Consider the following 57,671-nt stretch of genomic DNA (forward strand, 5'->3'; position numbering starts at 1 on the left):
GACCCGCTGGATGCCGTCGACGCCGGGCGACGCGGCCGGCACGGGACGCGGGGGCACCCGCGTGGTGTTCGGCACGACGGGGTGGTCCCGGCGGAACCGCGCGGAGTATTGGTGGTCGGCCAACAGCAACGGCATCCGCCGCTCGGCCCACCGCTCCAGGGAGCGCACCGCTCCCGCGCCCGGGCGGCGCAGCGGGTCGGGCAACCAGGGCCGCACCTCAAGGGCGGCCGCGGTGTCCTCGTGCACGTCCCAGACCACGGGCGTGGAGACGCGGGTGCCGACCGTGGCCAGGAGCAGCTCGGGGTCGTGCAGCAGCACCACGTCGTGGGAGGCGGCACGCTCCCGGAGGAGGTCACGGGCCGCCCGGAGCGCAGCGAGTCGGGACCGCCCCGATGCCCGGGGCAGGTCCACCGGGGTGAGCCACGGGGTCCCGACGGGCAGGGTCAGGCCGTAGGCGGTGAAGGGTGCGGCGTAGGTGACCTGCCACCCGGCCTCGCGCAGCGCCTCGAGCTGGCGGTGCCGGATCCGCGCGTCGTCCGGATGGTGCACCACGGTCACCACCAGCGCCGACGGCACTCAGGACCCCTTGCCGCTGCTGCTGCCGCCGGGGGACTTCTTGCCCTTGGACTGCTGCTTCTTCTTCTTGGCCGCCGCCTCCTTGCGGACCATCTCCTGATAGGCATCGACGACCTGCGCGGCAGGTCCGTCCATCACCATCTCGCCCTTCTCCATCCAGATGGCCCGGGTGCACTGGGCCTTGATGGTCGAGGCGTTGTGGCTGACCATGAAGACGGTGCCGGCGGACTCGCGGAACTTCGCGATCCGCTCGCTGGCCCGCTGCCGGAACTCGGCGTCGCCGGTGCTCAGCGCCTCGTCCACGACGAGGATGTCCGGGACGGCCGCGGTCGAGATGGCGAACCGCAGCCGGGAGGCCATGCCGGAGGAGTAGGAGCTCATCGGCAGGTTGATGAACTCACCGATGCCGGCGAACCGGACGATGTCCTTGTAGCGCTCCCGCACCTCCTGCTTGCTCAGTCCGAGGGCCTGCGCGCCGATGAAGACGTTCCGGGCGCCGGTGAGTCCACGCGCGAGGACGGCGCTGACGCCGAGGAGCGCGGCCTGACCGTGGTGGTACACCTCGCCGTTCGCGGCGGGGATCAGGCCGGCGACGGCCCGCAGCAGGGTCGACTTGCCAGAGCCGTTGCGCCCGACGATGCCGATGGACTCGCCCTTGTAGGCGACGAAGGAGACGTCCTTGACGGCGTGCACCTCGCGCACCCCCATGTGTCGCTTGCCCCGGTTGATCCACCGGGACACGACGTTCTCGCTCGGAGCCGGGCGCGTGGTCTTGCCGACGCCGTAGACCTTGTAGACGACGTCGAGGTGGGACACGATCACCGAGGGGATCCGGTCGTCCTGCGCCACCGCGGCCTCCTCGGCCGCGGCCCCGCCCTGGTCAGTTCCGGCCATAGCTGGCCTCCGCCTGCCACACCAGCACGAAGCCGACGAGGAACAAGAGGACCGCCCAGGACGTGGCGACCAGCCAGGTGACCGGGTTCACCACCAGTTCGCCCATCAGGGTCTCCCGGACCAGGGTCAGGCTGACCGCCAGGGGCTGGTACTCCAGGATCATCGCCAGCCACTGCGGCGCCCGCTCGGCGTAGTGGGCAACCGGGAAGAACACACCCGAGACGTAGCGGAACATCCTGGTCAGCAGCGGGATCAGGTTGCTGGCGTCGCGCACCTCGTGCACCACCCGCGCCGCGATCAGCCCGAGGCCGGTGGTGAGGATCCCGACGACCACGAGTGAGAGGGGGAAGAGCAGCCACTCCCAGGTCGGTCGCTGGCCCCGCGCGAGCGCGATGAAGATGAGGATGCCGAAGGCGGGGATGGTGCCCAGGAACTGGCTCATCGACGTGGACAGCGGCAGGAGCACCCGGGGGAACTGCAGCGACCGGATCAGGGAGATGTTGCTGGTCATCGCCCGGGAGCCGTAGTTCAACCCGCCGGAGATGTAGATGAAGGTGAACAGCCCGACGGTGAGGAAGGTGATGAAGTCCTCGATGTTGCCCCGGGTGCCGATCAGCAGCCCGAAGATCAGGAAGTAGGCCACCCCGAGCAGCAACGGATTGAGCACCGACCAGAGCACGCCCAGCACGTTGTTCTGGGTGCTGGCGATGAAATCGCCCTGGGCCAGGGTCACCAGGAACCCCCGGCGCTGCCACAGGTCCTTGATGTAGGCCCCCAGGGAAGGGCGTGCACCGACCTGCTTCAGGCCGTGGCGACCGGCGAGCTCCGCCGCCTGCTCGGAGGTGAGGGCGGGGGGCAGGCTCGCCGGGTCGCCGGGGCCCCCGGTCGTCACAGCCGGCTGACCCGCTCACCCGCGGCGGCGATCCCGCGGGTGTCGAAGAAGCGCGTGGCGGCGCCGGCCAGGGCTTCCACGTCGTACTCGCGGTGGTTCTGCACCAGGATCGACAGGTCGGCCCGGGCGACACCGTCGGCCGGGTCCTCCACGCGGGACACCGACTCACCGAGCGGGCCCCAGGAGAAGACGTGCGGGTCGTGGAAGACGACCGTGGCACCCTTGGCGAGCAGGTTGCGAGCGAGGGGGACCGCCGGGGACTCGCGCTGGTCGGCGATGTTCGGCTTGTAGGTGACGCCGAGCAGCAGCACGGTTGAACCCTTCAGGGCCTTGCCGTCCTCGTTGAGCAGGTCCTGCGCCCGGGACACCACGTAGGACGGCATCTGGGTGTTGATCTCCTGCGCCAGCTCGACGAACCGGAACGGGTACCCCAGCCGCGACTTCACGTTGTGGGACAGGTAGTTCGGGTCGATCGGGATGCAGTGACCCCCGACGCCCGGACCGGGGTAGAAGGCCTGGAACCCGAACGGCTTGGACTTGGCCGCGTCGATGACCTCCCACAGGTCGATGCCCAACTCGTGGCAAAACCGGGACATCTCGTTGACGAGGGCGATGTTGATGTGGCGGTAGGTGTTCTCCAGCAGCTTGGCGGTCTCCGCCTCGCGCGTCCCCTTGGTGCGCACCACGGTGTCCACGAACGTGCCGTAGAACTTCTCGGCGGCGTCCCCGCACGCTGTGGTGTGGCCACCGACCACCTTCGGGGTGTTCTTCGCGCCGAACTGCTCGTTGCCGGGGTCGATCCGCTCCGGGGAGAACGCCAGGAAGAAGTCGGTGCCGGCGACCAGCCCGCCGGCCTCCAGCCGCGGGCGCACCACCTCGTCGGTGGTCCCCGGGTAGGTGGTGGACTCCAGCACCACCAGCATGCCCGGCTGCAGGTTGCGTGCCACGGTCTCCACGGCGGACTCGACCGGCCGCAGGTCCGGGCCGCCCTCGTCGGACAGCGGCGTGGGCACGCAGATCACGGCGGTCTTGGCGGTCGCGATCTCGGTCTCGTCGGTGGTGGCCCGGAAGCCGCCCTCGATCATCTCGGCGATGTCGGCGTCGGTCAGGTCGTCCACGTGGGAGCGGCCGGCGTTCAGGTCGTCGACGACCCCCTGGTTGATGTCGAACCCGAGCACGGTCAGGCCGGCGCGAGTGGCCTCCTGGGCCAGCGGCAGACCGACGTAACCCAGTCCGATGATGACGGCGTCAACGGCCACGTGTGAACTCCTTGGTGGGGGGTCTGGGGCAGGTCAGGCACGCGCAACAGCGGCGTACACCTCGGCATACCGGTCCGCCGCGGCGGCCCAGGTGCCGTGCTGGGTAACCCAGTCGCGGGCCTGCGCGCCCATGGTCCGGGCGTGCTCGGGAGCATACCGCAGGCGTCGCATTTCGCCGGCCCACGCGCCGACGTCGTCCGGGGTCGCGACGGCCCCGAACCGCCCGGGCGGCACCAGCTCGACGAGCGGGGGCAGGTCGCTGACCAGCACCGGAAGACCCGCGGCCATCGCCTCCAGCGGCTTGAGCGGCGGGACGAGCGCGGTCACCGGGGTGGCCCGTCGTGAGACGCAGAACACGTCGAGCGCCGCGAGGTGCTCCCGGACCCGGGAGTGCGGCACCCTGCCGGTGAAGACGACCTGGGCACCCAGCGGTGCGGCCAGCTCCCGCAGCGACGCCGCGGCCGGCCCGTCGCCGACGACCAGCAGCCGCACGGCGGGGTCCTGGAGCGTCCCGACGGCGCGGACCAGGGTGTCGATGCCCTCGTAGTCGTTCAGCGTGCTCACGGTGCCGAAGACGGTGTCACCCGGAGCGAACCCCAGTGCGGCGCGGGCGGCGCCGCGCTCGGGCAGCGGGTCGGTGAACTCGGTCGACACCGCGTTGGGGACCACGTCCACCCGGCCCGCGGGGATGCCCCGGGCGAGGATCTCCTCGCGCATCGTCCCCGAGATGGCCACGACGCGGTCGGCAGCAGCCATGCACGCGGTCTCGGCCCCACGCGACAGGGTGTAGAAGTCCGCGGCAGGGTCTCCGCCGTTGCTGCGCCAGGTCTCCTCCAGGAAGCCACGCACCTCGTAGACCACCGGCAGCCCCAGGCGGCGCCCCACGGCGAGGGCGATCTGGGCGTTCTCGTGCTTGCTGTGCGCGTGGAGCAGGTCCGGCCGGAGACGCTCGACGAGGGCGGTCAGCTGCTGGACCGCCTGCTCCTGCATGGCCCGGCCGGGCAGCGGCATCGGGCCGCGCGGAAGCAACCGGTGGTACTCCACGCCGTCGACACTCACCGCGGGGCGGGCGGTCAGCGAGCCGCTGTCGACCGGGAACCCGAGGCGGGTGACCACGTGCGGCTCCAACCCGGCGGCGCGCTGCGCCGTGACGATCCCGTGGGTGCGGATGGTGTAGCCGGCCTGCACCTCGGGGACCGCGTTGCTCACCACGTGCAGCACCCGGCGGACGGGAGCGGTGCGCTGCAACGGCGGGCCCGGAGTGGCCAGGGATTCCCGGAGCAGGTCGTGCCGCAGCACCTCGAGCTCGCCGCCGAGGCGGGTGGCCAACTGACGACCCCGTATGCCGGGGGCCAGGCGGGCCTGCTCGGTCGCCTCGGTGAGGTGCCCCCGGGAGGCGGCGACCAGCGCGGCGGTGCGGGGCCGGTGCCGGTCCTGCGGGGGCAGGTGCTCCAGCGCGCGCACGGCCAGGTCGGGCAGCAGCAGGGTGGTCGCGGCGGAGGCGACCTGCCGGGCGACGTCCGGCGGGACCGGCGGGGCCTCGTCCGGGCCGTCCGGGCCGAGGGCGTCACGCAACAGCGCGGCGGCCTCCTCCCGTCGCCCGGAGGCGGACAGGGCGAGCGCCGCGAGGTCCGGACGGCGCTCCCGGATCGCGGGCCGTTGCACGATGTCCCGGACGGCCCCGGGGGCGGACCGCAGGGCCACGGAGGTGGCCTTGGCGCCGGTCCGGCCGACGTGGCGCCACAGCACGGACGCGGCAGCCGGGGCGTTGCGCGCGGCGGCGGGGACGGTGCGCGCCGCGACCGGGAGGGTGCGGAGCAGACGGCTGCCCACGGCGCTCAGGCCCCGGCCGGTGGGTGGCACCACTGCTCGCAGGGCAGGACCCGGATCGCCCACGGACCGGGGTCGGGCGCTGTCGAGGGGTGGCCCTCCGGGTAGGGGTTGGGCGCCTCGTGGGTGCCGTGCAGGATCCCGAGGGGCCGCCCGGCGAGCAGGTCCCGGTCCAGCTCCCAGCGGGCGCGTTCCCAGGCGAGCCCCATCCGCTCGTCGTGGTCCGGCCGGATCTGCTGCCGGCCGCCGGGAGCGCGGGTGATCTCCCCGAGCACCACCCCGCGGTCGGTGCCGTAGAGGTCGACCCGGCAGAACGGCAGGCCGACCGCCCGGGACAGGTGCGCCGCCAGGCGCACCATCTCGGGGACCTGCTCGGGGATGGGGATGTCGGGGTCGATCCGTTGGCCCGCGTTCACCTCGCCCAGGTCCTGCAGGTCCGCGTCCAGGTAGCGGTAGCCCGCCGTGGTCAGGTTGCCGTGCTCGGGCATCCGCCGCAGCAGGACCTGCAGCACCGTGCCGTAGGCGGCGTAGACCTTGACGTCGTCGGGCAGTGGCAGGCCCCCGCGCTGGGTCAGCACCTCCTCGGCGAAGAACGGCCCGGAGATCGACGACGTGGTCCCCCACTGGTCGCGCATCTCGGTGCCGGTCAGCTCCCGGGTGCCGTCCAGCAGTGCGTACCGGTCCCCTGCGACCCGGCGCAGCGGGAGGACACCGCGGCCGGAGGAGCCCCCGTCGGCCTTGAGTACGAACTGCTCGGGCAGGGCGGACAGGTCGATCTGCGAGGCCTCCCCCCAGACGCCCCAGCAGCTGCGGGGTGGCGATCCCGTGGCTGGCCGCCAGCCGGTAGTTGCGCAGCTTGAACGGCAGGTGCCGCAGCGGGTGCCGCAGCTCGGGGTCCACGTCCCGCAGGGTGACCACGGTGCGGCGCAGGTCGAGCAGCTCCCTGCGGAAGGAGGCCCTGGACAGCGAGGACTGCAGCTTCCTTCAGCTGGGCGTCCCGCTCGGTCGAGGTCGGACGTGCTGTTGCTGCGTGGTCTGCCTGCAGCCGGTCGCGTTCCCCGCGGAGCTGGTCGTGTCCCTCGCGCAGCTCGTCGTGTGCCACCCGCAGGGCCCGCACCTCCTCCCGGAGCGAGGCGACCTGGTCGGCGCGCTCGGCCAGCCGCTCCTCGCGCCAGCCGATCCCGGGGAGGCGACGCGCGAGATCGCGGCGGAAGCCGTCTGCCACGGGTCACCCTCCTGGTTCGGCACGGGGCCCCGGTCCGGGCCTCCCGCGGAATGCTACCGCCGCGCAGTCCGGGCGCCGGGCGGTTGCAGGGCCCACCAGGGGCTGTCCTGGTCGGTCGGGAAGGTCGAGCGCGACACCGTCGCGGGCGGCAACGCTCAGCAGCCCGTCCCGGCGCACGACGACTGCGGCCACGCCCTCCGGCGCGGCGTCGAGGCGCGGATGCCAGGTCCCGTCCGGGACGGGGCCCTGCCCCTGCTGACTGATCGTGTCGTGCACCCAGTCGGTCACCTCGGCCTCCCCCCGCGGGAGATGCACGACCACGACGTGATCGGCCCGCTCGCCGTCCCAGGCGGCGCGGAGCGTGAGGGTGGTGCCGACGTACCCCTCGGGGACGCTGACCTCCGGGCGGGCCGCCCGCGGGGCCGGCGGCTGTCCGCACGACCACGCGCCGCGCCGCGTCCTGACCCGTGCCGGTGCCCGTACCCATGGTCGGTGGCCCCGCCCGTGCCGGTGCTCCGGCCGACGGCTGCGGTCGGCCGGAGTCGGCAGGGTCGTCTCCGCGGTCTCTGCCAGCCAGGAGGCCAGCAGGTCCCGGAACGCCCCGGGTCCATGCACGGGCCACACCGCCTGCCGCGCCCGCGCCAGCCTCCGGGCGTAGGTCCGGGGGCGCCGGGCGTAGTGCTCCAGGGCCGCGGTCACCTGCGCGGGCCGGGCCTCGGGCGGCAGGTAGTCCGGCAGGTCCCCCAGCACCGCCCGCCAGACCGGATCGGCCACCACCAGGGTGCCCGCGGCCAGCGACTCCAGGGTGAGCCGGACCGGGTCACCCCGGACCTGCTCGGGCAGCAGGAGGAAGTCCAGCTCCTGCAGCGCGCGCCGGAGCGCACCCTCGCCGCCGACCACGTCCCTCACCTCGAGGTCGGGTCCCAGGTCTGTCGGCTCACCGGTGCCGGGGACCCCGACCATGGCCGGCAACGCGACCCACCGGGACCCCTCGCCCCAGCGGGAGGCCGACAGCTCGGGATGCTCGGACGGCGCCGGGAGCACGGTGGCAGCCAGGTCCTGCGGCGCCCACTCCGGCTCCGCGCCGAAGAGCTCGCCCACCCGGGCCGCGACGTCTCCCACGGCATACCGCTCGGTGCCGACCCCGGGGTGGCTGTCGGCGCAGACCACCCGGTCGGCACGCAGGGTGCCGGGACCGGGAGGGGCGAACTGCAGCACCTCGGGACGGTCCACCAGGACCACGCCGAGGTCCACGGGGTCATCCAGCTGGATCCACTCCACATGACCAGCCCGGACCAGGTCCAGCAACTCCCCGCACAGGGACACGTCACCGAGCGCGGTCTCCCACAGCGACTCCAGGTGCACGAGCGCCACCGAGTAGCCACCCTCCAGCGCCGCGTGCACCCGGGCGAGCATCCCGCCGTGCGGCTGGCCCCCGGTGCGCCAGTCACCGACCACGCACAGGTCGAAGCGGCGCCGCGCCGCGGCCTGGCTGCGCCACCCCAGCGGGTCCGGGAACGGCCGGGGCCCGTCGGGATCCAGGAAGGGGTCGGCCGTGCCGGCGGCGATGCCCGCGTGCCATCCCGCGTAGGTGGTCTTGTAGGCGAACCGGGTCCCGTGCTGCCAGCCCCGCCGGAAGTCCGAGGAGGACAGCGTCGTGCCCGACCGCATCAGCAACATGGCTGACGGCAGGTCGCGAACCCGGGGGCCAAACGCCGCGACCAATCGCTGGCGGTACTCGTTGTCGGCCCCCTTCGGGACCGTGTCGAAGAAGCCGATCCGCTCCAGCACCTCCACCCGTCGGAAGGTCAGCGTCGACCCGGCGACCATCCGGGGGACGTAACCCAGGCGGGTCAGTCCCACCTGGTCGACCAGGCGCACCCCGTTGCAACGGGTCGCCAACAGCCCCGGCTCGGCCAGCAGCGGCGCCAGGAACTGCTCGAGCGCCTGCGGGTGGAAGTAGTCGTCGGAGTCCAGGGCCGTGACGAACTCCCCGGTCGCCCGCCGCAGCGCCGTGTTGCGGGCCCGGTAGGTCCCGCCGTTGACCGGTTTGCGGATCACCTGGACGCGCGGGTCCATTCCAGCGACCTGCGCCAGGATCGGGTCGAACTCGCAGCCGGAGCCGTCGTCGATGACGAACAGCTCCCAGTTGGTCCAGGTCTGCTCGATGATGGAACGCACCGCGGTGATCACGGCGTGCCCCGGGCGGTGCGCACTCATCAGCACCGTCACCCGGTGGGGCGAGGGGACCTCCTGCCGATCCGGTGCCACCAACCGGTCGAAGACCGGGAGCGGCGTGCCGTCGGGCAGCTGCCCGGGCGGGAGCAGGGCCAGGTCGGTCAGCCGCCCGGCGTGCAGGGCCCGGTTGAGCAGCACCAGCCAGTCGGCCTCGTCGGCGCCCGGCTCGTCCGGGAACAGGTAGGGGTTGCGCAGGTCGGTCCGCACGGCCGCGCGGATCCCCCGCTTGATGGAGCGGCGGACGGCGGGGTGGTCCAGCAGCTCGGCAGCGGCGGCGTGGTCACGGTCGCCGACCCGCAGTTGCAGCAGGCTGCCGGCCGCGCGCGGGGTCAGCTGCCGCAGCGTCTCGTCGTGGCCGAGCGCCTCCAGGATCCGACGGCCGTCCTCCCGGTCCTCCTGCCGCTGTGTCTGCACCGCGACGACGTGCCCCAGGTCGCCCAGCCGTCCCGGGTCCATCCCCTCAGCCAGCACGGGCCAGGGGGAGCCGGACCGGCACCAGGCGAGGACGTCGGCCATGTCGTGCCCGGGCCAGGCGGCCTCGGCCAGGATGTCCCGCGCCGCCACCGACCCGGTGCGCAGCACCGCGGGGACCAGGGCGTCCCCCTCGTCCGGCCCGGCCCGATCGGCATACCGCTGGGCCACCGACCGGGGCCCGACGGGCAGCTCCTGGCTCACTCCCGATCCGGCGGGGCCGGTGGGTGCGCCGGTGCGGGTTCAGGGTCGGGTTCTGGGCCCTGCGCCTGAGCCGCCGCCCCGGGCAGCGCGTCGAGGGCGACCTCCACCGAGCGCTGCAACCGGTCCAGCCGCCCGGCATACTCGGCCTGCGCCAACCGGACGGCGCCGACCAGGTCGGTGAGCTGAGCCGGGGTCTCCCGGTCCGTGGCCGGGGGCTCCTGGGGGGTGGGCTCGGCCACCGCGTCGGCGGACGCCCGCGCGCCGCCCTCGACCTCGGCCACCAGGCGCCGGAAGCGGGCGGCCATCCGCTGCACCTGCCTCTCGTTGCTCTCGGCGAGACGGTGGGCGTCCAGGGCGATCAGCAGGGTCGCCCCGAGCACGGCCATGACAGCGAGGACGACCAGCCACCACTGCTCCAGCAGCGCACCGGCCAGGGCCACCAGCCCCATGACCGTCCCTCCGGCAGCGCCGGCGAGCACCTTCCTGGACCGCACCACTGCACCTCCCGCGCTGCCGACCCGACCGGGCACAGGCTAGCGGACCCCCGGCGCGCACCACTGCGCGCAGGGGACCACACGCACGGCCCACGAGCCGGGGTCGTCCGCGGTCGAGACGTGCCCCTCCGGATACAGGTTGGGCGCCGGGTGCTCCCCGTGCAGGATCCCGAACGGGCGACCGGCCACCAGGTCGAGGTCGAGCTCCCAACGACCCCGCTCCCAGACCCGCCCCAGCGCCTCGTTGTGCTCGGGGAGGTACTGCTGGGCCCCGCCCGGCACCCGGGTGATCTCCCCCAGGACCGGTCCCCGGTCGGTCGCATAGAAGTCGACCCTGACGAAGGGCACCCCCACCGCCCGGGACAGGTGCCGGGTGTGCTCGATCATCTCCCGCAGGCCCTCCGGGTGGGGGATGTCCGGGTCGATGTTCTGGACGGGCGACACGGGGCCGAGGTCGGCACAGTCCGCGTCGAGGTAGCGGTACCGCGCGGTGCGCAGGTTGCCGTGCTCGGGCATCCGACGGAGCAGGGTGTGCTGGATGGTGCCGTAGGAGGCGTAGAGCTTGACGTCGTCCGGGATCGGGCCGCCGCCCGGCTGGACCAGCACCTCCTCGGCGAAGAACGGCCCGCTGAGCGAGGTGACCGAGGCCAGGCGGTCGCGGATCCCCTGACCGGTGAACTGCGCGGTGCCGTCCAGCAGCTCGTACCGGTCCGGCCCCTCCCGGCGCAGCGGGAGCACACCGTGGCCCCCGGCGCCGCCGTCGGACTTCAGCACGAAGGAGTCCGGGAGCCCGTCCAGGTCGATGTCCTCGATCCGGCGCCACGCGCCGAACACGGTGGGGACGGGTATGCCGTGGCTCGCCGCCAGCCGGTAGTTGCGCAGCTTGAACGGGAGCTGGCGCTGGGGGTGCCGCTGGTCACGGTCGATGCCCCGCAGGTCGATGAGGGTGCGCCGCAGGTTCACCAGGTCCCGGCGGAACGAGGGGTGCTCCGGGCTGGCCCACCGCCACTGCTCCTTGGCCGAGCGCAGCGCCTTGTCCTTCGTGGCCACGGCCTTCTCCCCCGCCTCGACCCGGGCCCGCAGCTCCTCGACCTCGGCCCGCAGGTCCGCCACCTGGCCCTCGCGCTCCCGCAGTTTGGCGTCCCGCCAGCCGATCCCGGGAAGGCGACGCGCGATCCGGCCACGCAGTGTGTCGGTCATGCTGCTCCCTGCCCCTCTCGATGCTCGGTCGCCCGTTCGGGCACCGGCTGCTATGGCATGCTAACGGTCGGATCCGGCACCGCAGGGAAGGAACGTGATGACGGGTGGCTGACGTCGCCGCGAAACTCGCCAGGGGGCGGCGGGCCCTCCGGCGCGCTGTCAGCGACCCGCAGGCCCGCACCCGGTACGTCTCGATCATCCGCAGCAAGGCCACCGAGCGCGCCCGCCAGGCGGTGCCCCGCCGGTTCCGCAGCGAGATCCACCTCCCGGACGCCCGGCTGCCGTCCGGCCCGGTGAACCGCCCGGACCTGCGCGTCGCGGTGCTCCTGGACCCCTTCAGCGAGCTCGCCTTCCGCTACGAGTGGGACCAGGTGGCACCCACCCCGGAGACCTGGCGCGCCGAGTTCACGGCCCGGCGTCCCGACCTGTTCTTCGCCGAGTCCGCCTGGCGCGGCAACGACGGCGCGTGGCGGCTGGCGATGACCGGCAGCGCCGGCCCCAGCCAGGAGCTGCGGGACCTGCTCGACTGGTGCCGGGAGCACGGCGTCCCGACGGTGTTCTGGAACAAGGAGGACCCGCCGAACTACGACCGGTTCATCGCCACCGCCCGTCTCTTCGACCACGTGTTCACCGTGGACGCCGACCGGCTCCCGGACTACCGCCGGGACCTGGGTCACGACCGGGTGCAGCTGCTGCCGTTCGGCGCCCAGCCCCGGATCCACACCCCGGTCCGCCCCAAGGGCTTCCCCCCGCACTGCTACGACATCGCCTTCGCCGGGAGCTACTTCCGAGACAAGCACCCCGAGCGTCGCGAACAGATGGACGCGATGCTCCCGGTCGCCCAGCAGCACGGGCTGCACATCTACTCCCGGATGCAGGCCGAGGACGAGCGCTACCAGTTCCCCATCGCCTTCCGGAAGAACATCGTCGGGACGCTGCCGTACCCGGAGATGCTGGCGGCCGCCCCGGCCTACAAGCTCTTCCTCAACGTCAACTCGGTCACCGGGTCGCCCACCATGTGCGCCCGCCGGCTGTTCGAGCTGTCGGCGGCCCAGGTCCCGGTCGTCTCGGGCCCGGCCGCCAGCATCCGGCCGTTCTTCGGCGACACCATCACCGTGGTCCGCGACCGCGAGGAGGCGGAGACCCGGATCGGGGTGCTGATGCGGCACCCGGAGCTGCGCGACCGGCAGGCGATGCTGGCCCACCGCCGGGTCTTCGCCGACCACCTGTACCGGCACCGGGTCGACCAGGTGCTGGAGACGGTCGGCCTGCCGGTGACCCCGCGGCCCCGGCGCATCTCCGCGATCGTCCCGACCATGCGACCCGACCAGGTGGACCATGTGCTCGCCACCCTGGCCCGGCAGCTCCATCACGACGTGGAGCTGGTGCTGCTCACCCACGGGTTCGCCCCCGACGAGCCGGCGCTGCGGGCCCGGGCGGCCGACCTGGGGCTGGAGCACCTGGTCGTCCGGGAGATCGACCCGTCGGTCACCCTGGGGGCGATGATGAACACCGGGGTGGAGCTGGCCTCCGGCGACTACCTGGCCAAGATGGACGACGACAACCACTACGGGGCGCACTACCTGTCCGACCTGATCAACGGCTTCGACTACAGCGAGGCCGAGGTCGTCGGGAAGTGGGCGCACTTCGTGCACCTGCAGTCCACCGGGGCGACCCTGCTGCGGTTCGGCCACGCCGAGCACCGCTATGTCGACATGGTCCAGGGGGGCACCCTGCTGATGCCGCGGGAGGTGGCCCGCCGGATCCGCTTCGAGGACCTGCCCCGCCGGGTCGACTCGACCTTCCTGGACAAGGTGCGCGCCCAGGGCGGCCGCGTCTACTCGACCGATCGGTTCAACTTCGTGTCGATCCGTGGTGCCAGCCCCGACGGCCACACCTGGTCCATCACCGACGACCAGATCCTCACCCGGAGCAGCCAGCTGCTCTTCTTCGGGGACGCCGTCGACCATGCGACCGTCTGAGGACGGACCCGACCCGGCCCTGCTCGACGCGGCGTTCGCGCACGGCTACCTCATCTATCCCGGCACCACCTCTCCCGACACCCCTACGGCACGGACGGACGGCCCGCCGCCCCCGATCAGCACCTGCCCGGAGGTCACCGGCTGGCCGGTGCGCGACATCGCCGGCTACCGCTACCACCTGCACCCCCGCACCGTGGCGACGGTCGCCACCGGGGGCCCGGGGACCCTGGTCCTGCTGGGGCACCCGCTGGACGTCGACGCCGGGCTCGCCACCGCGGGCCGCATCGCCGACCGATTGCTCGCCACCTGGGCCGGGGCCGGGGCCGACGCGGTGGTGCGGGACACGGCATACCTCGGGGGTCGGTGGACGGCCCTGCTGCACGCGGCCGACCCCGACGCGACCCTGCGGGTCGTGCCCGACTGCGCCGCCTCCCACCCGGTCTACTGGTCCGCCACGCCGGCCGGGCCCGTCCTCGGGTCAGCCGGAGCGCTGGTGGCCCACACGCTGGGGCTCGAGCCGGACCCGGTGACCGCGCAGGCCTACCGGGACATCGCCACCTTCCGGCCCCCGCACCGGACGGTGGCTTACCCGCCCGGGCTGCACACCGAGCACGAGGGGGTGCGCCTGCTCCCGCCCAACCAGCTGCTCACCCACAGCCGGGGCCGGACCCGGTTCGACCGTTTCTGGCCCGCGGAGGACCGGCAGGAGCGCACCGACCCGGCGCAGGTGTTCCGTGAGTTCCGCACCAGACTGACCGCGCACGTCGGGCTGGTCACGGGGCTCGGACGTCCGGGCATCAGCCTCACCGCCGGGCACGACAGCCGCACCACCCTGGCCGCGCTCCTCCCGCACCGCACCCCGGACACCTTCGGCTTCACCTACTACAACCCCCGGCAGGGTGTGGCGGACCTCCAGCACCGGGCCGACCTGTTCGAAGGGGGCGCGGTGGGCAAGGCTGGCGGGGATCCCGCACCTGGCGCTGGCGTGGCGCAAGCCGCCGGAGGACGGGGTGGTGGACCGCGCCTGCCGACGCACCTACCCGGTGTTCCTGGGGTCCCTCGGCGCCGCCCAGGCCATGTATGCCGATCTGCCGCGTGACCTGGTGCAGCTCGCCTCGAATCTCGGTGAGGTGGGCACCGCCAGCCCCCGCTCCCGCAAGGAGGGGCCGCCCGACCCCCGCCGGCTGGCCGACCTGTGGCAGTCCCGCCGACTGGCGGAGGACCACGACTACGACGGGGTGTTCGCCGAGTACCGGGAGGCGGTCCGGCTCGTGCCGGAGGCGCTCGCGGGCTACGACTGGCACGATCTGTTCTACTGGGAGCACCGGATGGGCAAGTGGGGGATCCGCAAGTACCTCGATGGCGACCTGGGGCACCGCCTGATGCTGCCGTTCAACGACCGGCGGCTGCTGGAGGTCATGCTGTCGCTGCCGGTGCAGTTGCGCGAGGACAAGACCTTGTTCACGATGATGCAGGCCGCGGCCCCCGAACTGGCCGGCGGACTCCCGCCCGCCCGCGGGCCGCTGCAGCCCCCGCCGGCCCCCGAGGACCCCCTCTCGCTCGGCGACCTGCTCGCCGCGCGGCCCCGCTGGCGGCAGGACGTGCGGCCCCGCCTCCGTCGGCTGCGGGGCACGCCGTGACGGGCTGGGAGAGAGCGCGCGCCCCCGGCGCCCGCCTCCGGGCACTGCCGTCGCGAGTCGCCGCCCGGGCCCGGAGGATCCGTCAGGAGCGGCACGGGCACGACGTCGTCGGGGAGTACCTCGCACAGACCGCCTTCGGGCACGGCTACCTGCTGTTGCCGGCGACCACGCCCCCACCCGCGCACGCGCGATCCTGGCGCCGGCACGACCTGGGCGACCTGGCCTGCTACCTGCCGCCGCGCACGGTCGGTGCCGCGGCCTCCGCAGGCCCGGTCCACGTGCTCCTGGTCGGGCACCCTGTCGATGTGGACGCCGGCCTGGGTGACGGGACGCGGATCGCCGCACGGATCGCGGGGGCCCCCAGCACCGCCGACGCCGTGCGTGACAGCGTGGGGCTGGGCGGCCGTTGGACCCTGCTGCTGCACGATGCCGCCGACGCCCCGGGAGTCGCGCCGGTGCTGACCGTCCTGCCCGATGCCTGGGCCAGCCAGCCGGTGCACTGGCGGACCGATGGCGGGCTCGCGGTGGCCTCGGCCCCCGTCCTGGTGCCCTCCCCCGATCGCCTCGACACGGTCCGCCCGGGACACCTCCTTGAGGTCACCGACCCCGCCGGGGTCCCGCGGGCTTCGCACCGCCCGGTGCCGGCCGGGCGGTCGGAGCGCCCCGCCGCACCTGACCACGCCGCTCCCGACCACACGGCTCCCGACCACGCCGCGCCCGACCCCGACCTCGCCGCAGTGGCCGAGGAGGTGCGTGCCCGGCTGACCGAGCACGTCCGGCTGCTCGCCGCCCTCGGCCCTCCCGCCCTCGCCCTGGACGCCTCCCCCGGGAGCGCGCTGCTGCTGGCCGCCTTCCTGCCGCACCGGATTCCGGACGCGTTCGCGTTCACCTGCTTCGACCCGGAGCTGGGCCGGTCCCCGGAGTCCGAGGACCTGTTCGCGGCCAGCCTCCTCTGCCACCGCCACGGCCTGCCGCACCGGGTGCTGTGCGCCGACGCGCCGGACGCCGAGTCCCCGTTCGTCGCGCTGTGCCGCGCGACGGACCCCTCCGGTGCCCCGCGCACCACGGCACACGCGCTGTGGCGCGACCTGCCGCCCGGCACCGTGCTCCTGCATCCCGCGGGGAGCGAAGCCGTCCTGGGAGCGGGCGGGAGCGTGGGGACGCGCGGGGTGGAGGAGTCCGTGCGTGACCTGATCGACGACGGTGACCTGGCGCACCGGGTGCTGCTGCCGTTCCACGAGCCCCGCCTGGCGGCGTTGGTGCGGTCCGTCCCGCTGCCACTGCGCAGCAGCGGGGAGTTCGCGGCGGCGATCCTGGCCGCCGGTGCCGGTCCGGTCAGCGGGCGGTGACCAACTCCTCGACACCGCCCAGGTCGAGCTGGAAGCTCGCGGACCGGGCCGCCCAGGCACTGGCGCGCCAGCCCTCCGGCAGCGCCATCGCGACCAGGTCCACCAGGTCCGGGCCCTCTGGCGCTCGCACGGTCTCGACGGGCAGCTCCGCGTCCGACTGCCGCCAGGCCACCTGAGCCACCCCGTCCCGGACCGTCACCACGGCCGGCACCGGCTCCGGTGCCCGGGCCACCAACGCCTCGTCCAACTGCTCCCCCTCGAGGCCGGCAAGGGCCTCCCGGAGCCAGTCGCGGACGACGTCCTCCGCCCCGGCGCGGTGCACCACCGCCACCTGATCCGCCCGGGCGCCGTCGGCGAGCGAACGCAACGGCAGGGACCGCACCGTCCAGGGGCCCTGTGCCACAACCTCGACCGGGCCCCCGTCCGTGCCTGCGCCGGCCCCCGCCGGGCGCACCCGCAACCGCAGGGGCGCGGCGTGCGGCGCTGTGGGGGGCGGCTCGGGTCGCTCGGAGGGCTCCCCGCGGTCGGCGGCCAGCTCCGCCAAACGACTGACGAAGCCCTCGTGACCGAACCGCTCGGTCACGGCACGCTGCGTCCGGGCGACCCGCTCGGCATACGCCTCCGGGTCGGCCACGTAGCGCTGCGATCAGCTGCTGGGCCTCGCCCGGCAACGCGTAGTCCAGGGTGTCGCCGAAGGTGTCGCGGTGCTTGGGGTGCGCGATGGTCAGGGCGCCGCTGGCCGCCGCCTCCAGCAGGGTCCGCCCGAAGGCCTCGTGCATGTGCGGGTTGTCCAGGTAGAGGAAGAAGTCGAGCCCGGCCAGGAACTCGGTGACCTCCACCTGCTTGTGCTGCAGCACGCAGCCAGTTCTCGGGGAGGTCCTCCAGGTCACCCCCGTCGGCGCGGGCCAGGGCGGCGAGGGTGTTCTTCCCGCCCATCATCCGGACCTCGTAGCCGGTGGTCGAAGGTGTAGCCGCGGCGGATCTCCTCCAGGGCGGGGGCGAACTTGATGATGTTGTCGCGGGAGTAGCGACCCACCACGATCGGCCCCTCCGTCGCGAGCCGGGGGCACCGCGGTCCCGGACGTGCCAGTGGGCGAGGTCGATGAGCCCCGGGTTGTCCCACGGCGTCAGCCGGACGGTCGGGTCCTGCTCCAGGAGCACCCGGCGCACGGTCGGTCCCTGCGGCACCCACAGCGGGTCCTGGCCGAACAGCTCCCGGGTCCGCTCGGTGACGTCGCGACACGACATACCGCTGGTCGTCCCCGTCGGGCTCCAACGGGGCCTGGTTGGCCATGATCAGCACCTGCCTGGCCCGGACCGTGGCCCGGCCCGGCGCCGGGGGGTACTGCAGGATCGGGGGGTAGCGGATCAGTCAGCACGTCGATGTCCACGTCGTCGTCGGGGTGGACCCACTCGACGTCCCCGGAGTCCACCAGCTCCAGGACCGGCGCGCACAGCGGATCGTCCCGGCTGGTCATGAAGCGGAAGGCCTCCAGGTGCATGATCGCACACCCGCAGTCCCGCCCGCCGTGCCGCGGCGATCTCCTCCAGCATGGAGCGTTGCGGCCCGCCGAACCGGCGCCAGTCCCCGGCGACGCAGAGGTCGAAGTGCTCCGGGGCGGCGAGGTCGGGGGCGGCAGGCTTGGCCCACCGGCGCGGCTCGGGGAAGCGCCGCGGCTGGGACGGGTCCAGGAACGGGGAGGCCTCCCCCGCGCGGATCCGGTCGGTGCCACGGGCCGAAGGCGCACTTGTAGGCGTGCCGCGCACCGTGCCGCCAGCCGCGGGAGAACTCGCTGGAGGACAGGGTGTCACCACCCCGCAGGAAGGTCATCACCCGGCGGGACGTCCCGCACCACGGGTGCCGAACGCCGCGTTGATGCGGCGGGCATACTCGGTGTCGGCGCCCTTGCTGGTGGGGTCGAAGTAGCCGATGCGGTCGACCACCGGGATGGATGCCGGATCATCAGCGACGGCGCCGAGGTCACCCGCGGCAGGTAGCCGGGGCGGTTCAGCTCCAACTGCTCGCTGACCCGCACCCCCTGACCGCGGGTGGCCAGGATCCCCGGCTTGCGCGAGCATCGTGCGCACCCCGCGCTCCAACGCCTGGGGGTGCAGCCAGTCGTCGGAGTCCAGCACGGTCAGGAACTCCCCGGTGGCCTGGCGCATCCCGGTGTTCCGGGCCCGGTAGGTGCCCCCGTTGACCGCCTTACGGATCACCCGCACCCGGGGATCCAGGGCCGCAGCCTCGTCCAGCACGGGCCGGTACTCCTCCCCCGAGGCGTCGTCGATGACCAGGATCTCCAGGTTGCGTCCAGGTCTGGCGGGTCAGCGAGCGCACGGCCGTCAACAACGGGGGACCCGGCCGGAATGCGCTCATCAGCACCGTGATCCGGGTCGGGGAGGGCACCGGCTCGAGAGTGCCGGCAGCTGCAGCCGGTCGAAGGGGGTGAGCAGGCCCTCGGCGTCGGGCGGCAGCAGCTCCAGCGGCGCCCAGTCCTCGGCGTCCAGGGCCAGGTTCAGGGTGGCGAGCCACTCCCTCTCGTCGGCGCCGTCGAACAGCCAGGGGTTGGCCAGGTCGGCAGCGCACCGCCTGCGCCATCCCGGTGCGGACGGCGGGGTGGTCCACCAGCTGTCGTGCCGCCGCCCGGTCCCGGTCGGCGACACGCAGTTGCAGGAGCATCTCCAGGGAGCGGGGGCGCAGCGCGTCCGCGAGTCCGGCGGCGTCGACGGCCTCCAGGACCGCCCGCCCGCGGGCGCGGTCCTGCGGGGTGCCGGTCTGCACCGCCAGGACCTGACCGTAGGAGCCGATCCACTCCGGATCCATGTCGTCACGCAGCACCGGCCAGGGGTCTCCGCTGTCCACCCACGCGTCCACATCACCGGGGGTGTGCCCCGGCCAGGCCCGCTCGACGAGGATCTCCCGGCCGTGCAGCGACTTGGTCCGCAGCAGCGGTCGTGACCAGCGCGGTCTGGTCGCGTTCCGGCAGGAACCGGAGGTGGTCGCGCGCCACCTGCTGCCGGGTGGCCAGCACGGACGGTGCGTCGGGTTGCTCCGTCACGCCTGCTCGCGGGGGCCGGACGGACGGTCGTCCCCGCCGCTCTCGGCGCGGACCAGGGCGACCGCCTCGTCGAGGGTGAGTCTGCATCCGGTCCATCCGGCCGACGTACTGGGCCTGCAGCACCTTGACGGCACCGACGATGTCGGCGGGGGTGATCGGTGGGGGCTCGCTCTTGCTCGGAGCCGCCTTCTTCGAGCTGCCCGCGGTGCGGACCATCTCGCCCCGGATGTAGGGCCGCAGGGACCGGACCCGCCGGTCGGCGTCCAGGGCAGCCAGACAAGGTGGCGCTGAGCAGCGCCATCCCGGCCGCGACGACGAGCCACCACCACTCGAGCACCGCGCCGACCACGCCGACCACGGACAGCACTGCCGCGACGACGACGCCGGCCAGCAGGTACTTTGACCTCACCCGGTGTCCCTCCTCCATCAGGATCCGGCCGGCGCGAGGAGACGCAGCCTGCCGATCGTGCAGCGATTACGGTACCCCGTAATCTCGGGAGGGCCCGACCACCACCCCGTGGGTCGCCCGACCGGGACCGGTGGACGGGGTAGCAGGACAGGACAGGGAGGCAGGGACAGGCGTGGTGACGACCAGCCCGCACGTGGAGACCCCGCAGGCGCCGGACCGGACGGTCCCCCTCACCGAGCGCGCCGGCTACTGGACCACCTGGCAGCTGTGGCACGAGGTGGCCCGCACCCGGCCCGACGCGCTGGCCCACCTGGCGCTGCGGACCAAGTCGGAGCTGGCGCTGGACGCCCTGGCCCTCACGGCGACCGGTGGCCGGATGGGTGCCCGCGAGCTGGCCGACCAGACCCGGGAGGGCCCGGCACCCCGGCTGATCGCCGCAGAGGACCGCTACCGGGCCACGGCCGCGCTGGCGCTGGCCTGGGTGGGGCTGGACCGGGACGACCTCGACCTGACCGCCGCGGCGGCGCTCTACCGCCGGTTGTGGCGGTCCGACCTGTTCGAGGAGCTGCCGAAGTTCCATCGCCGCGCCGCGCCGCAGGCCTTCTTCCTCGCCGGCTGGCACGACGAGCTGCGCGCCCTGCTGCGCGACGTCACACCCCCCAAGCAGGTGCACCGGTACCTGCTGACCGACCTGGCGAACCCGCTCCTGGCGACCGCCCGCTCGTCGGCCAAGCCCGACGCCCACCGCGGCTGGGAGCAGCGGTTGTCCCGGGTGTTCACCGACAAGGACCTCGCCCCGATCCGGGTGCGCGTGCCCGCGTGGGCCGAGGCCGACGGCACCGTCCCCCAGCACCTTTTCGACCAGCTCGGCGCCGAGCCCGCTGCCCCCGCCGCAGACGCGGCCACCGGGCCCATGGTGACGGTGATCATGCCGTGCTTCCAGCCGGATGAGGGACTGCTCGGCTCGATCGCCTCCATCAGCGCCCAGACCTGGGACCACCTGGAGATCCTGGTGGTCGACGACGCCTCCGGTCCCGGCTACGAGCACGTCTTCGAGCGCGCGGTCGGCAGCGACCCCCGCGCCCGACTGCTGCAGATGGAGCGCAACGGCGGGAGCTACCTGGCCCGCAACGCCGCGTTGCAGCAGGCCCGGGGTGAGTTCATCACCTTCCAGGACGCCGACGACTGGTCCCACCCACAGCGCCTCGAGGACCAGGTGCGGCTCCTGCTGGAGGACACCTCCGCCCCCGCGAGCCGCAGCATGGCGGTCCGTGCCAAGGACGACCTGACGCACCAGTGGTTCGGCTATCGCCACGACCCGACCCAACGCCTCCAGCCTGATGGTCCGCCGGGACGTGTTCGACCGGATCGGCCCGTTCGCGGCCATCCGCAAGGGAGCCGACTCCGAGTATGCCGAGCGGATCACCACCCTCGCCGGACCCATCCTGGACACCCGCACCCCGTTGGCGGTCACCCGGCTGCGCACCGGCAGCCTGTCGCGGGGCGATTTCACCTACCAGTGGACGACCCCGGACCGCCTGGTCTTCCGGGGCTCCTACCGCGCCTGGCACGAGTCCCTCGGCGGGGAGGTCCCGGCCTGGGGCCCCGTGCTGGGCCCGGACAACGAGCCCCCGTTCCCGGTGCCCCGGTCCTTCCTCCGTGGCCTGCCCGGTGCTCCCGACTGGGACCGGGTGGACCTGGCCTACCTCGGCGACTTCTCGGACGCACCCCCGGGCGCGGACGACCCCCAGCTCCCGCGTGCCGCCCAGGGGCGCACCGGCCTGTGGCACCTGGAGCTCCCCCTCGCCGAGATGGGGGAGCGACCGGAGATGCACCCGGAGTGGTTCACCCGCTTCCTGGCCGACGACACCCTGGTCCCGCTGAGCCGGGTCGAGCCGGTCACCGTCGCCCACCTGATCGTGCTGGACCCCCGGGTGCTGCTGCTGGCCACCGCGCAGCCCTGCCGGCTGGCCGTGGAGTCGGTGGAGGTCCGCCTGACGCCGGAGCTGCTGGAGCCCGACGGGACCGGATTGCCGGTCGACCTGCTCGAGGTCTCCGACTGCTGCGACCGCTGGTGGGGGGTGCGCCCCCGCTGGGTGGCGGCGCCGGAGCTGGACGAGGCCGGGCGGGCCGCGCTGGCCCAGGCGGCGCCGGGGCTCGTGGGCGACCCCGGGCTGCTGACCGTCAGCGCAGCGTCTCCGGAGCACGTCCGACCAGCGGGACCAGGAACTGCGCGAGCGGCTCGGCGAGCACCGTGACGAACGTCGCGGTCAGGTGCGATCCCTGCCGATAGGTGAGCAGGTTGCGGTGCACCGCGTCGCACGTCCCCTCCGGACAGATCCACGGGTCCAGGTCGACGTAGTGCGCGGTGTCGGCGGGCATTGCCGCCACCGCCTGGCTCAGCGCCTGCGACCCGAAGCTCTGGGTGTAGGCCCAGGAGCAGGCTGTCTCGTGGTCCTCGGGGTGCTCGGCGACGCACTCGTAGACGGTCCCGTCGATCCCGGGTTGTGGGGTGTCCGACAGCGCGATGACCTGCACGCCCTCCCGCGCCAGCGGCTCCCAGTAGGAGACGTAGCCGGCCACCAGGGTGTCCACGGACGGTGACTCACCGGCCCCCCGAGCGCTGCCCCGCACCGCCGAGGTGAGGAGCACGTCCGGGCGCCCGTCCCCGGAGAGGTGCTCGAACAGCGCCTGCCCCCAGGCCCGGCAGCTCCCGTAGTCCTCGCCGTCGACCACCGTCAACGCGTCCGTGAAGGCGCAGGCCGACTTGGTGTAGACGATGACCCGCCAGCCGTTCTCCCGGCCGATCGCGTCGAGGGCGGTGACCCACTGCCCGGCCTTGGAGTCCCCGACCAGCGCCACCTCGATCGTCCCGTCCGGATCACCGATCTCGCAGGAGCCGACGGCGGAGTCGTTGTTCCCCACCTGGCAGCCGTCCTCGACCAGGGCAGGGGCATCGGCCGCCGCGCGGACGGGGTCGGGGGTGATCACCTCCGCCAACGGCTCCCCGTCCAGCACCTCCCGCGTGGGCGGGGTCGGTCCGGGGTCGGCCGGCTCCTCGGGTGCCTCGTCACGCGTCCAGGTCTCGGGGAGCCCGGGAGCAGTGCGTCCGGTGCCCTCCCGGCCCGCGTCGGGGGAGGTCGGGGACCCATCCAGCCGGCCGGTGGACACCTGCCCACCGCCGGCGGCGGTGCCCACCGACGAGGTGGCGGCCAACCCGAGGAGCACCCCGGCCAGCAGCGCCACCAGACTCGCGTTCAGGCCCACGGACAGGGCGAAGCGGGGCGACCGGGCCAGCCCCTCGGCATACCGCACCGGGCGCTCCACCAGGCGGTAGCAGAGCCAGGCGGGCAGCACCGAGGCCAGCACCACCAGCGCTCCCGCCCACGGGTCGAGGTCACCCCACTGCCACTCGGCCACCCGCAGCGCGGGCCAGTGCCACAGGTAGAGGGAGTAGGACATGCCGCCGACCCACACCAGCGGCGCCCGCCCCAGCACCGCCTGCGGCCCCCAGCGTGCGGCGCCGAAGCCGCCGGCGATGACCGCGGCGGTGCCCAGTACGGGGACCAGGGCCGCCCACCCGGGCCAAGGCGTGCTGGTGTCGAAGACCACGGCGGCGACCCCGATGGCGATGAGGCCGAGCCACCCGAGCACGGCCCCGAACCACCCCCACCAACGCTCCCAGGAGGCCGCGCCGATCGCGACGAGGGCACCCACCCCGAGCTCCCAGAACCGGGTGGTCGTGACGAAGAAGGCCCGCTCCGGGACCTGGGCGGTGTAGACCAGCGACCAGATGAGGGAGGGCAGCACGATGAGGACCAGCATCCCCAGCGCCAGCGCGCCCCGGCCGGGGACGTCGGAGACCCTGCGGTGGAGGCCGGCGCGGACGGCACGCCGGGCCCGCTGCCGGGCCCGGGTCCGGGCCAGCCAGGCCAGACCCAGGATGACCAGGGGCCACACGATGTAGAACTGCTCCTCCACCGCCAGCGACCAGTAGTGCAGCACCGGCGAGGGGTCGAGGTCCTCCGCCTGGTAGTCCACGGAGCGTGCCGCGAAGACCCAGTTGACGACGTAGAGGGCGGAGCCGGCGATGTCGCCGGCGATGGTCTCCCAGCGGACCCGGGAGACCATGCAGCCAGGAGGCGAGCGCCGTCACCACCAGGACGACGGCGGCCCCGGGCAGCAGCCGCTTGGCGCGACGGCCGTAGAAGCGCAGCAGGCTGATCCTGCCCTCCTCGTCCACCTCGCGCAGCAGCTGCATGGTGATGACGAACCCCGACACGACGAAGAACACGTCGACGCCCAGGAAGCCGGCGCCGGGCAGGGCGAGCCCCGCGTGGTGCACCAGGACGAGCGTCACGGCCAGGGCCCGCAGGCCCTCGACGTCCCGCCGGAACCGCGAGCCCGCCGGACGCTCGGGGGACGGGGCGGTCGGGGTCACGACGGAAGATCGTCTCACGACCGGCGGGGTTCGCGCGCCTCGCCGACGCTCGGCCCCGGGGCTGTGTGGCCGCTCAGGGCGGCAGCCAGGGCCCGAGGATGAGCTCCCGGTAGCGCCCGGCGGCCGCGACCGGATCAAACAGCGCCAGCGCCTCGTGCTGGGCCCGCCGGCGCTCGGTCTCCCAGGCCTCTGGCTCGGTGACCGCCCGCACCCGTGCCTCGGCCTCGTCCAGGTCCGCCACGACCCAGTCCGCGGGGAACAGTGCCCGGGCGCCGCCGACCGGGGCGAGGGACGGCCAATCGCGCACGACGGGCACGGCCCCGGACGCTGCGCCCTCGATCAGCCCCAGGTGCCAGGACTCGCGCCGGCTGGTGCTCAGCATGACCCCGACGCGCCGCAACTGGCCGGCCACGTCGTCGGTCCAGCCCACCACCTCCACGCGGTCCCGCACGTCCGGGTCCCGGAGCCGGCGGCGCACCTGCGTGGCGTAGCCGCTGCTCAGCCCCGACATCCCGGGCGTCGGGAGCGGCCCGATGAGCAGCAGTCGCCAGGACGGCTCGCGGGCCAGCAGGTCCAGCGCCCACAGCGGGTCCTTCACCCGGCGGCCCCACCCGGTCATGCCCAGGGTGGTGCGGGCATCGGGATCCTTCGGGAGGTCCACCTCCCCGACGGCCGCCAGGTTCGGCACCACGGCCACGGGGACGTCGGCCCCGGCGACCGCGAGCATCCGCTCCACCAGCACCCGGAACGGCTCGCTCACCACGAGGACTTGGTCCACCGCGGTCCAGTCGACCAGGTGGAACCACGGGTCGAGGGCGTCGAGGCTGTGGATCCGCACGACCAGTCGGGTGTCGCGGGGGGCCAGGTGCGAGGCCCACACCGTCGCCCGGTCCGCCCAGTCGGTGAACACCACGTCGGCCTGCTCCAGCAGGGGACGCAGCCGCTCCTCCAGCCCGGCGACCAGGTCGGCCACCGCCCACGGGTCCTCCCCGCTGCCGGGCCCGGCGCCCCGGAGCGCGGCGAAGGCCTCCAGCACGGCGACGTCGAGGAAGCGCTTGCCCAGGAACGGGTCGAGATCGTCCGGGCGCGCCACCTGCACCCGGGCTACTGCGGAGAGGGCCTCCACGACCGGGCCGTGGAACGACCCGTAGGACCCCTCCAGGACCAATACGTCCGGCGGGTGCTCCGCACCCACGGGGGCCCGAACTCCCGGATCGCGCTCCGTGCGGCCTTGGCCGACGAGGCCGGTGAAGGCGGCGCTGCGCCACAGCGGGCCCAGGAAGCCGGCCGGGTCCCGCACCAGGGGCGTGGACACCACCTCCGCGTGACGTTCCCGGTGGAAGAGCAGGGTCAGCGCGTCGGTCAGCCGGCCGCGGGCCAGCTCCGGAGTCCCCTGCGCCATCGCCCCATCGGCCCCCGCGAGCGCCGACCCTGCCGCCTCGGCCAACTGCTCCTCGCCCGGCAAGTCCTCCTCGTCACGGGCCACCCAGAGCCGGGCCGAGGCCTGCTGGGCGGCGAGACCGCTGGCCCCGGCGTGCGGAGCCTGGGCGAGGTCGAGGCCGTCGAGCACCCGGTGCATGAGGGTGGCCGACGCGACGATGCCGAGCACCGGCAGCAGACCCCGTCCGACCTCGGCCAGCTCCTCGACCGGCAGGAGGACGCCGGGCAGGTCCGCCTCCGCGACCGTGCTGGCCAGGGCCCGCGCCGTCTCCTTCTCCCCGTCGGTGAGGGTGCGCCGCCCGGGACCCGAGGCGACCATCCCGCGCAACAGGTCGACGAGTTCCGCCAGCGCCGTGGTCCCGGACCGCACCCGGTCTCGCTCGGCATACCGCAGGATCGGGCAGTCCCCCAGCGAGGCACCCATCCCCTCCAGCGCCCGGTCGGTCGCCGGGTCCATGCTCACCACCAGGGCCGTGTCGGACAGGACCGTGTCGGACAGTGCGCGGCGCAGCCACCGCTCCCGCGCCCCGCGGCCCAGGACACCGGCTCCGGAGACCCGCAGCCGCGGCCGGACCACCTGGCGGACGCGGACCCCCGGCGGGTCCTCGCCCCACGGGGGACCATCGGACAGCGAGGCGGCACGGGACGCCAGCAGGACGATCTCCTCCCCCCGGTCCCCGCCCCAGCGGTCGCTCGCTCGCACCACCGCAGTCTGACATCCCGACCCGGCGGGACGAATCCGGAATGCTATGCAACCTTTCGGGCGTCCGATAACGTCTCGGCTGTATCACCGTCTGCTGAGGGGCACGAGATGAGACACCGCAGGATGCTCGCCGGGGGGCTGCTGGCCGCCGTGATCGGGGCACTCGCACTGACCCCGGGATCGGCCGATCCGGAGGACCCCGCCTCGCTCGACCCGCAGGCCTCGGCGACCGCCGTGACCTGGGACTCCGGGCTCGCCGACAGGGCGCCGTGCCCCGAGGGCAACACCCGCTCGGCCACTCTGCTGGAGGAGAAGTTCAACAGCGGCATCCCGCAGAGTCGCTTCAACAACGGCTGGGCCCGCACCCAGAGCAACCTGCACGGGCTGTCCGCCCGGTCGGTGGTCAACGCCAACAACACCACCGACTGGATGTTCACCAACTGGGCCCAGGCGCCGGTCGGGGCCCAGACCATGCTCGCGTTCGCCACCAAGGGCAACGCCGCCGCCAGCACCGCCCGCGCCAATGTGAACTCGGTCAACAAGCAGGTCGGGATGGGGTCGAACTGGGGCGGCCGGGTCTACGACATCACCTCCGCCACGCAGGACGAGAGCGGCCGCCTCGGCCCCTGGTTCGAGCACAAGCGGGCGGCCGGCAAGACCCAGACCTGGTGGCTGGAGAACATCCAGATCTACACCTGCAGCAAGAACAACACGACCCGCATCCAGGGCAACGACCGCTACGGCACCTCCGCCGCGGTCTCCCGGCTGCTCTCCCCCAACGTCGAGGTCGCCTACCTGGCCTCCGGGGAGTCCTTCCCGGACGCCCTCAGCGGCGCCGCGCTCGCCGGCAAGTCCGACAGCCCGGTGCTCCTGGTCAAGAAGGGCTCCATCCCTGGCGTGATCCAGGCCGAGCTGACCCGGCTGAACCCCAACCGCATCGTCGTGCTGGGCGGTGCCGGTGCCGTCAACGACGCCGTGGTCAACTCCGCCAAGAAGTACGCCCGCAGCGGCGAGGTCACCCGGCTCGCCGGCGACAACCGCTACGAGACGTCGGCCGAAATCGCGGCCACCTACTCCGCGGGCGTGGACCGGGTCTACGTCGCCACCGGCGAGGACTACCCCGACGCGCTGTCGGGTGGTGCCGTCGCCGCCCGCCGCGAGGTGCCGGTGATCTACACCAGCCCGAACGGCATCCCCGACCCCGTGGCCGAGCAGCTGGAGCGGCTCAACCCGGGCGACATCGTGGTGCTCGGCGGCAAGAGCGCCGTCCCGGACAATCAGATCGACCAGCTCCGGGGCTACACCCGCTCGGGCAATGTCACCCGGATCGCCGGCAGCGACCGCTACGCAACCTCAGCGCAGGTCGCCGCCACCTTCCCGCAGGGGCTGCCCCGGGTCTTCGTCGCCACGGGCACGAACTTCCCGGACGCGTTGTCCGGCGCGGCGGTGGCCGGCAGCCAGGGCGTGCCCGTCGCGCTCACCCGCTACGGCTCGCTGCCCCCGGTCGTGAGCAGCCGGATCAACTCCCTCGACTTCAACGCCGGGGTGGTCCTCGGCGGCACGCCGGTCGTCAGCTCGCTGGTCCGTGACCAGCTCGGCGCCGTCGTCCACAACTGAGCCGCAGCTGGCCACCAACGAAGGGCTGACCCACACCATGCGCAAGAACCGCCGACTGCTCAACGGCGACCTCCTCGTCCTGGACGTCCCGGACGCGGCCGCCCTGCCCGGATCCACCGCGATCAGCGTGCTGTCCCTGGACGGCGCCGAGCTGGAGGTGAACTCGGGCACCACCGGGGACCTCGAGTTCTACCTGTCCATCTCCGGCAGCACGCTGACGGGCGAGACGACGCTGCGCGACGGGGGCACCCTGCGCTACGGACGCTACGGCGGGGACCCGGCCTCCGGCTTCGCCTTCTCGGTCACCGTCGGGGCGCACGAGGTCTATGGCTTCACCGTGCCGACGATGGACATCGAGGGCCTCTCCAGCTACCTGGCCTCGGTGTCCTTCGAGCCGCACGACGACGGGCCGGTCCTGTCGCTGTCCGGCCCCGTCGGGTGGTCGCCCACCCGCACGCACACGGTCGCCCAGGTCGTCGAGGTGGGCCAGGAGCAGGGCTTCCTGATGGACATCCGCCGCACCCGCACCGACGACGTCCCGCGCGAGAACGCCGGCGTCGAGGTGACGGGCGGGTGGCTCACCCGCTCCTCGGAGGAGGAGCGGCACGCGTATGCCGTGCTGGAGGCGGCCGACTTCGTCGTCTACGGCATCCCCGGGGACCCTGCGCTGCTGGACAGCGTCGCCACCGTCCTGTCAGGCGACGACCACGAGGCTGGGCTGACCGGCGATGAGCGTGCTGTCTCCCGCCCTGCTCGGAGCCGTGGCCCTGGTGCTGCTGGCCTCCGCGGTCGGACACCTGCGCCGTCCCGTGGCGCTGCGCTCCGGACTGCTCGTGCACGGCGTGCTGCCGGCTGCGCTGCGCCGCCCGGTGGCAGTGCTCCTCCCGGTCGCCGAGGCCGGGCTCGCGGTGCTGGCCCTGCTCGCCCTGGCCGGGGCCGGTGACCCGGTCCTGCTCACCCGGGTCGCAGGGGCCGGCGCGTTCCTGCTCTGCGCCGGCTTCACGGCATACCTCCTCGCGGTGCTGCGCACCCACCCCGAGACGGACATTCCCTGCGCATGCGGGATCGGGGAGGCCGCGGTCGGCCCGGCGAGCGTGATCCGCGCGGCGGTGCTCGCGCTCTTCGCCGGCGCGGCCGCGCTCACCGCGGGCGGGTGGGTGCTGGGCGCCCGGCCGCTGCCCGAGGTGCTGCTCGCCGTGGCGGCCGCGTTCACCCTGGCCGTGACCGTCGCGCTGCTGCCGGCCGCGCGCGCGGTGCCCGACGGACTCACCCTGGCGCACGCGCCCGCGGGGGGTGCCCGATGAGCTTCCTCGCCTCCGCCGTGACCCTGGCCTGGGTGGCCATCGTGCTGCTGGCCCTGGCCTTCGCCGGGCTGCTGCGCCAGGTGATGCTGCTCAGCCAGCGCAGCCTCGGCGCTTCCTCCGACGGCGGCATCGGGCGGCTCGGCGGCGCCGGACCGGCCCGCAGCACCCGTGACCTGGTCGGCTTCCGACTTCCCCCGGGCGGCGACCTGGCGGCGCTGCCGGACCCGCACGCCCACCGCACCGTGGTGGCGTTCGTCTCCCCCGGCTGCCCCTCCTGCACCCAGACACTGCAGGGCCTGGCCGCGATCCCGGACGTCGCCGCAGGATCGGTCGCCGTGGTCGCCGTGTCCACCGGCAGCTGCGAGCCGGCCGAGGCAGCGCTCGCCGGCACCGGCCGGTGTGTCCCGCAGGGACGCCCCCTGCTGGACCAGCTGCACGTCCCCGTCACGCCCTACCTGATGGCGCTCGACACCAGCGGCACCATCGTGGACGCCCTCCTGCCGCAGGAGGACACCGACCTGGCCGGATGGCTCCGGCATACCCGAGGATCCATGACGCTCACCGAGGAGTCACCATGAGCACCCGACCGACAATCAGGTTCGAGGACCTGCCCGCCGCGGACGAGGGACGGCTGCGCAAGCGGCTGCGCCCCCGCCCGACGCGCCGCACCTTCCTCGGCTCGGTGCTCGGCGCCGGGGCCGCCGTCGGGCTCGGCTCGCTGGTGCTGGTCAACCGGGCCACCGACTCCGCCCAGGCCGCCTACTGGGAGGACTGGACCAACACCAACACCGGCCCGTGCGCCGACTACGCCAGTGACCACACGGAGCGGGGGATCCAGTGCGGGCCCTCCCAGATGTGCACCACCCGGAGCTGCTGCTGGAAGTACCGCAACGGCGCCGGCAACCTGGTGGGCTGGCACAAGAACGCCCCCGGGTCCACCGGCTACTACCTGCACCGGCCCGACGACTGCTGGCTGGGCACGTGGGACTCCTGGCACTGGAAGTTCAGCGACGGCTACACCTACCGCTGCTCCGACGGCTTCACCTGCAGCGCCGGCGGCTCCTGCACCAAGACGATCTGCCCGTGGCCGATGTGACCGTGGGGTCGGCCCGCCGCTGGGCGGCCGACCCCCTGGTCGTCATGGCCCTGCTGGGCGCGGCGGCCCTCGGGGTGCTCCTGGCCCCCCTCACCGGGGCCACGGTCGCCGTGGCTCGCCCCGGCCCTGCTCGGCGTCGTGGCGGCGGGACTGGCCCTCTCCGGCTCCACCTGAGGCCTGAACAGCGCCTGGACGCTGGTGGCCTCGGTCCGGGGCCGTTCGATTCAACTCCGTCTGTGGCTGGCGTTCGCCGCCGGTTGCACGGTCGGTGGTGCCTTCACCGGCACCGTGCTCGGCGTGGTCTCCGGCCTGCTCTCGCCCGTGCCCGACACCGTGCGCCTCGTGTTGTTCGGTGCTGCCGCCGCGGTCCTGGTGGGTCTCGACCTGCTCCAACCGCAACTACGGCTGCCGCAGCGCAAGGAACTCATCCCGCAGGAGGTCTTCGCCCGGGGGATGGCCCGCGGCGGCTTCCGGTTCGGCATGGAGTACGGCTGCGGCTTCCGCACCCTGGTCCCGTCGGCCGCCTCCTACGTCGCCGCCGTGTTCGTCCTCTGCGCGGGACTGGCCCTGCCGTATGCCGTGCTGCTGGGTGCGGCGTTCGGCGCCAGTCGCAGCCTGGCCGTCCTCCAGTACGTGCTCCTCGGACGGCCGGGGTGGCAACTGTTCCTGGGCCGGCACACCCGGGTCCTGGAACGCTCCGGGTCCCTCATCACGCTGGCCCTGCTGGCGCTCGCCGGCTGGCTGGTGCTGGGCTGAGCCGCTGCGCCTCAGCCGATGCTGGCCAACTGGTCGAGCACCTTCTGGTTCACCGCTGAGGTGCCGCCGACGACCACGATCTTCTTCGGCTTCAGCTGCTGCAGCACGTCCCGGGTGGCCTGGGGCAGCGTCCCGGTGCGGGTGAGCACCATCGGGCCGTTGCTGAAGCCGGCGCGCGAGGACCCGGACAGCGCGTCGGGGTAGTCCTGGCCGGTGGAGACGTAGACCACGGACAGACCGCTGGGGTAGTAGGCCGCGAGCGCGGCCGCCGTCTCGTACCGGTCGTCCCCGGACACCCGTTGCAGGTTGCCCGTGACGGTGCGGGCCGCCAGCTGGTTGGCCACCGCGTTGCTGACCGCGCCCGTGCCGCCCAGCACGACGACGCGCTGCGGCTTGATGGCGTTCATCGCGCTGAGCGTCTCGGGCGGGACGGAGTCGGTCTTGGTGAGCAGCACCGGGCCGTTGTTGTAGCTGGCGCGGGCCGAGCCACCCATCGCGTCCGGGTAGGTGTCACCGGTGGTCACGTAGACGACCGGGACCGAGTTGCCGAACTGCCGCGCCAGGGCGCCGGCCGTCGCGAACCGGTTGGCACCCGAGACCCGGGTCACGCTGCCCGTGGTGTAACCCTTGAGCTGGTTCAGCACCGACCCGGAGATGGCCGAGGTCCCGCCGACGACCACGATCGAGGACGGCTTGAGCCGGTTCAGCTCCGTCTTGGTCTCCGCGGGGATCGAGGCCCTCGCGGACAGCAGCACCGGGTTGTTGGTGGCTCCGGCCCGGGCCGAGGTGGCCAGGGCGTCCGGGAAGTTCTCACCGGTGGTGATGTAGACGACCCGGCCGGTGGAGTAGTCCTGCGTCAGCTTGGCGGCCGTCGCATACCGGTTCACCCCGCTCACCCGGGTGACGGGCGTCTTGGGCGGTCCCGCGGGCGGGTCGTCCGGGACGCCGACCTGGATCATCTTGGCCCAGGTCGCGTTGTCCAGCACGCCGGTCACCGGCACCGAGTAGTCGGCCTGGTAGGAGAGCAGGGCCGCCAGCGTCATCGGTCCGAAACTGCCGTCGACGTCGCCGCCGGTGAAGCCCAGGTACTCCTGCGCCTTCTTCACGTGGTTGTTGTTCTTGGCGTTGGGCAGGATCACCGGGTACGGCGAGGATGGCGGGTTGGGCAGGTTGACCGGGCACGCCGTCGTGCGGCGGGCGGTGTAGCGCGGCGCGTACTGCCCCGCATACACCCGGCAGGTGCCGTGGTCGATCGTGGTGACCGGGGTGCCCGTCCACCACGACGTGCGCTTCATCGCGCCGTCCCAGGTGAAGCTGATGTGCAGGTGGTCGGTGTGCGGGCTCGGCCCGGTGTAGTCCCGCCACGAGCCGGGGTCGTACATGTACCAGGACTTCTTGTTCCAGATGATCGACATGACCCCGAAGCGGCGGGCCATCTCGCCGTTGTTCGCCGTCAGCCACTGGGCGACGGAGTCGCCGATGGCCTTGTCCTGGGGGTTGTAGGCATCCATCCCCCAGTCGAACGCGCGGCCCTCGTAGTGCTGGCTGTTGTCACCCGCCAGGCAGGTCCGGCTCGTTGAGTAGGAGGGCCGGTTGTAGTGGTTGCTGACCAGTTGGGCGAAGGCGACCATGCCCGGCTTGTTGTTGGGGTCGCAGGCGTAGGTGTACTGCCACGGGGACGCCGCGTCGAGCGTGCCCGGCAGGGACTTGCTCGGCGGAGCGGGCACGGACGCGATATCGGCAGCGGTGCCGAACTGCGCCAGGTAGCCGGTGTCAGCGGACATCAACTCCTCCGTGGTGGAGGGAGTGATCTCCTCGGCCGGCTGCTCCACCAGCCACTCGGCCGGCATGTCGGCGGGGTCCGGGGGGGATCCCACCCAGGCCAGCGGCTCCTGGACCTCCGGCGTCGGTCCCGACGCCGTCTCCTCCGGCACCACGAACGGGTCCGCGGGCCGCAGCACCGCCTCGCGGTAGTGGTCGCCCTCGGCGAAGTGGTCGCCGTAGTCGCCCAGCGGCGCGTGGTCGTGGGTGTCCATCGTCCCGTGCACGTCCTCGGGATCGATCGGATCGGCCATCGCGCCCGGGGTCACCGCGACCAGAGCGGCCACGACGGCACCGCGACAACAGCGTCGACCGGTGGAGCGGGGAGCGGGCAGAGCGGGCGTGCACCAGCGACATGACGGGGGCCTTTCACACCGTTGTCCACCCGCAAAAAGGCGCAACGGCAGTGATCAATGGTGTTGGTGTGAATAAAGTGGAACGGCCCCGAGACTACCGAGCGGACCATAGGCGCTGTGCCTGCCGGAAGTCATTTTTCGTTTATTACATCTCTGTCGTTCCTAAGGTCAGACGGCCTGAATTCCCTTCTCTTGCCGCGACGCACGACAGCCGAACGAGCACGACATACCGAACGACCCGCCGCCGGGGAGCCGGCGACGGGTCGTCGAGGTTGTGGTGCTCGCGGTCATCCCGCGGGGGTGGGGAGCAGCCTCAGCGCTCCACCTCGCCGCGGATGAAGGCCTCGACCTGGGCGCGGCCCTCCTCGTCCGGCAGCTGCTGCGGCGGGGACTTCATGAGGTAGGAGGACGCCGACAGGATCGGGCCGCCCACACCACGGTCCTTGGCGATCTTCGCCGCGCGCAGCGCGTCGATGATGATGCCGGCGGAGTTCGGGGAGTCCCAGACCTCGAGCTTGTACTCCAGGTTCAGCGGGACGTCACCGAAGGCCCGACCCTCCAGGCGGACGTAGGCCCACTTGCGGTCGTCCAGCCACTGCACGTAGTCCGACGGACCGATGTGCACGTTGCGGGCGCCCAGGTCGTGGCTGATGTTGGAGGTGACGGCCTGGGTCTTGGAGACCTTCTTGGACTCCAGGCGGTCCCGCTCCAGCATGTTCTTGAAGTCCATGTTGCCGCCGACGTTCAGCTGGTAGGTGCGGTCCAGCACCACGCCGCGGTCCTCGAACAGCTTGGCCATGACCCGGTGGGTGATGGTCGCGCCGACCTGGGACTTGATGTCGTCGCCGATGATCGGCACGCCCGCGTCGGTGAACTTCTGGGCCCACTCGGGGTCGGACGCGATGAAGACCGGCAGGGCGTTGACGAAGGCCACGCCGGCGTCGAGCGCGCATTGGGCGTAGAACTTGTCGGCAGCCTCCGAGCCCGACGGGCAGGTAGGACACCAGCACGTCCACCTCGGCGTCCTTGAGGGACTGCACGACGTCGACCGGCTCGGCGTCGGCCTCCTCGATGGTCTCGGCGTAGTAGCGGCCGATGCCATCCAGGGTGTGTCCACGCTGCACGATGACGCCGGTCGGCGGGACGTCGGCGATCTTGATCGTGTTGTTCTCGCTGGCGTTGATCGCCTCGGCCAGGTCGAACCCGACCTTCTTGGCGTCGACGTCGAACGCGGCGACGAACTGCACGTCGCTGACGTGGTAGGGGCCGAACTGGACGTGCATCAGGCCGGGCACCTGCGCGGTCGCGTCGGCCGCACGGTAGTACTCGACTCCCTGCACCAGCGAGCTGGCGCAGTTGCCGACGCCGACGATGGCGACGCGTACAGAACCCATGGGTTACTCCTTGTTGTCTGTGGTGGGGTCCAACCGGGAAGGGGCGGTGCCGTAGCGGCCGGTCCGCTCGGACTCGATGAGCCCGGAGAGCCAGCGCACTTCACGCTCGGCCGATTCCAGGCCGTGGCGGTGCAACTCGGCGGTGTAGGCATCACCGCCGGGGCTGCCGGAGTCACGGATGGTGGCCAGCCGTTCCTCCAACCGGCTGCGCCGCCCCTCCAGGATGCGCAGTCGGACATCTGAGTTGGTGCGGCCGAAGAAGGCGAAGTGGACGTCAAACGTCCCGTCCTCCCAGGCCGCCGGCCCGGCCTGCTCCAGGAGCTGGCCGAAGCGTTCCTTGCCCTCCGCGGTGAGCTCGTAGGTGATCCGGTTGCGCCGGCCGGCCGGGATGGCCGCGCCCGGGCGGCGCAGCAGGGCGCTGTCCTCCATCGCGTGGATCCAGCCGCGGTGCACCAGGTCCCGCAGCCGGGGGTAGAGGGTGCCGTAGGACAGGGTCCTCATGGTGCCCATCACCAGGTGCAACTGCTTGCGGAGCTCGTAGCCGTGCATGGGTGAGTCGTGCAGCAGGCCCAGGATGGCCAGCTCCAACATGTCGGTGCGCCTGCTCACGCACACTCCTCACCGTGACTCGGACTCGATACGTCGTCACAATATATCGCACCGATATAGCGGATCGAACCAGCGACGCGGCGTGGCGCTCCCGGGGGGCTACCCGCCGGGGGGCTGCCTCCCGGCTCCCATCAGGTTCACACGGCATGATGGAGCGGTGACAGGACGATCCTCCGATGCCGCCGCGAGCGGGAAGCCTGCGGCGGGCAACCGCCGGTCCCGTCCCGCCCGGGCCAAGCGGCCCCGCTGGCGGCGCGTCCTCTTCTGGCTGTTCTGCGCGGGGTTCGTGGCCCTCCTGGCGGCCTCCCTGGCCGGGCTGTGGCTCTACTCGCGCACCGACATCCCGGAGCCCAACGAGTTCGCCGAGGCGCAGAGCTCGATCATCTACTACGCCGACGGGGAGACCGAGCTGGCCCGGTTCACCGGGGGCTACAACCGGGAGCTCGTGGACCTGGAGCAGGTGCCCGAGCACGCCCGGCACGCGATGATCGCCGCCGAGGACCGCAACTTCTACGAGAACCAGGGTGTCTCGATCACCGGCACGGCGCGGGCGCTGTGGAGCAACCTGACCTCGGACACGACGCAGGGCGGCTCCACGATCACCCAGCAGTACGTCAAGAACTACTTCCTCACCGCGGAGCAGACGTATGCCCGCAAGCTCGAGGAGGCGATGATCGCCATCAAGATCGATCGGCAGTTGTCCAAGGACGAGATCCTGGAGAACTACCTCAACACGATCTACTACGGCCGCGGCGCCTACGGCATCCAGACCGCCTCCCAGGCCTACTTCGGGGTGGACGTCTCGGAGCTCACGGTGGCCCAGGGTGCCTTCCTGGCGGCCGTCACCAACGCGCCCTCGCTGTTCGACCCCGCGTATGCCGAGGGGAACCAGGAGCGGGCGCAGGAGCGGTTCGACTACGTGCTCAACGGGATGGTGCAGGAGGGGTGGCTCACCGCGGAGGAGGCCGCCGACGTCAGCTTCCCCGATCTGGAGGACCCGGCACCCTCGACGGCGACCACGGGGGTCGAGGGGTACATCGCCGACCGGGTGCGCCAGGAGCTGGTCAGCCGGCTGGAGATCTCCGAGGACGACATCGACCGGGGCGGCCTGCGGATCGTGACGACCATCGAGCCCCAGCACCAGGCGGCGGCCGTCGAGGCGGTCGAGGGAGGCCTGCCGGAGGGGGAGGACCTGCACGCCGGCCTGGTCGCGGTGCGTCCCGGCGACGGGGCGATCACCGCGATGTACGGCGGGAGCGACTACGCCGAGCGGCAGCTCAACGACGCGACCGACGCCAATCTCCAGGCGGGTTCCCTGTTCAAGGTCTTCACCCTGATCGCCGCCCTCGACGAGGGCGTGAGCACCCGGAGCACGTTCGACGGCTACACCCCCATGTACTTCACCATCGAGGGGCAGGCTGAGCCGTATGAGGTGAACAACTTCCGGGACCAGCAGTTCGGCCGGATCGACCTGGTGCGGGCGACCGCCAACTCGGTCAACACCTCCTATGTGGCGCTGAACGAGCGGATCGGTCCGGAGGCTACCCGGGACGCCGCGGTCGCCGCGGGCCTGCCCGAGGACACGCCCGGGCTGGACGCCAACCTGTCCAACGTGCTCGGCACCGCCTCCCCGACCGTGCTGCAGATGGCCCAGGCCTACGCCACCGTCGCCGCCCAGGGCGAGCGGGCCGATCCCTACCTGGTCCAGTCGGTCACCAGCACCTCGGGCGACTTCGACTACGAGGTCGAGGTGGAGACCGAACGGGTCTTCGACGAGGACGTCACCGCCGACGCCACCGACGCGATGACCCACGTGATCACCGAGGGGTCGGGGATGTCCGCCGGCGACCTGGGCCGCCCGGCGGCCGGGAAGTCCGGGACGAGTGAGAACAACCGGTCCGCCTGGTTCAACGGTTTCGTCCCGCAACTGACGGCGACCGTCGGGATGTACAAGGGTGACGGCACCGAGGTGATGCAGGACATCGGCGGGCTCGACCAGGTGACGGGCGGCACGTTCCCGGCGGAGATATGGGGCGAGTTCATGCGCCTGGCGCTGGACGGCGAGCCCGTCGAGGAGTTCCCGGAGCGGGCCGGGGTCGGCGACGAGAGCCTGGTCACCCAGACCCCCACCGTGACCTCGACCCCGACGGAGACCGAGACGGAGACGGAGACCGAAACGGAAACCGAGACGGAGACCGAGACCGAAACGGAAACCGAGACGGAGACCGAGACCGAGACGGACCCGCCGACCGAGACCGACCCGCCGACCGAGACCGAGACCGACCCGCCGACCAGCACGGACCCGCCGACGGAGACCGAGCCGGAGCCGACGGACGATCCCAGCTTCACCGTCCCGCCGGTCGATCCCCCGGACAGCACCGGCGGCCCGGGCGACGGCTAACCTCCTGGACATGCCCGCACCCCCGTATGCCGTGCCGTCACGGCGTGATCGGGTGGTCGCCACCACGGCCGGGGTGATCGGCGGACCGGTCGGGCGCTATGCCGTGATCGGGGGCCGTGGCCTGGCGGGGGTCGCCTCCGCCGTCATCGCGCTGGGTGCCGTGGCGGTGGCCCTCGGCGTCTTCCAGAAGGGGCACTGCCTGACCAAGGGCTGGTCGAACCCCGGCCAGTTCTGGCGGACCTGCTACTCCGACCTGCCGGTCCTGCATGTGACGACCGGGTTGGCCGATCGCCGCTTCCCACTCAGCGAGCCGGTGCTGGACCAGCCGTTGCTGTCGGGTCTGGTCATGTGGCTGGTCAGCCTGGTGACACCGCAGGCCGGGACCGGCCTGGGAGCCCAGCAGTGGGTGCTGGGCATCTGGGCCGTGCTGGCCGTGCTGCTGCTGGCGGTGGGGGCCCTGGCCGTGATCGCGCTGCGCCCGCGCCGCCCGTGGCAGGCCGCCCACCTCACCGCCAGCCCGGTCCTGGTCATCCTGGCGCTGGTCTCGGTCGACCTCGCGGGGGTCGCCCTGGTCCTGGTGGGGTTGTGGTGCTGGAAGCGCCGCACCCCCGTCGTGGCGGGGATCCTCCTCGGGTTGGCCCTGCTGGTGCGGCCCTACGCGGTGGTGTTCCTCGTTGCGCTGGCCCTGGTGGGCTGGCGCGAGGACCGGCGTCGCGACGCGGGGGTGCTGGCGGGAAGCGCCGCCGCGACGGTGGTGGGGCTGCTGGTGTCGCTGTTCCTGCTGTTCGGCGACGCCGTCCTCCAGCCGATCCAGCACTGGTGGCAGGCCTCCCCCGGGTACGGCGCGCTGTCACTGGTCCCCCAACTGCACGGGCACCCCCTGCTGCCCGGCCTGCCGACGGTCTTCGCCGTGGCCGGCTACCCGCTGGCCGTGGCCCTCGGGGTCTACCTGGCACGCCACCCCCGGCGGCCGGGGGTGGCCCAACTCGCGGCACCGATGCTGCTGGTGCTGCTGCTCACCGCCAAGGCCGTCCCGGTGCAGGCGGGTCTCTGGGTGCTGCCGCTCCTGGCACTGTCGACCGTCCGGTGGCGCGACCACCTCATCTGGGCCGCGTTCGAGTCCCTGCACTTCGTGACCGTGTGGCTGCACATCGGCTTCTCCTCCGACCCCGGCAAGGGACTGCCGGGCACCACCTACTCGCTGGCGATCGGGCTGCGGATGGCCGCGCTGGCGTGGGTCTGCTACCAGGTCTGGGCCCAACGGCCGCCGCCGCGCACCCGGGCCCGGCGCGATCAGTCGTCCGAGCCGGTCACTAGCGGGACCAGTGCGACCTCCAGCGCCGGGGTGAGGCTGGAGACGTAGGTGTTGCTGAGGTGGTTGGAGTCGCGGTAGACCGGCACCCCACCGATCACGGCAGGGCAGTCGTCCTGGGGGCAGATGTAGTCCGTGAGGTCGATGAAGGACAGCTCCGGCCGCATCTCGATCAGCTCGGCCTGACCCCGCCCCGACCGCTCGAGCGCGCTGTCCCTGGGGAAGGCGCAGGCGGTGAGTTCCCCGGCGTTCGCGAGCATGCAGTCGACCATGTTGCCCTCCGGCCGGGGGACGTCGCGGAGCACCGCGAAGGCGATGCCCTGGTCGGTGACGAAGTCGGCACCGCGGGCCATCGCCTCGGCCAGTTCGTCCCCGTCGAGGGGATAGAGGGCACTGGAGACCAGCACCAGGTCGGGCTGCAGCTCGGTGATCCGCTCCTGCACGCCCTCGTTCCAGTCGGTGCACTGCCAGTAGCTGCCGGACTGCCCGGGCCGGGTGTACTCCAGGCCTGGTGCGAACGGGCAGGAGGACTTCATCATCGTGACGAACCGCCACCCGTGCTGGTGACCGATCGCGTCCAGCGCCGGGTTCCACATGCCCGCGTGGGAGTCCCCGACGACGACCACGAGGGTGTCGCCGTCCTGGTCGCCGGTCAGGCACTCGCCGACCTCCACGGTCAACAGGTTGGCGTTGCACCCCTCGGGCACGAAGTTCGGCTGGTCCGCCGCGAGCGCCTCCACGGGCGGGCTGAGCGGGCCGGGGTCGTCGACCGGCTCCCCCTCGGACGAACCGGTCGGATCCGTGCCCGAGGAGCATCGCGCCGAACGGCTCCCGCACCGCCTGGACGGCCGGTGACACCGACCAGGCCGGCTCGTCCTGGGGCGGTTGCGGCCAGGTCGCCAGCTGCAGGGTGAGCCCGGCGACAACACCCGACCAGGGAGCAGTTCAGCCCCAGCCGCAGCGAGCGCCGCGTCCACACCGACCGCTCCAGGGTCTCGCCGGCACGCCGGACCGGCTCCTCGACATACCGCCAGGACAGCCAGGCGGGCACGGCGGAGAGCGCCACCGCCAGCAGGCCGTAGCGGATCCGCACGTCGTGACCGCTGCCGAGCAGCTCCATCGCGATCACCACGAAGGGCCAGTGCCACAGGTAGAGGCTGTAGGAGATCCGACCGGTGAACTGCATGGGCCGTGGCGCCAGGACCAGGACGGGGCCCCGGGACCCGGCGGCCGGTCCGGCGGCCAGGACCAGCGCGGCGCCGACGGTCGGCACCAGGGCGTGCCAGCCGGGGAACGGGGTGCTCGCGGAGAAGGTGGCGATCGCCCACAGCACCATGACCAGCCCGGTCCACCCGAGCACGGCCGCGACGGGACGCGCCAGCCGCGGCCAGAACGCCGCGTGCAGCGCGACGAACGCCCCCAGGGCCAGCTCCCAGGCGCGGGTGTGCGTGACGAAGTAGGCCTGGGCCGAGCTGGTCGCCGTCAGGTGCACCGACAGGGCCAGGGACACCGCAAAGATGCCGAGCGTGAGCAACCAGGCGTAGCCGCGCACCAGGTGCGCCTGGCCGGCTCTCCGGGCCAGCAGGAGGATGCCGAGCAGCAGCACCGGCCACACCAGGTAGAACTGCTCCTCCACCGCCAGCGACCAGTAGTGCTGCAACGGGCTGGGCGGCTCCTCCTGGGCCAGGTAGTCCACCGACCCCCCGGCCAGGGTCCAGTTCACGACGTAGGCGGCGCTGGCCACGATGTCCGCCCCGACCTGGCCCCACCGGTGGGGCGGCAGGAGGAGCAGGGTCAGCACGGCGGTGCCGAGCAGCGCGCTGAGGGCAGCCGGCAGCAGTCGCCGGGCGCGGCGCGCATAGAAGCGGCCCAGCCGGATCGTCCCGTCCCGCTCGGCCTCCCCCACCAGGATCGTGGTCATCAGGTAGCCCGAGATCACGAAGAAGACGTCCACCCCGACGTAGCCGCCCGGCAGCCAGGGCAGCCCGGCGTGCCACAACAGCACCGCGAGCACGGAGACGGCGCGCAGTCCCTCGATGTCCTGCCGGAACCGGGAGCGGGTGCCGGCAGCGGCCCCACCGGTCACCCGGTGCCCCCTCGGAGCCTCCCGGCCAGCACGGTGCCGACCACGGCGACCAGCAGGGACAACACCGCGCCGGCCGCAAGCAGCAACCAGGGCCGGGGACCGTCGGGGACCGTCGCCACCTCGGACAGCTCGGCCACGGACACGCCGCCTGTGCCGGCCGCGTCGGCGGCGACACCGTCGACCAGCGCCGAGGCGAACCGCGGGTCGGGATGGCCGACCTCGATCTCGACCTCGCTCGGCGCGGAGCCGTCCTCGGGGCCGGACAGCACCCGGGCCTCGATGCGCACGCCGTCGGTCAGCCCCGGCTCGGCCTGCATCTGCGTCAGCACCGTGTCGCGGGTGGGATCCCCGCTGACCGCCTCCACCACCTCAGTGGCGGACGTGCCGTCGGCGACCCCCAGGGTCGCGGCGGCGCGGTAGGTCACCGGGCGCAGCACGAGCACCGCCCCCACCAGGACGAGGAGGACCAGGAACGGGGTGACCCAGGATCCCCTTCTCGTCAGCACCCGCCCAGCATGCCACCGGGCAGCGCCGATTCAGGGGACCAACAACAGCTTGCCGGTGGTCGTGCCGGACTCCAGGTCGGTCTGGGCGCGGGCCGCGTCGGCCAGCGGGTAGCGCGCCCCCACCCGGACGTCGAGGGTGCCCGCGGCGACGGCGTCCAGCACGGCCCCGGCCCGCGCGACCAGCTCCTCCCGGTCCAGCAGGTAGTGCGCCAGCGAGGGTCGGGTGAGGAAGAGCGAGCCCTTGGCGTTGAGCGACTGGGGGTCGAACGGTGGCACGGGGCCGCTGGAGCCGCCGAAGAGGACCATCATGCCGCGGGGGCGCAGGGAGTCGAGCGAGCCCTCGAAGGTGGTCTTGCCGACCCCGTCGTAGACGACGTGGACGCCGGCCCCGTCGGTCAGCCGCCGCACCTCGGCGGGCACGTCGGCGTCGCGGTAGAAGATGATCTCGTCGGCGCCGGCGGCCCGGGCCAGCTCGGCCTTCTCCGGCGTGGAGGTGGTCCCGATCACCCGTGCCCCGGCGGTGGACAGCATCTGGCACAGCAGCAGGCCGACCCCGCCCGCCGCGGCGTGGACCAGGGCGGTGTGCCCGGCTGCGGCCGGGAAGGTGTCGGTGACCAGGTAGTGCGCCGTCATCCCCTGCAGCATGGACGCGGCCGCGGTCTCCAGGTCGACCCCGTCGGGGACCGGCACCACGCGGTCGGCCGGGACGAGCGGCGCCTCGGTGTATCCGGTGCCGGGCACCATCGCCCACGCCACGCGGTCCCCCACGGCCACGTCCGTGACGTCGGCCCCGACGGCCGCCACGGTCCCGGCACCCTCCGAGCCCGCGACGAACGGCGTCTGCATCGGGTAGGTCCCGGACCGCTGGTAGATGTCGATGAAGTTCACCCCGGCAGCCGCCAGGTCAACCCGCACCTGCCCGGGGCCCGGCTCGGCCGGCTCCGACTCCTGGACGACCAGGTTCTCCGGTCCGCCCTGCTCTGTCACCACGACCTGGCGCACGTGATCCACATCCTCGTTGCTCGGGGTATGCCGTCTCGCGCCATTGTCATCCAGCGTGCACCGGGGCGGTCGGCCGGGGTCGGGAACCGCACCGGGTCAGTCGGCACCAGCTCAGTCGGCCTCGGGCTGCTCGGCCCACCACCGCCGCAACTCCTCCTCGGCCGCCTGGGTGCCGATCGGGCCACGATCGAGTCGGACCGCGAGGAGGTGCTTGTAGGCCCGGCCCAGGACCGGGCCGGGCTCGATCCCGAGCACCCGGGCGATCTCGTTGCCGTTGAGCTCGGGCCGCACCGCGGCGAGCTCCTCCTGCTCGCGCAGCCGCTCGATCCGGGCCTCGAGGTTGTCGTAGCTGCGGGCGAGCCGCTCTGCCTTGCGACGGTTGCGGGTGGTGCAGTCCGAGCGGGTCAGCTTGTGCAGCCGTCCCAGCAGCGGTCCGGCGTCGGTGATGTAGCGCCGCACCGCCGAGTCCGTCCACTCCCCGGTGCCGTAACCATGGAAGCGCAGGTGCAGCTCGACCAGCCGGGTCACCGCCTTGATGGTCTCCTTGTCGTAGCGCAGCTCCCGCAGGCGGGTGCGGGCCAACTTGGCCCCGACCACCTCGTGGTGGTGGAAGCTCACCCCGCCACCGGACTCGAAGCGTCGCGTCGCAGGTTTGCCGATATCGTGCAGCAGCGCGGCAAGGCGCAGCACCAGGTCGGGGCCGGGCACCGCGTCCGGCCCGTCGGCGTCCGGTGGGTCCTCCAGCCCGATCGCCTGCTCGAGCACGATCAGCGAGTGTTCATAGACGTCCTTGTGCCGGTGGTGTTCGTCCAGCTCCAGCTGCAGCGCCGGCAGCTCGGGGAGCACCCGGTCGGCGAGGCCGGTGCCGACAAGCACCTCCAACCCCGCCCTCGGGTGGTCCCCCAGCAGCAGCCGGTTCAGCTCGTCGCGCACCCGCTCGGCGGACACGATCGCCAGTCGGCCCGCCATGTCGGTCATCGCCGCGCGGACGGCGGGGTCGAGGGTCAGCCCCAGCTGGGAGACGAACCGGGCGGCGCGCATCATCCGCAACGGATCGTCGGAGAAGGAGATCTCCGGGGTGTGCGGCGTGCGCAACACCCCGGCGGCCAGGTCGGCGAGGCCGTCGTGCGGGTCGGTGAACTCCAGCTCGGGCAGCCGCAGGGCCATCGCGTTGACCGTGAAGTCGCGGCGCACCAGGTCCTCGGGCAGGTTGTCGCCGAAGGCCACCACCGGCTTGCGTGACTCGGGGTCGTAGGCATCGGCGCGGTAGGTCGTGATCTCCACCGTGAGATCACCCCGCCGGCCGCCGATCGTCCCGAAGGCCCGCCCGACGTCCCAGCGGTGCTCCGCCCACCCCTCGAGCACCTGCTCGATCTGGTCCGGCAGCGCCGAGGTGGTGAAGTCCAGGTCCGGCGACGGGCGGCCCAGGAAGGCGTCCCGCACCGGCCCGCCGACCAGCGCCAGCTCGTGGCCCGCGGCGGCGAACCGCTCCCCGAGCTCGGTCAGCACAGGGAGCACCGGGGCCAGGTGGCGCACGGCGCGGGCGAGCAGTTCGGGCTGGGAGGTGGTGGACACGATGGTCAAGGGTATGCCGAGGGGCGGCACGGTGCCGATCCGCGCCGACCTCCCAGGACCCCACAGGGCGGCTGGCTACAGTGAGGAAGATGACCACGTCGCACCGGCCCGACCCCTGGCAGCGCAAGCTGCCGGCGGTGCAGGAGACCTCTGCGGGCGGCGTCGTCATCGACGTGCACGAGGGGCGGGCCCGGATCGCGATCATCGCCCGGCGCAACCGGGCCGGGCGGGTCGAGTGGTGTCTGCCCAAGGGCCACGTGGAGCCCGGGGAGACGCTGGAGCAGACCGCAGAACGCGAGGTCGCGGAGGAAACCGGCATCATTGGACGCGTGCTGGTGACCCTGGGGACCGTCGACTACTGGTTCTCCACCCCCGACTGCCGGATCCACAAGATGGTGCACCACTACCTGCTGGAGGCGACCGGTGGCGAGCTGACCGTGGACGGCGACCCCGACCAGGAAGCGATCGACGCCGTGTGGTTCCCGCTGGAGACCGTGCACGAGAAGCTCACGTTCCCCAACGAGCGACGGATCGCCCAGGTGGCCTGGCAGCGCCTGGCCGGGACCGCCTGACCCGCGGACTGACCCCGTGCCCACCCACCCTGCGGCCGGCCTACCGGCCCGATGGCTCCCCGCCGTCGTGACCGTGCTCCTGGGACTGCTCGGCTCGTGGCTGGTGCTGCTGCCCCCGGGGCATGCCGTCGACAGGACGGCCCCCGCCCAGCCGGCCGGCTCCGGATCGGTGGAGGTGGTGCTCGGAGAGGTCGACCCGGCCGTCGCCTCCCCGGACACCCCGATCACCGTCCGTGGCACGATCCGCAACCCGACCACCGGGACGGTGACGGTCGACAGCGTCCGGATCAGCACGGCATACCGGGGCCTGGACACCCCCTCGGCGGTCGCGGCGTGGGCCGACGGCGAGCTCGCCGAATCCCTCGGCACCGGCCTGGTGATCGGTGAGGCCGACCTGGCCCAGTCCCTGGAGCCCGGTGCAGTGGCACCGTTCGAGGTCACGGTGGAGGCCGGCACCGTGGCGGCACCGTTCGACTTCGCGACCCTTCCGCTGCGGATCGAGGCGCTCGGCACGGGCGCGGCCTCCGACGGGCAGGACGGTGCCCAGGGAGCTGCCCAGGGAGAACTGCGCAGCTACCTGCCCTGGGACGGCGCGACGGGGTATGCCTACCGCCCCGTCCAGGTCGCCTGGCTGCTGCCCCTGACACTGCCCCCCTCGACCGACCTCCTGTCCGGCGACGAGGCGACCCGGAGCAGCGCCTGGACCTCCGTCATCGGCCCGGAGTCCGACACCCGCCGCCTGCTCGCCGGGCTCAGCGACAGCGACGTGACGTTCCTGACCGATCCGGCCCTGCTCACGCCCCCGTCGCCCGTCGGCACCCTGGCGACACCGGAGGGCACCGGAGAGGACGAGGAGTCCCCGGAGGATCAGACGGGCGAGGATCCCACCCCCACGCCTGACCCGGACGACGGGTCGGCGACCGGGCCCGGTGGCACGGAGTCCGGTGGCACCGGGTCAGACACGGCCCGACAGACCCAGGATCCCGATCAGGGGGAGACCACCGCCACGCCGCCGCAGGCGACCGCCCCTCCGGAGGAGACGACCTCCGCGCCGGAGGAGACGGAGGAGCCCTCACCTCCGGGAGCGGACCCGCCGACGGGCACCGGGCCCGAGGAGCACGCCTCCGCCCTGCGGCAGGAGCTGGGCACCGTCGGCGAGGACCGGCTGTGGTGGCTCCCGCGGGCCGACACGGACGTGGCCGCGCTGCTGGACCTGGGCCTGGACCCGCAGCAGGTCGCCGACCTCACCGACGCCCCGGCACCGGAGGACTCCCCGCCGTTGGACGCCGGGCGCCGGGACGTGGCCTGGCCGGCCGGGGACATCACCGAGGGGCTGCTCGCCGGCTTCAGCGCCGTGTGGCAGGCGTGGTCGGGCCCGGATGCTGCCCCACCACTGGGCGCCCTGATCGTCCCGGACGCCTCGATCGGCACCGACACCGCCCTGCGCTCCGGGGCGGTGCGGGTGCACACCGGTGGGGTCACGCTGATCGGCTACGACGAGGAGCTCAGCGGCCTGGTCACCCAGGCGGGGCTGCCCGACTCCTCGGGGGCCGTCACCCAGCGCCTGATCGCCGAGTTGCTGGCGCTCTATCAGGAGCAGCCGGCCGAGGATCGCAGCCTCGTGCTGGCGCTGCCCCGCGAGCACGCCGTCCCGGCCGACGTGCTCACCGGGGTCCATGAGGCGACCGCGGACCTACCCTGGGCACAGTCCGTCCCGCTCCAGGACCTGATGGACGACGCGTCCCAGGAGCAGGACCCCGTCTCGTTGCTCCCCACCGACGCGCCCGAGGCCGAGGCACCCGGGGCCGACCCAGCAGAGACCGACCCGCAGACCGAGCAATCGGCATACCCCCTCACTCCCGACAGCCCGCTCACGCCGCAGCGGATCGAGCTGGTCGAGGAGACCCGGGCCCGGCTGGCAGGGGTGGGCCAGGTGGTGCCGGACGGCGCAGCAGGGGCAGGCAGCTGGAGCCAGGTGCTGGACCAGCTGTACTCCGTGCGGTGGCGCTACCTGGAGTCCGCGTGGACCAGGCCGCTGGACCGGGCCGACGCCGTGGCGGACGAGATCGTCGGCGGCATCCACGTCAACCCGACGACCATCAACTTCCTGGCCGACGAGGGCCTGATCCAGATCACGGTCGTCAACGACCTGCCTGTGACGGTGAGCAACCTGACGATGACCCTGACCCCCCGCACCCCACGGCTGCGGATCGTGGAGCAGCCGGAGCCCATCGAGATCGGGCCCTCCAGCCGCGCCACCGTGCAGTTCCGGGCGCGTTCCCTGGCCGCGGGTCAGGTCGAGGTGGAGACGGCGCTGACCACCCCGGACGGCACCCCGCTGGCGGAGCAGCAGCTCATGCAGGTCAATGTGCGCCCCACCGGCGTCTGGATCTATTGGGTTCTGGGCGGCATAGCAGGGATCATTCTGGTGCTCGGCCTCTGGCGGGCGCTGCGTCCGCAGCCCGCGGGGGCCGGGCCTGCGTCCGCCCTCCCCCGGGCGGACGCGGACGACCCCGACGACGGCACGATGGAGCAGGTGTGAGCGATCAGCCGGTGACCCCCACCCCCGGCCCGGCCCCCGGCGACGGCACTCAGCGGCCCGCGGGGCACAGCTCGGCATCCCTGGCCCGGTCCAGCGCGCTGATGGCGTCCGGCACGCTGGTCTCCCGCATCCTCGGGCTGGTCCGGGTGGCGCTGCTGGCCGGCGCGATCGGGCTCCTCGGCCCCTCCGGGGACGCCTGGCAGACCGCCAACACCCTGCCCAACACCATCTACATCCTGCTGGCCGGCGGCGTCCTCAACGTGGTGCTCGTCCCCCAACTCACCAGGGCCGCGCAGCTCGGCGAGAAGGGTCAGGACCTCACCGACCGGTTGATCACGCTGATGCTGTTGGCGCTGGTCACGATCACCGTGGTGTTCACCGCCGGGGCCTACTTCCTCACCAAGTTCTACGCCTGGTCCTGGAGCGGGGACCAACTCGCCCTGGCGGTCGCCTTCGCCTACCTCTGCCTGCCCCAGGTGCTGTTCTACGGCATCTACACCCTGCTCGGGCAGATCCTGAACTCCCAGGAGAAGTTCGGCTGGTACATGTGGGCGCCGGTCGTCAACAACATCGTCGCGATCGCCGGGCTGCTGGCCTTCACCGTGCTCTATCCGGAGGCCCGGGAGCTGGCGCCCGGGGACTGGACAGCCTCGATGATCTGGTGGCTCGGCGGCACCGCCACCCTGGGCGTGGTCTGTCAGGCGGCCGTGCTGATCCCGCCGGTGCGGTCCAGCGGGTTCCGCTACCGGCCCCGCTGGGGATTCCGGGGGGTCGGGCTCGGCGCCGCGTCGCGGATGGCCCTGTGGACCCTGGCCATCATCGGGATCTCCCAGATCGGCATGTGGCTCACCACCAACGTGCTGAACTGGACCAGCGGCCGGGCCGACGACGTGGCCGGCAAGATCATCTACGAGAACGCCTTCCTGTTCTTCATGCTGCCGCACTCGCTGATCACCACGTCCCTGATCACCGCGATGTTCACCCAGATGTCCCGCTCCGCCGCGGTCGACGACGTCCCCGCCCTGCGGGTGCAGTACGCCCACGGGCTGCGGCTCCTGGGCGCGGTGATCATCCCCCTCGCGGTCTCGATGTTCATCCTCGCCCCGGCGATGACCGCGGTGCTCCTCTTCCGCAACGAGCCGGCGGAGACCCTCGCCACGGCATACGTGACCATGGCCCTCCTCGTCGGGCTCGTGCCGTATGCCGTGTACATCCTGTCCGCGCGGATCTTCCACGCCTACCAGGACGGCCGCACCCCGTTCCGGATGCAGGTGGCCATCACCTCCGTCGCCGTGACCGGCACCCTGATCGCGTTCACCGTGCCGCCCGCCTGGGCCGCGGTCACCATCGGTCTGGCGCAGGGTCTGGGCCAGGGGGTGGCCGCGGTCCTCGGCGTGCGGTGGGTGCGGCGGCGACTGGGCACCGCCCCGCTGGGCCGGGTGCGGGTCACGTTCGTGGCCGCGGCGCTCGCCTCGGCCGGGGCCGCACTGCCCACGCTGCTGGTGATCTGGGCCGGGCGGTCCCTGCTGGAGGGATACCTCGCCAGCGTGGTCGTGCTCGGCGTCGGCGGGGTCCTCTTCTTCACGGTGTATGCCGTGCTGGCCCACCGTCTGGGGATCACCGAACTCGCCGAGGCGGCCCAGCCGCTACTGCGCCGTCTGGGACGTCGTCGGGCAGCTCCCGCCGCGCCGGACACGCCGGAGGGCCCGTCGGGACTAGTCTTAGGCGAGCACCCGTCCCCCACAGGGCCAGAACCGCAGGTCGCTGAGGGCCCCGTGGAGGGACCGGACGCCGACCCGGCGCCCGGTGCGCAGGTCCCGGTCGTTCCCGCCGGGGGCCCGGAGCAGAGGAAGGAGCACGGCTTGCGGGGGATCGAGTCCGGCACCGCCCTGGGCGGGCGCTACGTCCTCGAGGAGCTTCTCGCCAGCCGTGGCGACTCCCTCGACTACTGGTCCGCGCACGACAGCACCCTGGAGCGCCTCGTCGCCGTCACCGTGCTGCCCGCCGACGGGCAACACGAGCAGATGGCCCACGCCGTCCTCGACGGCGCCCGCCGCACCGCGGGGGTCGATGACCCCCGCCTGGTCCGGGTGCTCGACGTGGGCCTGGAAGACGGTCTGTGCTGGATCGTCGAGGAGGGCCTGGCCGAGTCCGAGTCCCTCGCGTCGCTGGTGTCCGAGCGACCCCTGCCCGCGGAGGAGGCCCGCCGACTCGTCGGCGAGGTCGCCAGCGGCATGGAGGCCGCGCGCCGCCGCGGGCTGCACCACCTCTACCTGTCCCCGCACGCCGTGCTGCGCACCCGCGAGGGCGTGGTGAAGGTCTCCGGAGTCGCGGTCGCGGCCGCCCTGGAGCAGACCGAGGAGATCCCGGCCGTCGAGGCGTCGTTGATCGACACGGGCGACCTGGTGGCCCTGCTCTACACGGGCCTGACCGGGCGGTGGCCCGGCGAGGAGATGGAGGGACTGCGCAGCGCCCACCGGTTGGAGGACGGCTCCCTGCCCGCCCCCTCAGAGGTCGTGGCCGGGGTCCCCGGGGACCTGGATGCCCTGTGCCGCACCATGCTGGGCGCCTCCTACGACCCCCGCGAAGGGCCCCAGACCCCCGGCGACCTGGCCCGCCAGCTCGCCCCGTGGTCTCCGGACCCCGTCACCGGTGGCAGCCCCACCGGGCCGGACGCCCCGCTCACCGGGTCGGGTCAGGATGCCGCGCGCGTCGGGGCCGCCGGCGCGACCGCCGCAGCCTCGGCCGTGAACCCCGGCTCCGGAGCCTCCGCCGACGACACGCCTGCCGGTGGCACACCTGCGGGCGACCCCGCCTACTTCCGCCCCCGCGGTGGCCACCCCGAGGAGGAGTCCGTCGGTGCGCCTGCGGGCGAGGCCAGGGCCACCGCCGCCGCGTCACGGGGAGAGCCCGTCGGCGAGGACTACGACGACTACGAGGACTATGACGACTTCGGCGCGGCCTCCGGCCCGGACCGGACGCTGCCTCCCGGCGTGCGGTCCGAGGGACCGGGCGGTGGCCAGACCGGCCTGGTGCTGTTGATCCTGCTGGCCGTGGTGGTCGTCGCGGTGGCCCTGGCCTTCGGCGCCTTCCGGGGACTGTTCAACGGCGGCGGCGACGAGCCCGCCCGCCAGGTGCCCACCGACGTGGCCACCCAGAGCCCAACCGGTGACGAGGAGGAGGCCACCGGGGAGCCTGAGGACGAGGAGGAGTCCGAGGAGGAAGAGGTCAACGACGAGCCCTACGAGGCGGTCGGCGCCAGCGGCTTCGACCACTTCGGCGGCGACGAGAAGTCCGACCTGGCCCCCGAGGCCGTCGACGGCGACCCCGAGACGTTCTGGCGCTCCTACTACTACACCGCCGCCAACTGGGGCAATCTCAAGGACGGCGTCGGCCTGGCCATCGACTTCGGCGAGGAGATCGACGTCAGCCAGGTCACCATCGAGTTCCCCGAGGGCGACTACGGGGCCGAGGTCTTCGTGAACGACGAGCCCACCGACGAGGGCGGCACCAGCCTGGGCTCGGACGAGAGCGCCTCCGGCACCTGGGAGCTCACCGCGGACGAGCCCGTGAGCGGGCAGTATGTCGTGGTGTGGTTCGACCGGGCCTGGAACGGTCCCCGCGGTGAGGTGGCGCAGGTCGCCGAGGTGACGGTGCAGTGAGGCGCCCGTGACGATGGCCCCCGACATCGCGCAGACGCCGGACGCCGACCTGCTGCGGCTGCACCAGGACGGTGACCCCGACGCCTTCGGCGAGCTGTTCCGCCGGCACAAGGACCGGATGTGGGCGGTGGCGCTGCGGACGACCCGCGACCCGGAGTTGGCCGCGGACGCCGTGCAGGACGGCTTCCTCAACGCCTTCCGGCGTGCCGACTCCTTCCGCGGCGACTCGGCCGTGACCACCTGGCTGCACCGGATCGTGGTCAACGCCTGCCTGGACCGGCTGCGCCGGATCAAGCCCACGGTGGAGCTCGGCGACACCGACGTCGTGGAGCCCCGCGACCACCACGCCAGCGTCGACGTCCGCCTGGATGTGCGCGAGGCCCTGGAGAAGCTGCCCGAGGGGCAGCGGATGTCCCTGGTGCTGGTCGACATGCACGGGCTGAGCGTGGCCGAGGCCGCCGAGATCCTCGATGTCGCCGAGGGCACCATCAAGTCGCGCTGCGCGCGGGGCCGCGCCGCGATGGCCGAGTTGTTGGGGTTGCCGTGAGCACGCCGACTCGCCTCCGGATGTGGGCTGCGACACGGGGGGAACCCCTCGCGGCGACCAGACGTCATAACCCTGTAGGGCGCCTTGCACCCTGCAGCCCACCTGACGCAATCCTTGGACGGAGGACGCGGTGAACACCGCAGACCACGACGACGACCCCACGGTCGAGAACGACCCGACCGGTGTCCGGGCTCTGCTGTCGTCCCTGCCGGATCCCGGGCCCATGCCGGACGCCGTGTTCGACCGGATCAACGCCAGCCTGCAACAGGAGCAGGAGCGCCGCCAGCAGCAGGCTGCGTTCGGGCACGACCCGTCTCCCGGCGTGATCTCGCTGGCCGCGGAGCGGCACCGGCGTCGGCCGATGCGCACCCTGACCTACCTCGGAGCCGCCGCCGGTCTGGCGGTGGCCGCCACCGTCGTCTCGACCCAACTGTTCGGCCCCGGCTCGGGCAACAGCGCCGACGTCTCCGCACAGGTCGGCAGCAAGCAGGCCGAGCAGGACGCTCCTGCGGCCGCCGACTCGGACGCCGCCGACGATGCCGCGGGCGCCGACGCGGGTGGCTTCGAGGAGGCCGAGGAGGGCGCCGCTGCGGAGACTGGAGACGACGGGTCCACGGCTGACGAAGACTTCGGCTCGTCCGCCATGGGTCTCACTCTGCTGGAATCCCCGGAGGAGGCCACCTTGGCCTCGTCCGACTTCCCCGGCGAGGTGGCCCAGTGGCATGACGAGCACGCGACGTCCGTGACCTCGCAGAGTGCCGCGGATGCCGAGGGACGTGGCCTGGCCTCCTGCGCCGACCTCCTGGGCAGCCAATTGCCCCAGGGCGCCGAGGTGCTGCTCGTCCCGGCCACGCTGGACGGTGAGCCCGCCGTGCTGGCGCTGCAGACCGAGCCCACCCCCAGGACCGCCTGGGCCCTGGACCCGGCGTGCGCCGACGGCGCCGGGGAGATCCTGCAGGGCCCGTCGATCCTTCCCTGAGGCGCTCCCCCGGGGGAACAAGGTCGGGCCCGGACCTGTTGTTCGGACGACAAGTAGGATCTGTCCGGAACACCGAGCGCACACCCCGCCCCCCGCGGGCCCGTGCCGACCGTCGAGACCAAGCTGGAGTTGACCCGCGTGAGCACAGAGCCCGTGCAGCACCCCTCGGAGACCGTGCACGACGTCATCGTGGTGGGATCCGGGCCGGCCGGCTACACCGCAGCGATCTACACCGCCCGTGCCAACCTGGCACCCTTGGTGTTCGAGGGCTCCGTCACGGCCGGCGGCGCGCTGATGAACACCACGGACGTGGAGAACTTCCCCGGGTTCGAGGACGGCATCATGGGGCCCGAGTTGATGTTCGCGATGCGGGGCCAGGCCGAACGGTTCGGTGCCACCCTTGAGCGGGAGGACATCACCGAGCTGGACCTGACCGGTGAGATCAAGCTGGTCACGGATGCGAGCGGCACCGTCCACCGCGCCCGGACCGTCATCCTGGCCATGGGATCGGCCTACCGCGAGCTCGGCCTGCCCGACGAGCAGCGGCTCTCCGGCCACGGCGTCTCCTGGTGCGCCACGTGCGACGGCGCCTTCTTCCGCGACCAGGACATCCTGGTCGTCGGCGGTGGTGACTCCGCCATGGAAGAGGCCACCTTCCTGACCCGCTTCGCCCGGTCCGTGACCATCGTGCACCGCCGGGACAGCCTGCGCGCCAGCAAGATCATGGCCGAGCGCGCCGAGGCCGACCCGAAGATCAGCTTCGCCTGGAACAGCGAGGTGGCCCAGTTGCACGGGGACCCCAAGCTCACCGGCGTCACGCTGCGCGACACCCAGACCGGTGACACGCGGGAGGTTCCCGCCACGGGCCTCTTCGTCGCCATCGGCCACGACCCCCGCAGCGCACTGGTGCACGGCCAGGTGGAGACCGACGCCGAGGGCTACGTCCTGGTGCGGGGCCGCGGGACCGCCACCAACCTGCCCGGGGTGTTCGCCTGCGGTGACCTGGTCGACCACACCTATCGCCAGGCGATCACGGCTGCGGGCACCGGATGCTCGGCGGCGCTCGACGCCGAACGCTACCTCGCCGCGATCGACGCCGACCAACCGCTCGTGGCCGAGCCGGCCGCGGCCACTGTCTAACTGAATCTCAGTCTGTCCCAACGATTTACCTGCACGCACACCCTACGGGAAGGATCCCCCATGGCTACCAAGGCGACCACCGACGCGGACTTCCAGTCCGACGTCCTCGACAGCGACAAGCCCGTCCTCGTGGACTTCTGGGCCCCCTGGTGCGGGCCCTGCAAGATGGTCGCGCCGATCCTGGAGGAGATCTCCGAGGAGCACGGTGAGAAGTTGCAGATCGTCAAGCTGAACACCGATGAGAACCCGCAGGTGACCGCGCGCTACGGCATCACGGGGATCCCGACGATGAACGTCTACCAGGGCGGCGAGGTGGTCAAGTCGATCACCGGTGCCCTGCCCAAGCAGAAACTGATCCGCGAGCTGGACCAGTTCCTGGGAGCCTGATCCACAGGTTATCCACAGCTGCTGAGCGCGGCCCGTGCTCGTTGTCCACAACGAGCACGGGCCGTTCGCTGTCGTGAGGTCGTCCGCTGGCTCAGCCTGATTGGCTGCCCAGCAGGTCCAGGATCCGGTCCAGGTCCTCCATCGACGCGAACTCGACGGTGACCTTGCCCTTGCGCCGACCCATCGCGATCGACACCCGGGTGTCCAGCCGGTCGGCCAATCGGGCCGCGGCATCCTCCAACTCCGGACGGGGCTCACTGGTGCTGCGGGCCTGGCGCCGGGCGGGAGCCTGCTGCTCACCGAGCAACACGACCTCCTCGACCGAGCGCACCGACAGCCCCTCGGCGACGATGCGTTGGGCAAGCCGCTCCATCGCGGCGCCATCGGGCAGACCCAGCAGGGCCCTGGCATGTCCGGCACTGAGGACCCCCGAGGCGACTCGGCGCTGCACCAGCGGCGGGAGCTTGAGCAGCCGGATGGTGTTGCTGATCTGTGGGCGTGACCTGCCGATCCGGCCCGCGAGCTCCTCCTGGGTGCACCCGAAGTCCTGCAGTAGTTGCTGGTAGGCCGCGGCCTCTTCCAGCGGGTTCAGTTGGCTGCGGTGCAGGTTCTCCAACAGCGCGTCGCGCAGCAGCACGTCATCGCCGGTGTCTCGCACGATGGCGGGGATCGTGGCCACACCCGCCTGCCGGCTCGCCCGGAGTCGGCGCTCACCCATCACCAGCTCATAGCGCTCACCGCCGTCCTCGGCGCCAACCCTGCGGACCACCACCGGCTGGAGGACACCGATCTCGCGGATGCTCTGCTCCAGCTCTGCCAGTTCGTCCTCGTCGAATACCTGCCGCGGCTGGCGCGGGTTGGCGTCCACCAGGTCGACGGGGATCTCGCGGAACTCGGCACCCGGCACGGGAGCCAGGACCTCCTCGCCCGCGGCGGTGTCATCCTTCTCCGCCGCCGCATCAGTGCCATCCTCCTCGACAGCGACGTCTTCGACGATTCGTTCTGCGACAACAGGATCGGCGGTGGTGACAGCTCCCGGATGCGCTTCCGCGTCAGCCGCCGGATGTGGATCCGCCGTGGAGTTCTCACGGGGGAAGAACACGTCACTGGGGCGGGTGCCGGTGGGCGCCGGGGGGATCAGTGCCCCGAGGCCGCGTCCCAACCCACGTCGTCGCTCGCTCATGCCCGGTTCCTCTCCTCGCCGGCGTCAGCCATCTCGGCCGCCGCCTCCTGATAGCACAGTGCCCCGCTGCTCGCGGGATCGTAGGTGATCACGGTTTCACCGTGACTGGGTGCCTCGCTGATCCGCACCGACCGCGGGATCGTGGTGGAGAGCACCTCGTCGGGGAAGTGTTCGCGCACCTCGTCGGCCACCTGAGCCGACAACTTGGTCCGCGCGTCATACATCGTGAGCAGGATGCTGCTCACCCGCAGATCCGGATTCAGGTGGTCCCGGATCATCCCGATGTTGGTGAGGAGCTGACTGAGCCCCTCCAGGGCGTAGTACTCGCACTGGATCGGAATCAGGACCTCGTCCGCGGCGACGAAGGAGTTGACGGTCAGCAGGCCCAGGCTCGGCGGACAATCGATGAACACATAGTCGATGCGGTCCTCCCCGGAATGTGTCTCCAGATAGGCGTGCAACGCTTTGCGCAGTCTCGCCTCACGCGCCACGAGGGGCACCAGCTCGATCTCCGCGCCGGCCAGATCGATCGTGGCCGGGGCACAACTCACCTGCGGCACACTCGGACTGGTCGCCACCACATCAGCCAGGGACACGCCGTCGATGAGCACGTCATACACCCCTGTCGTGCCGGCCTGGTGCGGGATGCCGAGCGCGGTGCTCGCGTTGCCCTGGGGATCCATATCCACCACCAGGACCCGCATCCCCGCCTGTCCCAGCGCGGCCGCGAGGTTCACGGCCGAGGTCGTCTTGCCCACGCCGCCCTTCTGGTTGGCCACGGTGAACACGCGGGTCTTCGAGGGTCGGGGCAGGGTGCGGGAGGACAGCGCCCTGCGGCGGCGTCCCTCGTCTGCCAGGGCGCGGGCCAGGGGAGGCACCGGTACAGGAGGCAGTCCCTCTGTCGGTGTTTCACGGGAAACATCGGCGGCTGGTGCTGGCTCGCTCGATGTTTCACGGGAAACACCCGTGGTGGGGAGCCCAGCGTCCGAACCGGGCCAGCCGATCGGCGTGGAGTCGGGTGCCGACGTCTCGGGCCAGCCGAGACCAGGATGGACCCGACGCACCGCGGTGGGCTCGGTATCGGGCGGGGCAACGTGGGGGGAGGTGGTCACTGTCATCGCCCCCCTATCATCGCCTATTCGGCCCCTGCTTCCGACGTCCGCCACGGCCTTTGCTGCGACGTCTCGAAGTGCGCGCTGGCCCGGGCTGTGGGAGTGCGGCACCAACCGTGAGCTCGACCAGCCGCGTCGGCGTCTCCAGCAGTTCCTCGCCGAGCAGGATCACCCGAGACTCCTGCACGCCGAGGTCGCGGAGCACAGCCGTGTCCTCCGACAGTTCCCGCTCGGCCGTCTCACCCTTCATCGCCAGGACCCTGCCATGGGGCTCCAGCAGCGGCAGCGACCAACTGGCCAGCTCGCCCAGCCGGGCCACTGCCCGTGCCGTCACGACCGGGGCACGCAGGCGTCCCCAGAGGGACTGTGCACGCTCCCGGTGCACGACCACGTTGGACAGACCCAGTTCCCGGACCGTGTCCTCCAGCCAGGTGGTCCTGCGCAGGAGGGGCTCGACCAGGCTGACCTCAAGGTCGGGGCGGGCGATCGCCAGGACCATCCCCGGCAGTCCCGCCCCCGACCCGACATCGATGAGGCGGGTGCGGTAGGGCAGCACCGACTCGACAACACCGCAATTCAGCAGATGCCGGTCCCAGAGTCGGGGCGTCTCACGGGGCCCTATGAGTCCGTGCGTGACGCCGGAGTCCGCCAGCCGTTCGGCATACCGGATCGCCAGCGGCAGATGCTCCCCGAAGACCTCTTTGGCCCTCGGTGGGGGTTGTGGTGCCCCCGCGGCCGGCGTCTCGTCGTCCTGTTTCACGTGGAACAGCTGCTGCGCAGCGGGCTCAGCGTGATGGGAGCACGACCACGTAGCGGTGCGGCTCCTCACCCTCGGACTCCGAGGTGAGCCCCGCCGCGAGCACCTCGTCATGCACGACCTTGCGCTCGAAAGCGGTCATCGGCTCAAGCTCTTCCCGCTCACCGTTCTCCTTGACGCGGGCCGCGACCTCCTTCGCCTGCGCGACCAGGGCCGCGCGGCGGCCGGCACGGTGCCCAGCCACATCGAGCATCAGGCGGCTGCGCTCGCCCGTCTCGGCCTGCACGGCCAGGCGGGTGAGCTCCTGCAGCGCCTCCAGCACCTGGGCCTCCCGACCGACCAGCCGCTGCGGCGCCGCCCCGTCCTCGGAGTCGACGATCGCGACCGCGGCACGGTCACCCTCCACGTCGACCTCCAGGTCTCCGTCAAGGTCAGCGATGTCCAACAGCGTCTCGAGGAAGTCCGCCGCGATCTCGCCCTCGCGCTCCAGCTCGGCAACCTTGCGGCTGCCGATGCGACGGGGCGCGGCACCGGCAGCGGCGGTGGAGTCGTCCGCCGGCGAGGCCTGCTCCGCGGTGGTCTGCTCGGATGCGTCCTCGGCGACCGGCTCCTCCGGTGCCGTGGTCTCGGTCTCCGGTGTCGTGGCCTC

At 72.7% G+C, this 57,671-nt stretch carries 46 protein-coding genes and 3 pseudogenes (2 of these 49 only partly in view); 20 read left to right on the forward strand and 29 right to left on the reverse strand.

What is annotated here, in order from left to right:
* The 9 genes in view from AC1QRC_RS03045 to AC1QRC_RS03085 are tightly spaced (at most 39 nt apart) and all read right to left on the reverse strand, a layout consistent with a single transcriptional unit that may run on beyond the window.
* Positions 1-576: the 5' portion of a glycosyltransferase gene (locus tag AC1QRC_RS03045; protein ID WP_484205365.1), read on the reverse strand. Its footprint begins 549 nt before the window's first position; the window shows 576 of its 1,125 coding nt (coding positions 1-576); the start codon lies at positions 574-576; the stop codon falls past the left edge of the window.
* The gene (locus AC1QRC_RS03050; protein ID WP_484205366.1) at positions 577-1,470 is read right to left on the reverse strand and encodes an ABC transporter ATP-binding protein; all 894 of its coding nucleotides are present in this window, start codon (positions 1,468-1,470) and stop codon (positions 577-579) included. It lies immediately after the preceding gene.
* Complete coding sequence (locus AC1QRC_RS03055) at positions 1,457-2,362, reverse strand: ABC transporter permease (protein WP_484205367.1); 906 nt, start codon at positions 2,360-2,362, stop codon at positions 1,457-1,459. Before AC1QRC_RS03055 ends, AC1QRC_RS03050 begins: the two co-directional genes overlap by 14 nt.
* Positions 2,359-3,621 carry a nucleotide sugar dehydrogenase gene (locus AC1QRC_RS03060; RefSeq protein WP_484205368.1) on the reverse strand — a complete coding sequence of 421 codons (1,263 nt, stop codon included), beginning with the start codon at positions 3,619-3,621 and terminating at the stop codon, positions 2,359-2,361. Before AC1QRC_RS03060 ends, AC1QRC_RS03055 begins: the two co-directional genes overlap by 4 nt.
* A gap of 33 nt (positions 3,622-3,654) precedes the next feature.
* Complete coding sequence (locus AC1QRC_RS03065) at positions 3,655-5,487, reverse strand: glycosyltransferase family 4 protein (protein ID WP_484205369.1); 1,833 nt, start codon at positions 5,485-5,487, stop codon at positions 3,655-3,657.
* Complete coding sequence (locus AC1QRC_RS03070; protein ID WP_484205370.1) at positions 5,460-6,683, reverse strand: ATP-grasp fold amidoligase family protein; 1,224 nt, start codon at positions 6,681-6,683, stop codon at positions 5,460-5,462. The genes AC1QRC_RS03065 and AC1QRC_RS03070 overlap by 28 nt, the downstream gene beginning before the upstream one ends.
* A complete protein-coding gene (locus AC1QRC_RS03075) occupies positions 6,680-9,589 on the reverse strand; it encodes a glycosyltransferase (RefSeq protein WP_484205371.1) in 2,910 nt (969 codons plus the stop codon). The genes AC1QRC_RS03070 and AC1QRC_RS03075 overlap by 4 nt, the downstream gene beginning before the upstream one ends.
* Positions 9,586-10,083 carry a hypothetical protein gene (locus tag AC1QRC_RS03080; protein ID WP_484205372.1) on the reverse strand — a complete coding sequence of 166 codons (498 nt, stop codon included), beginning with the start codon at positions 10,081-10,083 and terminating at the stop codon, positions 9,586-9,588. The genes AC1QRC_RS03075 and AC1QRC_RS03080 overlap by 4 nt, the downstream gene beginning before the upstream one ends.
* Before the next feature lie 39 nt (positions 10,084-10,122).
* Positions 10,123-11,283 (reverse strand): ATP-grasp fold amidoligase family protein, encoded by a 1,161-nt coding sequence (locus AC1QRC_RS03085; protein ID WP_484205373.1) that lies wholly within the window; start codon positions 11,281-11,283, stop codon positions 10,123-10,125.
* A gap of 104 nt (positions 11,284-11,387) precedes the next feature.
* Here AC1QRC_RS03085 and AC1QRC_RS03090 point away from each other — a divergent pair, with 104 nt between their 5' ends.
* From AC1QRC_RS03090 to AC1QRC_RS03105, 4 genes are read left to right on the forward strand one after another with little or no spacing between them, the layout of a single operon-like run.
* On the forward strand, positions 11,388-13,265 hold the full coding sequence (locus AC1QRC_RS03090; RefSeq protein ID WP_484205374.1) for a glycosyltransferase family protein: 1,878 nt from the start codon (positions 11,388-11,390) through the stop codon (positions 13,263-13,265).
* The gene (locus AC1QRC_RS03095; RefSeq protein WP_484205375.1) at positions 13,252-14,364 is read left to right on the forward strand and encodes a hypothetical protein; all 1,113 of its coding nucleotides are present in this window, start codon (positions 13,252-13,254) and stop codon (positions 14,362-14,364) included. The genes AC1QRC_RS03090 and AC1QRC_RS03095 overlap by 14 nt, the downstream gene beginning before the upstream one ends.
* A complete protein-coding gene (locus AC1QRC_RS03100; protein WP_484205376.1) occupies positions 14,309-14,905 on the forward strand; it encodes a hypothetical protein in 597 nt (198 codons plus the stop codon). Before AC1QRC_RS03095 ends, AC1QRC_RS03100 begins: the two co-directional genes overlap by 56 nt.
* On the forward strand, positions 14,902-16,254 hold the full coding sequence (locus tag AC1QRC_RS03105; protein WP_484205377.1) for a hypothetical protein: 1,353 nt from the start codon (positions 14,902-14,904) through the stop codon (positions 16,252-16,254). The genes AC1QRC_RS03100 and AC1QRC_RS03105 overlap by 4 nt, the downstream gene beginning before the upstream one ends.
* Here AC1QRC_RS03105 and AC1QRC_RS03110 read toward each other — a convergent pair.
* The 5 genes from AC1QRC_RS03110 to AC1QRC_RS03130 all read right to left on the reverse strand — a co-directional run bounded on the left by AC1QRC_RS03110 (position 16,241) and on the right by AC1QRC_RS03130 (position 19,529).
* The gene (locus AC1QRC_RS03110; protein ID WP_484205378.1) at positions 16,241-16,888 is read right to left on the reverse strand and encodes a hypothetical protein; all 648 of its coding nucleotides are present in this window, start codon (positions 16,886-16,888) and stop codon (positions 16,241-16,243) included. The genes AC1QRC_RS03105 and AC1QRC_RS03110 overlap by 14 nt on opposite strands.
* Positions 16,889-17,140: 252 nt before the next feature.
* Positions 17,141-17,293: a hypothetical protein gene (locus AC1QRC_RS03115; protein WP_484205379.1), complete on the reverse strand. Its 153-nt coding sequence runs from the start codon at positions 17,291-17,293 to the stop codon at positions 17,141-17,143.
* Between the two features lie 791 nt (positions 17,294-18,084).
* Entirely contained in the window at positions 18,085-18,558 is a 474-nt protein-coding gene (locus AC1QRC_RS03120) for a glycosyltransferase family 2 protein (protein ID WP_484206563.1), read from the reverse strand.
* A gap of 72 nt (positions 18,559-18,630) precedes the next feature.
* Positions 18,631-18,918, reverse strand: coding sequence for a hypothetical protein (locus AC1QRC_RS03125; RefSeq protein WP_484205380.1), 288 nt, complete (start codon positions 18,916-18,918; stop codon positions 18,631-18,633).
* A 212-nt stretch (positions 18,919-19,130) separates the two neighbouring features.
* Positions 19,131-19,529, reverse strand: coding sequence for a hypothetical protein (locus tag AC1QRC_RS03130; protein ID WP_484205381.1), 399 nt, complete (start codon positions 19,527-19,529; stop codon positions 19,131-19,133).
* Between the two features lie 1,106 nt (positions 19,530-20,635).
* On the opposite strand from AC1QRC_RS03130, the pseudogene AC1QRC_RS03135 reads away from it, so the two are divergent.
* Together AC1QRC_RS03135 and AC1QRC_RS03140 are read left to right on the forward strand one after the other, a co-directional pair.
* A pseudogene (locus AC1QRC_RS03135) lies at positions 20,636-21,010 on the forward strand (glycosyltransferase family 2 protein); the annotation flags it as partial.
* Between the two features lie 67 nt (positions 21,011-21,077).
* Complete coding sequence (locus AC1QRC_RS03140) at positions 21,078-21,980, forward strand: hypothetical protein (protein WP_484205382.1); 903 nt, start codon at positions 21,078-21,080, stop codon at positions 21,978-21,980.
* Here the strand turns inward: AC1QRC_RS03140 and AC1QRC_RS03145 are convergent.
* The 3 genes and pseudogenes from AC1QRC_RS03145 to AC1QRC_RS03155 form a co-directional block, all read right to left on the reverse strand.
* Positions 21,907-23,853, reverse strand: coding sequence for an acyltransferase family protein (locus tag AC1QRC_RS03145; RefSeq protein WP_484205383.1), 1,947 nt, complete (start codon positions 23,851-23,853; stop codon positions 21,907-21,909). The genes AC1QRC_RS03140 and AC1QRC_RS03145 overlap by 74 nt on opposite strands.
* Positions 23,854-23,908: 55 nt before the next feature.
* Positions 23,909-24,181 (reverse strand): annotated as a pseudogene (locus AC1QRC_RS03150) (acyltransferase family protein); the annotation flags it as partial.
* Between the two features lie 55 nt (positions 24,182-24,236).
* Entirely contained in the window at positions 24,237-26,306 is a 2,070-nt protein-coding gene (locus AC1QRC_RS03155; protein WP_484205384.1) for a hypothetical protein, read from the reverse strand.
* 108 nt (positions 26,307-26,414) lie between these two features.
* Between AC1QRC_RS03155 and AC1QRC_RS03160 the strand changes: the two genes are divergently transcribed.
* The 5 genes from AC1QRC_RS03160 to AC1QRC_RS03180 all read left to right on the forward strand — a co-directional run bounded on the left by AC1QRC_RS03160 (position 26,415) and on the right by AC1QRC_RS03180 (position 31,079).
* Positions 26,415-27,923 (forward strand): cell wall-binding repeat-containing protein, encoded by a 1,509-nt coding sequence (locus tag AC1QRC_RS03160; RefSeq protein WP_484205385.1) that lies wholly within the window; start codon positions 26,415-26,417, stop codon positions 27,921-27,923.
* Positions 27,924-28,651: 728 nt separating this feature from the next.
* Positions 28,652-29,227 (forward strand): MauE/DoxX family redox-associated membrane protein, encoded by a 576-nt coding sequence (locus AC1QRC_RS03165; RefSeq protein ID WP_484205386.1) that lies wholly within the window; start codon positions 28,652-28,654, stop codon positions 29,225-29,227.
* Positions 29,224-29,805: a hypothetical protein gene (locus AC1QRC_RS03170; protein ID WP_484205387.1), complete on the forward strand. Its 582-nt coding sequence runs from the start codon at positions 29,224-29,226 to the stop codon at positions 29,803-29,805. Before AC1QRC_RS03165 ends, AC1QRC_RS03170 begins: the two co-directional genes overlap by 4 nt.
* The gene (locus AC1QRC_RS03175; RefSeq protein ID WP_484205388.1) at positions 29,802-30,323 is read left to right on the forward strand and encodes a hypothetical protein; all 522 of its coding nucleotides are present in this window, start codon (positions 29,802-29,804) and stop codon (positions 30,321-30,323) included. Before AC1QRC_RS03170 ends, AC1QRC_RS03175 begins: the two co-directional genes overlap by 4 nt.
* Positions 30,324-30,521: 198 nt before the next feature.
* Positions 30,522-31,079 (forward strand): hypothetical protein, encoded by a 558-nt coding sequence (locus AC1QRC_RS03180; RefSeq protein WP_484205389.1) that lies wholly within the window; start codon positions 30,522-30,524, stop codon positions 31,077-31,079.
* Positions 31,080-31,090: 11 nt separating this feature from the next.
* Here AC1QRC_RS03180 and AC1QRC_RS03185 read toward each other — a convergent pair whose 3' ends face one another.
* From AC1QRC_RS03185 to AC1QRC_RS03195, 3 genes and pseudogenes are all read right to left on the reverse strand, one after another.
* Positions 31,091-33,187: a cell wall-binding repeat-containing protein gene (locus AC1QRC_RS03185; RefSeq protein ID WP_484205390.1), complete on the reverse strand. Its 2,097-nt coding sequence runs from the start codon at positions 33,185-33,187 to the stop codon at positions 31,091-31,093.
* 382 nt (positions 33,188-33,569) lie between these two features.
* Positions 33,570-34,650: pseudogene (locus tag AC1QRC_RS03190) on the reverse strand (inositol-3-phosphate synthase).
* A gap of 3 nt (positions 34,651-34,653) precedes the next feature.
* On the reverse strand, positions 34,654-35,259 hold the full coding sequence (locus tag AC1QRC_RS03195; RefSeq protein ID WP_484205391.1) for a PadR family transcriptional regulator: 606 nt from the start codon (positions 35,257-35,259) through the stop codon (positions 34,654-34,656).
* A gap of 157 nt (positions 35,260-35,416) precedes the next feature.
* On the opposite strand from AC1QRC_RS03195, the gene AC1QRC_RS03200 reads away from it, so the two are divergent.
* Positions 35,417-37,660 (forward strand): transglycosylase domain-containing protein, encoded by a 2,244-nt coding sequence (locus tag AC1QRC_RS03200; protein ID WP_484205392.1) that lies wholly within the window; start codon positions 35,417-35,419, stop codon positions 37,658-37,660.
* Between the two features lie 10 nt (positions 37,661-37,670).
* A complete protein-coding gene (locus AC1QRC_RS03205) occupies positions 37,671-39,023 on the forward strand; it encodes a glycosyltransferase 87 family protein (RefSeq protein WP_484205393.1) in 1,353 nt (450 codons plus the stop codon).
* Here AC1QRC_RS03205 and AC1QRC_RS03210 read toward each other — a convergent pair.
* The 5 genes from AC1QRC_RS03210 to AC1QRC_RS03230 all read right to left on the reverse strand — a co-directional run bounded on the left by AC1QRC_RS03210 (position 38,954) and on the right by AC1QRC_RS03230 (position 44,141).
* On the reverse strand, positions 38,954-39,712 hold the full coding sequence (locus AC1QRC_RS03210; RefSeq protein ID WP_484205394.1) for an SGNH hydrolase domain-containing protein: 759 nt from the start codon (positions 39,710-39,712) through the stop codon (positions 38,954-38,956). The two genes, AC1QRC_RS03205 and AC1QRC_RS03210, sit on opposite strands and share 70 nt — an antisense overlap.
* Complete coding sequence (locus AC1QRC_RS03215) at positions 39,649-41,058, reverse strand: acyltransferase family protein (protein ID WP_484205395.1); 1,410 nt, start codon at positions 41,056-41,058, stop codon at positions 39,649-39,651. The genes AC1QRC_RS03210 and AC1QRC_RS03215 overlap by 64 nt, the downstream gene beginning before the upstream one ends.
* Positions 41,055-41,564 (reverse strand): hypothetical protein, encoded by a 510-nt coding sequence (locus AC1QRC_RS03220; RefSeq protein ID WP_484205396.1) that lies wholly within the window; start codon positions 41,562-41,564, stop codon positions 41,055-41,057. The genes AC1QRC_RS03215 and AC1QRC_RS03220 overlap by 4 nt, the downstream gene beginning before the upstream one ends.
* 30 nt (positions 41,565-41,594) lie before the next feature.
* A complete protein-coding gene (locus AC1QRC_RS03225) occupies positions 41,595-42,566 on the reverse strand; it encodes a quinone oxidoreductase family protein (RefSeq protein WP_484205397.1) in 972 nt (323 codons plus the stop codon).
* A 111-nt stretch (positions 42,567-42,677) separates the two neighbouring features.
* On the reverse strand, positions 42,678-44,141 hold the full coding sequence (locus tag AC1QRC_RS03230; protein ID WP_484205398.1) for a CCA tRNA nucleotidyltransferase: 1,464 nt from the start codon (positions 44,139-44,141) through the stop codon (positions 42,678-42,680).
* Positions 44,142-44,230: 89 nt separating this feature from the next.
* Here AC1QRC_RS03230 and AC1QRC_RS03235 point away from each other — a divergent pair, with 89 nt between their 5' ends.
* The 7 genes from AC1QRC_RS03235 (at position 44,231) to trxA (ending at position 53,970) form a co-directional block, all read left to right on the forward strand.
* Positions 44,231-44,713, forward strand: coding sequence for an NUDIX hydrolase (locus AC1QRC_RS03235; RefSeq protein ID WP_484205399.1), 483 nt, complete (start codon positions 44,231-44,233; stop codon positions 44,711-44,713).
* 16 nt (positions 44,714-44,729) lie between these two features.
* Positions 44,730-47,255: a DUF6049 family protein gene (locus AC1QRC_RS03240; protein ID WP_484205400.1), complete on the forward strand. Its 2,526-nt coding sequence runs from the start codon at positions 44,730-44,732 to the stop codon at positions 47,253-47,255.
* Entirely contained in the window at positions 47,252-50,917 is a 3,666-nt protein-coding gene (murJ, locus tag AC1QRC_RS03245; protein ID WP_484205401.1) for a murein biosynthesis integral membrane protein MurJ, read from the forward strand. Before AC1QRC_RS03240 ends, murJ begins: the two co-directional genes overlap by 4 nt.
* A 13-nt stretch (positions 50,918-50,930) precedes the next feature.
* Positions 50,931-51,464 (forward strand): RNA polymerase sigma factor SigM, encoded by a 534-nt coding sequence (gene sigM, locus AC1QRC_RS03250; RefSeq protein ID WP_484206564.1) that lies wholly within the window; start codon positions 50,931-50,933, stop codon positions 51,462-51,464.
* Positions 51,465-51,594: 130 nt separating this feature from the next.
* Positions 51,595-52,443 carry a hypothetical protein gene (locus AC1QRC_RS03255; RefSeq protein ID WP_484205402.1) on the forward strand — a complete coding sequence of 283 codons (849 nt, stop codon included), beginning with the start codon at positions 51,595-51,597 and terminating at the stop codon, positions 52,441-52,443.
* 138 nt (positions 52,444-52,581) lie between these two features.
* The gene (gene trxB / locus AC1QRC_RS03260) at positions 52,582-53,583 is read left to right on the forward strand and encodes a thioredoxin-disulfide reductase (RefSeq protein ID WP_484205403.1); all 1,002 of its coding nucleotides are present in this window, start codon (positions 52,582-52,584) and stop codon (positions 53,581-53,583) included.
* Between the two features lie 60 nt (positions 53,584-53,643).
* A complete protein-coding gene (gene trxA / locus AC1QRC_RS03265; RefSeq protein ID WP_484205404.1) occupies positions 53,644-53,970 on the forward strand; it encodes a thioredoxin in 327 nt (108 codons plus the stop codon).
* Positions 53,971-54,061: 91 nt separating this feature from the next.
* Here the strand turns inward: trxA and AC1QRC_RS03270 are convergent, their stop codons facing one another.
* From AC1QRC_RS03270 to AC1QRC_RS03285, 4 genes are all read right to left on the reverse strand, one after another.
* Positions 54,062-55,153 (reverse strand): ParB/RepB/Spo0J family partition protein, encoded by a 1,092-nt coding sequence (locus AC1QRC_RS03270; RefSeq protein WP_484205405.1) that lies wholly within the window; start codon positions 55,151-55,153, stop codon positions 54,062-54,064.
* Entirely contained in the window at positions 55,150-56,046 is an 897-nt protein-coding gene (locus AC1QRC_RS03275; protein ID WP_484206565.1) for a ParA family protein, read from the reverse strand. Before AC1QRC_RS03275 ends, AC1QRC_RS03270 begins: the two co-directional genes overlap by 4 nt.
* Before the next feature lie 235 nt (positions 56,047-56,281).
* Complete coding sequence (gene rsmG, locus AC1QRC_RS03280; RefSeq protein WP_484205406.1) at positions 56,282-57,025, reverse strand: 16S rRNA (guanine(527)-N(7))-methyltransferase RsmG; 744 nt, start codon at positions 57,023-57,025, stop codon at positions 56,282-56,284.
* Positions 57,026-57,050: 25 nt separating this feature from the next.
* Positions 57,051-57,671, reverse strand: the 3' portion of a protein-coding gene (locus AC1QRC_RS03285; RefSeq protein WP_484205407.1) for a Jag family protein. The gene runs 87 nt beyond the window's last position; the window shows 621 of its 708 coding nt (coding positions 88-708); its start codon lies off the right edge, out of view — the gene reads right to left on this strand; it ends in the stop codon at positions 57,051-57,053.

It is taken from the genome of Ornithinicoccus sp. (assembly GCF_057176825.1).

What these genes read in the sequence shown, in the direction of transcription:
- AC1QRC_RS03050 (WP_484205366.1), bottom strand. Translation starts at nt 1,470, where the DNA reads ATGGCCGGAACTGACCAGGGCGGGGCCGCGGCCGAGGAGGCCGCGGTG.
- AC1QRC_RS03085 (WP_484205373.1), bottom strand. Translation starts at nt 11,283, where the DNA reads ATGACCGACACACTGCGTGGCCGGATCGCGCGTCGCCTTCCCGGGATC.
- AC1QRC_RS03095 (WP_484205375.1), top strand. Translation starts at nt 13,252, where the DNA reads ATGCGACCGTCTGAGGACGGACCCGACCCGGCCCTGCTCGACGCGGCG.
- AC1QRC_RS03130 (WP_484205381.1), bottom strand. Translation starts at nt 19,529, where the DNA reads ATGGTCCGCACCGCGGGCAGCTCGAAGAAGGCGGCTCCGAGCAAGAGC.
- AC1QRC_RS03145 (WP_484205383.1), bottom strand. Translation starts at nt 23,853, where the DNA reads ATGGTCTCCCGGGTCCGCTGGGAGACCATCGCCGGCGACATCGCCGGC.
- AC1QRC_RS03160 (WP_484205385.1), top strand. Translation starts at nt 26,415, where the DNA reads ATGAGACACCGCAGGATGCTCGCCGGGGGGCTGCTGGCCGCCGTGATC.
- AC1QRC_RS03165 (WP_484205386.1), top strand. Translation starts at nt 28,652, where the DNA reads ATGAGCGTGCTGTCTCCCGCCCTGCTCGGAGCCGTGGCCCTGGTGCTG.
- AC1QRC_RS03170 (WP_484205387.1), top strand. Translation starts at nt 29,224, where the DNA reads ATGAGCTTCCTCGCCTCCGCCGTGACCCTGGCCTGGGTGGCCATCGTG.
- AC1QRC_RS03175 (WP_484205388.1), top strand. Translation starts at nt 29,802, where the DNA reads ATGAGCACCCGACCGACAATCAGGTTCGAGGACCTGCCCGCCGCGGAC.
- AC1QRC_RS03205 (WP_484205393.1), top strand. Translation starts at nt 37,671, where the DNA reads ATGCCCGCACCCCCGTATGCCGTGCCGTCACGGCGTGATCGGGTGGTC.
- AC1QRC_RS03235 (WP_484205399.1), top strand. Translation starts at nt 44,231, where the DNA reads ATGACCACGTCGCACCGGCCCGACCCCTGGCAGCGCAAGCTGCCGGCG.
- sigM (WP_484206564.1), top strand. Translation starts at nt 50,931, where the DNA reads ATGGCCCCCGACATCGCGCAGACGCCGGACGCCGACCTGCTGCGGCTG.
- trxA (WP_484205404.1), top strand. Translation starts at nt 53,644, where the DNA reads ATGGCTACCAAGGCGACCACCGACGCGGACTTCCAGTCCGACGTCCTC.
- AC1QRC_RS03270 (WP_484205405.1), bottom strand. Translation starts at nt 55,153, where the DNA reads ATGAGCGAGCGACGACGTGGGTTGGGACGCGGCCTCGGGGCACTGATC.